This window comes from Bradyrhizobium neotropicale (genome assembly GCF_001641695.1).
Taxonomy (GTDB): Bacteria; Pseudomonadota; Alphaproteobacteria; order Rhizobiales; family Xanthobacteraceae; genus Bradyrhizobium; species Bradyrhizobium neotropicale.
The window spans coordinates 115,021-155,947 of record NZ_LSEF01000046.1 but is presented as its reverse complement, the minus strand read 5'-3'; the positions used below and the strand labels follow the sequence as shown (position 1 = coordinate 155,947).

General features: G+C 61.1%; 31 protein-coding genes and 4 pseudogenes (1 of these 35 cut by a window edge). 15 read left to right on the top strand and 20 right to left on the bottom strand.

Annotated features, from left to right (window positions below; genetic code table 11):
• The 3 genes and pseudogenes from AXW67_RS14920 to AXW67_RS44035 form a co-directional block, all read right to left on the bottom strand.
• A partial coding sequence (locus AXW67_RS14920; protein ID WP_063678486.1) for a chemotaxis protein CheW occupies window positions 1-448 on the bottom strand: 448 nt, incomplete at its 3' end.
• 80 nt (window positions 449-528) lie between these two features.
• Window positions 529-3,342 carry a hybrid sensor histidine kinase/response regulator gene (locus AXW67_RS14915; protein ID WP_063678485.1) on the bottom strand — a complete coding sequence of 938 codons (2,814 nt, stop codon included), beginning with the start codon at window positions 3,340-3,342 and terminating at the stop codon, window positions 529-531.
• A gap of 502 nt (window positions 3,343-3,844) precedes the next feature.
• Window positions 3,845-4,134: pseudogene (locus AXW67_RS44035) on the bottom strand (response regulator); the annotation flags it as partial.
• Between the two features lie 317 nt (window positions 4,135-4,451).
• On the opposite strand from AXW67_RS44035, the gene AXW67_RS14910 reads away from it, so the two are divergent.
• From AXW67_RS14910 to AXW67_RS14900, 3 genes are all read left to right on the top strand, one after another.
• A complete protein-coding gene (locus AXW67_RS14910) occupies window positions 4,452-5,147 on the top strand; it encodes a Crp/Fnr family transcriptional regulator (RefSeq protein ID WP_201723672.1) in 696 nt (231 codons plus the stop codon).
• Window positions 5,148-5,316: 169 nt separating this feature from the next.
• Window positions 5,317-5,745: an Hpt domain-containing protein gene (locus AXW67_RS14905; RefSeq protein WP_082907892.1), complete on the top strand. Its 429-nt coding sequence runs from the start codon at window positions 5,317-5,319 to the stop codon at window positions 5,743-5,745.
• A gap of 99 nt (window positions 5,746-5,844) precedes the next feature.
• Complete coding sequence (locus AXW67_RS14900; protein ID WP_063678483.1) at window positions 5,845-6,093, top strand: hypothetical protein; 249 nt, start codon at window positions 5,845-5,847, stop codon at window positions 6,091-6,093.
• Window positions 6,094-6,148: 55 nt separating this feature from the next.
• Here AXW67_RS14900 and AXW67_RS14895 read toward each other — a convergent pair whose 3' ends face one another.
• Entirely contained in the window at window positions 6,149-6,772 is a 624-nt protein-coding gene (locus tag AXW67_RS14895; RefSeq protein WP_027554536.1) for a helix-turn-helix domain-containing protein, read from the bottom strand.
• A gap of 339 nt (window positions 6,773-7,111) precedes the next feature.
• Between AXW67_RS14895 and AXW67_RS14890 the strand changes: the two genes are divergently transcribed.
• The 4 genes from AXW67_RS14890 to AXW67_RS14880 all read left to right on the top strand — a co-directional run bounded on the left by AXW67_RS14890 (window position 7,112) and on the right by AXW67_RS14880 (window position 11,670).
• Window positions 7,112-8,275: a hypothetical protein gene (locus AXW67_RS14890; protein ID WP_063678482.1), complete on the top strand. Its 1,164-nt coding sequence runs from the start codon at window positions 7,112-7,114 to the stop codon at window positions 8,273-8,275.
• 332 nt (window positions 8,276-8,607) lie between these two features.
• Complete coding sequence (locus AXW67_RS14885; protein ID WP_063678481.1) at window positions 8,608-9,939, top strand: MFS transporter; 1,332 nt, start codon at window positions 8,608-8,610, stop codon at window positions 9,937-9,939.
• Between the two features lie 86 nt (window positions 9,940-10,025).
• Window positions 10,026-10,169 (top strand): hypothetical protein, encoded by a 144-nt coding sequence (locus AXW67_RS42725; RefSeq protein WP_161491258.1) that lies wholly within the window; start codon window positions 10,026-10,028, stop codon window positions 10,167-10,169.
• Between the two features lie 286 nt (window positions 10,170-10,455).
• Window positions 10,456-11,670 carry an EAL domain-containing response regulator gene (locus AXW67_RS14880; protein WP_063678480.1) on the top strand — a complete coding sequence of 405 codons (1,215 nt, stop codon included), beginning with the start codon at window positions 10,456-10,458 and terminating at the stop codon, window positions 11,668-11,670.
• A 12-nt stretch (window positions 11,671-11,682) separates the two neighbouring features.
• Here AXW67_RS14880 and AXW67_RS14875 read toward each other — a convergent pair whose 3' ends face one another.
• Complete coding sequence (locus tag AXW67_RS14875; protein WP_063678495.1) at window positions 11,683-12,540, bottom strand: DMT family transporter; 858 nt, start codon at window positions 12,538-12,540, stop codon at window positions 11,683-11,685.
• A 161-nt stretch (window positions 12,541-12,701) separates the two neighbouring features.
• Between AXW67_RS14875 and AXW67_RS14870 the strand changes: the two genes are divergently transcribed.
• Window positions 12,702-14,072 carry an aminotransferase-like domain-containing protein gene (locus AXW67_RS14870; RefSeq protein ID WP_063678479.1) on the top strand — a complete coding sequence of 457 codons (1,371 nt, stop codon included), beginning with the start codon at window positions 12,702-12,704 and terminating at the stop codon, window positions 14,070-14,072.
• A 91-nt stretch (window positions 14,073-14,163) separates the two neighbouring features.
• Window positions 14,164-15,345: a beta-propeller fold lactonase family protein gene (locus tag AXW67_RS14865; protein WP_145927621.1), complete on the top strand. Its 1,182-nt coding sequence runs from the start codon at window positions 14,164-14,166 to the stop codon at window positions 15,343-15,345.
• Between the two features lie 184 nt (window positions 15,346-15,529).
• Here the strand turns inward: AXW67_RS14865 and AXW67_RS14860 are convergent.
• The 3 genes and pseudogenes from AXW67_RS14860 to AXW67_RS14855 form a co-directional block, all read right to left on the bottom strand.
• A pseudogene (locus AXW67_RS14860) lies at window positions 15,530-16,240 on the bottom strand (Bug family tripartite tricarboxylate transporter substrate binding protein); the annotation flags it as partial.
• 15 nt (window positions 16,241-16,255) lie between these two features.
• A complete protein-coding gene (locus AXW67_RS44030) occupies window positions 16,256-16,510 on the bottom strand; it encodes a type 2 periplasmic-binding domain-containing protein (protein WP_245315550.1) in 255 nt (84 codons plus the stop codon).
• Between the two features lie 66 nt (window positions 16,511-16,576).
• On the bottom strand, window positions 16,577-18,226 hold the full coding sequence (locus AXW67_RS14855) for an FAD-dependent oxidoreductase (protein ID WP_063678477.1): 1,650 nt from the start codon (window positions 18,224-18,226) through the stop codon (window positions 16,577-16,579).
• Window positions 18,227-18,331: 105 nt separating this feature from the next.
• Between AXW67_RS14855 and AXW67_RS14850 the strand changes: the two genes are divergently transcribed.
• Complete coding sequence (locus tag AXW67_RS14850) at window positions 18,332-19,240, top strand: LysR family transcriptional regulator (protein ID WP_063678476.1); 909 nt, start codon at window positions 18,332-18,334, stop codon at window positions 19,238-19,240.
• Between the two features lie 172 nt (window positions 19,241-19,412).
• Here the strand turns inward: AXW67_RS14850 and AXW67_RS45040 are convergent, their stop codons facing one another.
• Window positions 19,413-19,907, bottom strand: a complete 495-nt coding sequence (locus AXW67_RS45040) for a zinc ribbon domain-containing protein (protein ID WP_430648714.1) — start codon at window positions 19,905-19,907, stop codon at window positions 19,413-19,415.
• A gap of 146 nt (window positions 19,908-20,053) precedes the next feature.
• Between AXW67_RS45040 and AXW67_RS40490 the strand changes: the two genes are divergently transcribed.
• On the top strand, window positions 20,054-20,479 hold the full coding sequence (locus AXW67_RS40490) for a helix-turn-helix domain-containing protein (protein ID WP_082907890.1): 426 nt from the start codon (window positions 20,054-20,056) through the stop codon (window positions 20,477-20,479).
• 303 nt (window positions 20,480-20,782) lie between these two features.
• On the opposite strand, the gene AXW67_RS14845 is transcribed toward AXW67_RS40490, so the two are convergent.
• The 7 genes from AXW67_RS14845 to AXW67_RS14815 form a co-directional block, all read right to left on the bottom strand.
• Window positions 20,783-21,490 carry a M48 family metallopeptidase gene (locus AXW67_RS14845; protein ID WP_063678475.1) on the bottom strand — a complete coding sequence of 236 codons (708 nt, stop codon included), beginning with the start codon at window positions 21,488-21,490 and terminating at the stop codon, window positions 20,783-20,785.
• Window positions 21,490-24,534: a type I restriction endonuclease subunit R gene (locus AXW67_RS14840; protein WP_063678474.1), complete on the bottom strand. Its 3,045-nt coding sequence runs from the start codon at window positions 24,532-24,534 to the stop codon at window positions 21,490-21,492. The genes AXW67_RS14845 and AXW67_RS14840 overlap by 1 nt, the downstream gene beginning before the upstream one ends.
• On the bottom strand, window positions 24,531-25,460 hold the full coding sequence (locus AXW67_RS14835; protein ID WP_063678473.1) for an endonuclease NucS domain-containing protein: 930 nt from the start codon (window positions 25,458-25,460) through the stop codon (window positions 24,531-24,533). The genes AXW67_RS14840 and AXW67_RS14835 overlap by 4 nt, the downstream gene beginning before the upstream one ends.
• On the bottom strand, window positions 25,457-26,635 hold the full coding sequence (locus tag AXW67_RS14830) for a restriction endonuclease subunit S (protein WP_082907889.1): 1,179 nt from the start codon (window positions 26,633-26,635) through the stop codon (window positions 25,457-25,459). The genes AXW67_RS14835 and AXW67_RS14830 overlap by 4 nt, the downstream gene beginning before the upstream one ends.
• Window positions 26,632-29,097 (bottom strand): N-6 DNA methylase, encoded by a 2,466-nt coding sequence (locus tag AXW67_RS14825; protein ID WP_063678471.1) that lies wholly within the window; start codon window positions 29,095-29,097, stop codon window positions 26,632-26,634. Before AXW67_RS14825 ends, AXW67_RS14830 begins: the two co-directional genes overlap by 4 nt.
• A 115-nt stretch (window positions 29,098-29,212) precedes the next feature.
• Window positions 29,213-30,205: a site-specific integrase gene (locus AXW67_RS14820; protein ID WP_063678470.1), complete on the bottom strand. Its 993-nt coding sequence runs from the start codon at window positions 30,203-30,205 to the stop codon at window positions 29,213-29,215.
• Complete coding sequence (locus AXW67_RS14815) at window positions 30,195-31,277, bottom strand: hypothetical protein (RefSeq protein WP_145927620.1); 1,083 nt, start codon at window positions 31,275-31,277, stop codon at window positions 30,195-30,197. The genes AXW67_RS14820 and AXW67_RS14815 overlap by 11 nt, the downstream gene beginning before the upstream one ends.
• Before the next feature lie 279 nt (window positions 31,278-31,556).
• On the opposite strand from AXW67_RS14815, the gene AXW67_RS14810 reads away from it, so the two are divergent.
• Complete coding sequence (locus tag AXW67_RS14810; RefSeq protein WP_145927619.1) at window positions 31,557-33,920, top strand: DUF2254 domain-containing protein; 2,364 nt, start codon at window positions 31,557-31,559, stop codon at window positions 33,918-33,920.
• 742 nt (window positions 33,921-34,662) lie between these two features.
• On the opposite strand, the gene AXW67_RS14805 is transcribed toward AXW67_RS14810, so the two are convergent.
• On the bottom strand, window positions 34,663-35,112 hold the full coding sequence (locus tag AXW67_RS14805) for an SRPBCC family protein (RefSeq protein WP_063678467.1): 450 nt from the start codon (window positions 35,110-35,112) through the stop codon (window positions 34,663-34,665).
• Window positions 35,113-35,701: 589 nt separating this feature from the next.
• Between AXW67_RS14805 and AXW67_RS14800 the strand changes: the two genes are divergently transcribed.
• The 3 genes and pseudogenes from AXW67_RS14800 to AXW67_RS40480 form a co-directional block, all read left to right on the top strand.
• The gene (locus AXW67_RS14800; RefSeq protein ID WP_082907887.1) at window positions 35,702-38,950 is read left to right on the top strand and encodes a type 2 lanthipeptide synthetase LanM family protein; all 3,249 of its coding nucleotides are present in this window, start codon (window positions 35,702-35,704) and stop codon (window positions 38,948-38,950) included.
• 180 nt (window positions 38,951-39,130) lie between these two features.
• A pseudogene (locus AXW67_RS40485) lies at window positions 39,131-39,225 on the top strand (transposase); the annotation flags it as partial.
• 52 nt (window positions 39,226-39,277) lie between these two features.
• Window positions 39,278-39,358 (top strand): annotated as a pseudogene (locus tag AXW67_RS40480) (IS5/IS1182 family transposase); the annotation flags it as partial.
• Window positions 39,359-39,453: 95 nt separating this feature from the next.
• Here AXW67_RS40480 and AXW67_RS41855 read toward each other — a convergent pair.
• From AXW67_RS41855 to AXW67_RS14790, 3 genes are all read right to left on the bottom strand, one after another.
• Window positions 39,454-40,512: a hypothetical protein gene (locus AXW67_RS41855; protein ID WP_145927617.1), complete on the bottom strand. Its 1,059-nt coding sequence runs from the start codon at window positions 40,510-40,512 to the stop codon at window positions 39,454-39,456.
• Window positions 40,509-40,682, bottom strand: coding sequence for a helix-turn-helix transcriptional regulator (locus AXW67_RS45035; protein ID WP_430648715.1), 174 nt, complete (start codon window positions 40,680-40,682; stop codon window positions 40,509-40,511). The genes AXW67_RS41855 and AXW67_RS45035 overlap by 4 nt, the downstream gene beginning before the upstream one ends.
• Before the next feature lie 179 nt (window positions 40,683-40,861).
• Window positions 40,862-40,927: the final stretch of a site-specific integrase gene (locus tag AXW67_RS14790; protein ID WP_161491257.1), read on the bottom strand. Its footprint extends 1,431 nt past the window's final position; 66 of the gene's 1,497 nt are visible here — the last part of the coding sequence; its start codon lies off the right edge, out of view — the gene reads right to left on this strand; its stop codon occupies window positions 40,862-40,864.

Sequence of the window (40,927 nt, the reverse complement as noted above, 5' to 3'; positions counted from 1 at the left end):
CGAGCTCGAGGACGCGATCGACGTCGAGGACGACCATGAGCTGTCCGTCGAGGCGGTGGACGCCGCCGGCGAGCTTGGCCATGCGGGGATCGAGGTTGACGGGATTTTCCTCTTTGCCGTCCTCGGGCAGGCGCAGCACCTCGCCGATCTGGTCGATCAGCAGGCCATAGGATTCCCCGCGGAGGTCGACGCCGACCGCCATCGGCACCTTGCCGTCCTCGGCCTTGGGCAGGCCGAGCCGGGCGCGCATGTCGACCACGGTGACGATGCGGCCGCGCAGATTGAGCACGCCGGCGATCTCGCGGGAGGCCAGCGGCACGCGGGTGACGCGTTCGGGCATGAACACGTCCTGGACGCGGGAGATCGGCAGGCCGAACAGCTGGCCGCCGATCATCGCGGTGACGTATTCGACCATGGCGCCTTCGGTGGTCTGGGTCTTGGTGCTCATTGACGTATCTCCTTCCCGCCCGCGTTTTGTTTGAGCATGATCTCGTCGGAAAACCGCTTCACACTTTGCCGGATCATGCTCTAGGCCGCCGCCCGGCTCAGCTCGGAGGCGCCGGCGGCGCCCGCGGTCTGTTCCTTCAGCGCCGCGATCAGGCCGGGACGGTCGAACTTGGCAACATAGTCGTGGAAGCCGGCCTGCCGGCCGCGCTCGATCGCCGCCGGCGAGACCAGCGCCGACAGGCCGATGATCGGGATCGCACCGAGATTGTTGTCCGAGCGCAGCGCCTCGGCGAACTCGAACCCGTTCATGTCGGGCATCTCGATGTCGGTCAGCACCACGTCGAAGTTCTGGCCCGCGCGGAGCGTGGCGAGCGCCTCCTGCGCGCCTCCCGCGGTGCGGACCCGGTAGCCGGCCGCCTTGAGGACGGGGGCCAGCATGTTGCGGAAGAAGGCGGAGTCGTCGACCAGGAGCACCGACTGCGCGTGCATCGACGGCTTCATCTCCTTGCGGGTGAACCAGTCGGCGAACGCCATCGGCAGGAAGTGGCCGACGTCGATCACCTCGGTGGCCTGGCCCTTGATCACGGCCGAGCCCAGGATGCCGGCCGAGGAGCCGCCGACCTCGATGTTGAGCCGTTCCTCGACGATGTCGATGATCTCGTCGACGACGAGGCCCATGGAGCGGCCGTCGTCGGCAAACACCAGGATCGGCTGCGCGCCCTGGCTCGCGATGGTGACGCTCTCCATGGCGACCAGCGGCATCAGCTGCTCGCGGTACTGCACCATGTAGCGGCCGTTACTGAACTCGATCTTGTCGGCGGGCAGCTCTTCCAGGCGGGTGACGAGGCCGAGCGGGACCGCCTTGGGCTGGCTGGAGCCGGCGCGGAACACCAGGAGCGAGGTGGTCTGCTCGCCGCTTCCGATGTGATGGCCGGAGGCTTCATCGGCCATGTCATGGGCCGAGGAGCCGGAGGCGCCGAGCGCTTTCGCAATGCCGTTGGGGTCGATGATCATGATGACCGCGCCATCGCCCAGGATCGTGTTGCCCGAGAACATGTCGATGTGGCGCAGCTTGGTCGACATCGGCTTGACCACGATCTCTTCGGTGTGGAACACGCCGTCGACGACGATGCCGAAGGTCTGGCTGCCGACCTGCGTCACCACGATGAAGCCGTTCTCGGGATCGCTGGCGGCGCCGTCGTCGATCTTCAAGAGCTTCTTCAGATGGATCAGCGGCAGCAGCTTGTTGCGCAGGCGCAGCACCGCGGTGTCCTTGATGCGCTCGATGCGGTGCTCGGAGTTGGCGCGGGCCCGCACCAGCTCGACGACCGAGAGCTGGGGAATGGCAAAGCGGTCGCCGGCGGCCTCCACGATCAGCGCCGAGACGATCGCCAAGGTCAGCGGGATCTTGATGGTGACGGACGAGCCTTCGCCGGCGACCGACTTGATGTCGATGGTGCCGCCGATCTGGTCGATATTGGTGCGCACCACGTCCATGCCGACGCCGCGCCCCGACACCGAGGTGATGGCGGCCGCGGTCGAGAAGCCCGGCGCGAAGATGAACTTGTGGATCTGGGCTTCGCTCATCTTCTCGAGCTCGGCCTCGGTGACGAGACCGCTGGAGAGCGCCTTGGCCTTGATCTTCTCGGTGTTGAGGCCTCTTCCGTTGTCGGCGATGCAGATGATGATGTGGCCGCCCTCGTGATAGGCGGACAGGCGAATGGTGCCCTGCTCGCCCTTGCCGCTGGCGAGGCGCTCGGCCGGGGTCTCCAGGCCATGATCGGCGGAGTTGCGCACCATGTGGGTGAGCGGGTCCTTGATCAGGTCGAGCACCTGGCGGTCGAGCTCGGTGTCGGCGCCGTGCATCTCCAGCTCGATCTGCTTGCCGAGTTCGCTCGACAGGTCGCGCACGATGCGGGGCAGCTTCTGCCAGGCGTTGCCGATCGGCTGCATGCGCGTCTTCATGACGCCCTCCTGCAGCTCGGCGGTGACGTTGGAGAGGCGCTGCAACGGCACCTTGAACTCGGTGTCCTCGTTGCGGCGGGAGATCTCCAACAGCTGGTTGCGGGTCAAGACCAGCTCGGAGACCATGGTCATCAGATGCTCCAGCGTATCCACGTTGACGCGGATCGACTGGTTGGCGACGCGGTCGCCCTCGGCGGCGGTCTCGTCGGCCATCGACTTCTTGGGCGCGGCCTTGGCGGCGGGCTTTGCGCTCTCCTTGGCCGTTTCCTTGGCGGCAGGCGCCGGAGCGGCCGGCGCCGGCTCGGCCTTGATCTCGGCCTTGGCCACCGGCGCCGGCACTTCGATCGCGGTCTCGCGGAAGGCGCGCTCGAGCTCGTCGAGCGACACCTCGCCCGGGCGCAAGGGGCGCTCCAGCGTCTGGTCGACCAGCGAGCCCGTGGCCATCTCCTTTGCCGGCGCGGCGGCGGGGGCGTCCGGCGCGAGCGGCGGCGCTTCAGTGACGGGCGCGGCACCTGCGGCCGGCATCGGCTGCGCCGAGCCGGACATCGCCGCCATGCCCTGCTCGACCATCGCTTCCAGCTTGTCGATCAGGTCACGGTCGGTCCCTTCGGGCTCGGCTTCGGTGGCCTCGAGCCCGGCCAGAATCTCCTTGATGCGGTCGATCGAGGACAGGATCACCGTCACCGCCTGCCCCGTCACCGGCATGCCGTCGCGGAATTTGCCCATCAAGGTCTCGCCGGCATGCGCCAGCGCTTCCAGACGCGGCAATCCCAAAAAGCCGCACGTGCCCTTGATGGTGTGGACCAGGCGGAAGATGTTATCCAGGATCTTGGCGTTGTTCGGCTCCTGCTCGAACTTCACCAATTGATTGTCGACGGTGTCCAGGCTCTCGCTGGTCTCCGTCAAAAACTCCCGCAACAGATCATCCATGAGGTACGCCTTACTAACCTGGACTGCGCGGCCGGCTTTCGGCCCTTGATCCCGTCGGCCAGGAGGCGTTCGAGACCGGCATCTTTGCCAAGCGGAGAGTGTCGTTGGCGAGGTTGAATCAACCCTGAAAATCGACGGACGCCCTCGTCTAAATCGTTAGACATCCCATTTCACGGTCCCGTTAATTTCATCCTCCGTGCTAATACGGATATTGAAGACAAGTTTGGCGTTTGCTCGCCTGCGCTACCGTATCTCTGCAAAGCCGGCTGCGTGCTCTCGTCACGATGAAGCCTTGGGTAAACGCACCGCTAATGGCAGCGCGAGCCGGCTGAAAAAGCCTCAAACATCGAGGGCAACGTGCGTGGCGCGCGCGAGCCAATGCACGGCACCGGCATTGGTCGCCCTCCGCGCACGATGCGCCGGGCAGCGTCGGCGAGACGTGAACGATCGGCACGCAGGGTAAACGGGGTCTTACCGCAGGCTCGCTGCGAGCGACGCGGCGCTAACCGAGGCACGCCGAGATCGCGTCGCGATACTCCGACAGGCATTCGTCGATGGCGGTAACGAGCGCCGCCGGCGCGAACGGATCGCGCAGGCAGCGCGGCGAGCTCCAGCGCCATCCCCAGGAAGTCGTCGGACGCGGGTGAATTGAGATTTGCAAACGCGTCGCCGGACATGGCGATCAACGAAATGGCGGGTGCACGCTCTGGAATAGCGGATCGAATCGAACCCGCGCATGCGCGGCATGAAGCTGTCGATGATCATCAGATCGAAGCCATCGTTCTCGAGCGCGTAAGCGCTCGACGCGGCAGACCTAGACCTGTTGCGGCCCCATCCAAAATGGTCAGAGAGACTGTCTTGGGCGAGGTGGGCGTGGCGCTGAAGCATGTCCACTTCCCCGCATGGCGGAGGCCGCATCTGTTGAAGGTCCGGCAATGAGGCTGTCGCGCTTCGACCTGCATCCATGCCTCGCCGACCGGGTACCATGTACCAAATGTACCAATTGCCAATATATCCCGACGGGCACATGATGGAACTTACGCGTGCATGGGGACGAATTCGCTATCGCGGATTTATCCGCTGACGAGACGAGAAGCAGCTTGGAAACGATGGTGCGCCCGTCCAACGGTTTCCTGTCCGCGTTGTCGGCAGATGATTACGAACTGATCCGAGCACACTTGCGCACGGTCGATCTGCCGCATGAGGCGGTGCTGGTCGAGACCGGCGAAATGCTCAGGCGCGCCTACTTTCCGCATCGCGGCGTCATCTCGCTGGTCGTGAAGCTGGCCAAGGGCGAGCACGTGCAGGTCGCCATGATCGGGCGCGACAGCGTGCTTGGCGCGTTCTCGGCACTCGGCGACTCCAATGCGCTGGGTACCGCGGTGGTACTGGTGCCCGGCACCGCGTCGATGCTGGATATCGACCGGCTGCGCGCCGCCGCCGACCAGAGCGCCGGCCTGCGGACCCGGCTCGCGCGCCATGGGCTGGCCGTCTACGCCCAGGTCCAGCAAACCGCGGGCTGCAACGCCGCCCATCCCGTGGAGTCGCGGCTGTCGCGATGCCTGTTGCAGACTCATGATCTGTCCGGCGACTACAGGCTGCTGCTGACGCAGGAGGCGATGGCGCAGATGATCGGCGCGCGGCGCAACAGCGTGTCTCTGGTCGCCAACACCTTGCAGCAGGCCAATTTTATCCACTACAGCCGCGGTCACATCCAGATCAACAATCTGGACGGCCTGCGCCAGACCGCATGCGAGTGCTACGCCACGGTGAAAGCCCAGTACGACAGGCTGCTCGGGCTGTGACGCTGTGCGGGTCCCACCGGGCCGCGACGGCACGTGGTAAACCGACCGCTTACGGCGGAGGGCAAACACTGACGGTCTCGCTACCGGAACCGAAATCGAAATGCGGTAGACGGGGGCATTCCTCGCGCTTTCGGGCCGCGATGCACCCAACGGAAACCGAGACTGAGCAATGTTTGAGACCACCGCACGCGGACCGTCTTCGGCGGCCACGACTTGCGCGCCGCACACGGACCGCATCGCGCCGGCGCCGGACGGGTGCGATGCCGAGCTGGCGCGCGAGCCGAGCGCCTTCGATGTGCTCGTGCGCGAGATCGGCGAAGACGGTGCCTGCGAAGTGCGCGCCGTGTTCTGGAGCGAGACCTCCGCGCGGCTGAAGCTATTCGGCACGCTCGCGCTCGGAGAGCACCGCGCCAAGATCGAGCGCGAGGCGCATTCGCTGAAGAGCTCGGCAAGGTCGTTCGGCTATCTCCGCCTCGCGGCGCTGGCGCTGCGGCTGGAGCGCAGCGCGGCAACGGTCGACGACGATGAATTCGCCGATCTCCTCGCGCAGATGGACCTGGCCTACACAACCGCGCTGATGCAGGAGCCGCAGGGCTAGCCACTCCGACGTGCAAATCCGCCGTACTTCTACGGTTTTGGATTTTCACACATGGCTAATCATAGGTCGCGATAGTCGCCGGAAACCAGGAGGGTTTCCATGTTCACCTATGAGACCGCGGACCAGAAGGAGGTCCGTCGCTTCCGCATCGCTCAGTTCAACGGCCGGATGGCGACGGTGAAATCGGGCGAGTCCACGGTGACGGGTTTCGTGCGTTCGGTGCTGGAGCAGGAGTCGAGCGTGCCTCCGCGGTGGACCATCACCATCATCCAAGGCGCGCCGAAGGAAGAGCCGAAACCGCTGCGGCCCGGCCTGCGCCTGCGTCCTTTCGCCGAAGATTATCTCTGAGCGCGACCAGCCGCCCCCTCCGCCGCGCCGCCACCCGGCGGCGCCGACAACAGCCTCAATCGATCGAATGCAGCAGCGCGGCGCGGACGAGATCCGCGGTGTTGCGCGCACCGAGCTTGCGCATCGCCTCGGCCCGGTGGCTCTCGAACGTGCGCGGGCTGATCTGCATCCGCAACGCCCCCTGCTTGTTCGAATAGCCTTCGCTGATCAGCCGCAGCACCTCGCGCTCGCGCTTGGTCAGCCGCTTCTGGCTCGACACGCCGGAGAACGCGGGTCCCGCAGCGCGTGACGCCTGCGACGGGCGGCCCGCCTTCAACTCGACGTCTTCGGGCGCGGCTTGCACCGGCAGACCGCTCTTCTGCGGACCGGCAAGCTGCTTGACCAGGCTGCAGACCCGCTCGGTCTGCGCCAGCGCATTCTCCACTACCCGCTGCAAATAGGCACGGTCGCCGGAGGCCGGCGAGAGCTGATCACTGTGATGCTTGATCTCGCCCATGTAGAGCAGGAGTGCGGTCAGGGGGCCGTTGAGTTCGCGGGCAATCGCGGCGGCCATCTCGTCGGCCGCCTTGGCGCGGGCGGCGTTCAGCCGGACGGGATCGAGCTCTTCATGCGGAGAAGCGCTGGTTTCGTACCATTCCGACGGCCGCGAATCAGCGGCCGTATCATGCTGATGCCCCATGCGAATCGTTTAACGGAACCCGGGGGGGTCTGTGGTTAACTTTTTGCTCCGTAAGACTACGGTAATTTTGTCAGTTTTGTGCTGAAACGTCGGCGCGGGCACAATTTGTGCTTGCGATCGAGCAATCCGGACCATGCTGGGGTTGACGAATCTGCCTACTTTCTGAGCAGTGCGGATCATGCTGCTTTAACGATCGGTTCCATCGCACCGTCGCCTTCCCCGGACTTTACGGATAAATTAACGGCGACTTGCTCTCTTAGGCACGGTTGAGAGCGCGCAAATGCCTCCACGCATGGGGCCGGTACGGCCTGCGGGAAACGCTGCGGAAGATTGCGTGCCATGAACGAGATCGATCGGCTGTGGGAGTTCTTGCAGAGGCTGACGCCGCTGTCGCGCAGCTGTCTGCTCAGCGAGCTCGAGCGGTTAGAGCTCTGCGGCATCGACATGCCGGGCTCGGCCGACATCCTGGCGCGCTTACGTGCCGAGTTCCGCAAGGACGGATCGAACCAGGCGCGCGCCACCAATCCGTCACGCTACTTCTTCGCGCCGCTCGAACTCTTGCTGATGGACGGCGCGCCCGAGCACGCCAATGCGGGACGGATCTCGCGCAACACGCTCACCCCGATCTGGGAGTGGATCTGCCGCGACCTGCTGCCGACCATGGCGCGCGACTACACCAAGGCGATCAACGATCAGGTGGCCGCCAACAATCCGAAGGAGACGCTGAAGATCGCGGCGACCTTCCAGACCAAGGTGGTCAAGGTCCTCGAGAACACCCTCGCCTCCGCGGACGGGACCGAGCTCGCACGGAGCAAGCTCGCGCAATACACGGCCTCGCGCACCGCCTTCGACGACGTGCGCAAGATGCTGCACGTGCTGCGTGCTGGCGACGCGCTGCCGAAATTCAACGAGAAGCTGCCCGAAAAGATCGCGAAATTCGACGACGGCCAGGTCGCAAAGATCACCGCGCAGCTCGACGCCTTCAGGAAATCTCACGCCAACGCGCTGCCCTTTGCGCTGGCGCTGGTGGCAAGGCGCCTGAAGACGTCGTGGGAGCTGGTGCGCCTCGCCACCAAGGGCGCCACGAGCAAGAGCGCCACTGATGTCGCCGCCACCCCCTATGCCTGCGCGGTCCACATGGTGCTCGACCGGCTCGACGACAAGCGCCTCGCGCTGCGGATCGCGCTCAGGCACAACCGCGTGCTGGTCGCGCGCGACCTGCTCGCGGAAATCTACGACCTGGAATACGCGCTCAAGGTCCGGATCGACGGGATCGAGCAGTCGGAATGGGGCATCCGCCTGCAGCAGTTGATGAATGCGATCGCGGAACTGGTGGCGGCAGAGGTGAGCCGCTTCCCGGCCAATGTCGGCCACATTCTCGGCTCGCGCCGCCTGCGCAGCCACGATTCACTCGGGGGCAAACTGAGCTATCTGGCGTGGAAGGGACGTGATGTGGTGCAGGATGGCGCGGCGGTGTTCCGCAAATTGATCGGACAGACCTAGAGCAAATAATAGTGGCTCGAAGCGCTACTGCTGGGCGCGCGGCAGGCTCAGGAAGCGATCGGTAAATCGCCCTGACAGCACGAACCAGAACCACCAGTACATCATTCGCCGCGTTGTCATTGCTGCGATCCTCCACAGCCCACCACCGGCTGCTCGGATTAATAGCGCAGGTGCAGCAATTCGCATGTGAGGTGCTTCACATTTGCCGGGACAGGGCCTGCCCGGGGGCCGCGGCGACCCCTCGTGGAACCGTCTTGCCGGTTCGGAAGTTTTTTCGTCAAAACAACCCCATGCACAGTAGGGGGGCGGCGCTCCAGGAAAGGGCTCCCGTCATGTCCCTGTCACACGTCAACCCGATCTCGCTGCCAGACAGCGAGCACCAGATTCAATTGCGCCGCGCCGTAATCGCCTCCACCATCGGCACGGCGATCGAGTGGTACGATTTCTTCCTTTATTCGACCGTCACCGGCCTCGTCTTCGCAAAGCTGTTCTTCCCGAATTCCGACCCCTGGGTCGGCACGCTGGAGGCTTTCGCGATCTATGCGGTCGGCTTCGTCGCGCGCCCGGTGGGTGCCGCGATCTTCGGTCACTATGGCGACCGCATCGGCCGCAAATCGACGCTGATCGCCACGCTGCTCCTGATGGGCATCGCGACCTTTGCGGTGGCGCTGGTCCCGACCTATGCGAGCATCGGCATCTGGGGTGCGGTGCTCCTGACCGTGCTGCGCTTCATTCAAGGTGTCGGCGTCGGCGGCGAATGGGGCGGCTCGGTGCTGATGTCGATGGAATGGGCGCGCAACGATCATTCGCGCGGGCTGATTGCCTCATGGCCGCAATTCGGTGTGCCCTGCGGACTGTTCCTGGCCAATCTCGCCGTGCTCGCCTTCAGCCAGATGTCCGGCGAGCAGTTCCTGTCCTGGGGCTGGCGCATTCCGTTTGCGCTGAGCCTCATCCTGGTCGGCGTCGGCCTCTACATCCGGCTCGGCATCCTGGAGACGCCGGTGTTCTCGAAGCTGGTCGCCGAGCGGAAGGTCGAGCGTACGCCGATGCTCCAGGTGATCAAGGAGCATCCGAAAGAGATCCTGCTCTCGGCGTTTGCCCGCATGGCCGAGCAGGCGCCGTTCTACATCTTCACCGCGTTCGTCTTCGCTTACGGCATCAAGACGCTGAACGTGTCGCGCGACTTCCTGCTCACCGCGGTGCTCGCGGCCTCCGTGCTGTCCTTCGTCTCGATCCCCGTCTTCGGCCATCTGTCCGACCGCATCGGGCGCAAGAACATGTACATCACCGGCGCGGTCGTGTGCGGCGTGTTCGGCTTCATCTACTTCCGCATGCTCGACACCGGCTCGCATCCGGTGATCTTCCTCGCCATCATCCTGTCGCTGATCCCGCATGACATGATGTATGGCCCGCAGGCCGCGCTGATCGCGGAGAGCTTCACCGGCCGGCTGCGCTACAGCGGCGCCTCGCTCGGTTATCAGCTTGCCTCGGTGATCGCCGGCGGCCCGGCGCCGCTGATTGCGGCATGGCTGTTCGGCACCTTCGAGTCGGCCACCGCGATCGCGGTCTATATCGCACTCTGCGCGGTGATCTCGGTGGTCGCGACGGCGGCGATGACCGACTACACCGGCAAGAACATCTCGGGCGAGTACAGAACGGGCTGACGCTGCGGGTCCTTACGCGTGCGAGCGCATTAGTCCCATCATCCCCGCGCATTGGCGAAGCGAATGTCGCGGGAGGGGCGAGACTTGTGGCGCGGATGCACCGCAAGTCGAGCCATCGAAGGATCGACGGCGTCGCCGCTGCAGCCGCTCCTTATCGCACCGAGTTCTATCCGGCATATGACTACAATGCGGCCGGCATGGCCCAACACGACAAGGCCACCGGCAAGTGATACCGGCGTTATTGAATTGGGCGAACCGCAGACGGCGCCGTCCGATTACAGGACACCGGCTGCACGCACGCTCGCGCGACATCCCGACCAAATTGTCGTTGGATTGCCGCGCATCGCGCCGCCGCGCTCCTCCAACCGTAAAAACTTCTCAACGAAAATGCGTACAATTTTACACGTGATGGCGGCTTTAACGTTACCCGGATAATTCAGTGATCAAGATGAAGCTCTCCATATTTGAAACCGGCCGCGCCGCTAACACTCCGTCACGGAACGGGAGTGGCGTGAGATGGACGACGGGCTAGTGGAAGTCGCCGAACGGAGGCCTGTAACCTTCGGTCGGCGGAAAGTGACGCCGCGCGCCTGCGTGGCCGAGGGCAAGCGCCATCTGCGCGCCTTCCTCTGCGAGGTGCTCGAGGATCTCGGCTTCGTCACCAGCGAATGCGCCAGCGCGGACGAGCTGCAGGCAGTGCTCGCCAGCGAATTGCCCGACCTGATCCTGCTCGGCGTTGCCGCCGACGGCATCGAGCCGGCAAAGGTCCTGGAGACGCTGGTGCGCGAGGCGTTTGGCGGCAAGGTACTGGCCGTCGGCGCCCGCGAGTCGATCGTCCTGAAGGCGGTGCAGCAGGTCGGCGACGAGTATGGCCTTGCGATGCTGCCGTCGCTGACGACGCCGTTCGGCGCCGAGACGCTGCGCGAGCGTGTCGCGATGCTGTTGCCGGAGGAGCCGGCGCCGAGCCCGGCCGTGCATGTCGGCGAGGCCTTGCACGCGGGCTGGCTCGAGCTCTGGTATCAGCCCAAGATCAACGCGCGCACGCTGGTCCGCTGCGGCGCCGAGGCGCTGGTGCGGATGCGGCATCCGACCTGGGGCGTGGTGCCGCCGGCCTATTTCATCCCTGACGCACACGATCCGCATTTTCGCGCGCTGTCGGAGTTCGTGATCGAGCGCGCCATGCACGACTGGCACTATCTGATGGAGCGGCAGAGCACGGTCGATCTGTCGATCAACCTTCCCGCCTCATATCTGACGGAGCCGCAGGCCGTCCGTGATCTGTGCCGGCGCGTGCCTAACCATCCCGCCTTCGGCGGGCTGACCATCGAGATCGACAGCGTGGAGGCGATCCGTGACCTCGATGTTCTCGTCGAGGTCGCGCGCGAGGTGGGCCTCCATAACATCGGCCTGTCGATCGACAATCTCGGCGCCAACTGGCCGGCGCTGATGGGCCTGGACAGAATTCCCTTTGTCGAGCTGAAGACCGACCGGCAGTTCGTCACCGGCAGCGGCAATGATCGCCTGAAGCGGACGGTGTGCCGTCACATCGTCGAGCTCGCCAAAGGCTACGGCGCGCGCAGTGTGGCCGAGGGCGTCGAGAGCCGCGCCGATCTCATGACCGCGACCGAGCTCGGCTTCGACCACGAGCAGGGCTTTCTGTTCGGCAAGCCGATGCCACTGAAGAAGTTCGCACGGAGCGCGCTGACGCGGACGGTGATGGGGCGGGACTGAGGCGCGGCTCCCTCACGCATACCGCCGCGCGCCGGCGACGCAGACGACGACGAGCGCGGTCGCTGCGATCATGCTCCATGCGACGGGCTCGTGCAGGAGCAGGCCGGCGAGCGCGAGGCCGAGGAACGGCTGGACCTGTTGAAGCTGACCGACGCGCGCGATGCCGCCGATCGCGAGCCCGCGATACCAGAACACGAATCCGACGAACATGCTGAAGACGGAGACGTAGGCGAGCCCGATCCAGGCCGGCGTGCCGATGCCCGTCCATGTCGGCGGCAAGGTCAGGACCATGACCGGCACCATCAGCGGCAGAGCCAGCAGCAGCGCCCAGGAGATCACCTGCCAGCCGCCGAGCCTGCGCGACAGCGCGGCGCCCTCGGCATAGCCGAGCCCGCACAGCACGATCGCCGCGACCATCAGGAGATCGCCGGTGAGCGAGGCCGAGCCGTCGGTCGACAGGGCAAAGCCGGCCACCGTGGCGCTGCCGAGGATCGCGAACAGCCAGAACAGCGGCTGCGGGCGTTCGCCGCCGCGGAGCACGCCGAAGATCGCGGTCGACAGTGGGAGCAAGCCAATGAACACGATCGAATGCGCCGAGGTAATGTGCCGGAGCGCGAGCGCCGTCAGCAGCGGAAAGCCGACCACCACGCCAATCGAAACGATCGCCAGCGAGATGAGATCCTTGCGCTCCGGCCGCGACTGATTGAGCAGGCCGAGCAGGGCCGCCCCCAGCAGCGCGGCGATCACCGCGCGCGCCGAGGTCAAGAACAGCGCGGAGAAGCCGCCGACTGCGACGCGCGTCGCCGGCAGCGAGCCGCTGAAGATGATGACGCCCAAAAGTCCGTTGCCCCAGCCGCCCGCAGATTGCATGTCGCCTCGCATTTCCGTCAGGCCATTCTCGGCGTTCGCAGGTGGCGGGGCCAGCGACAATCCAGTACAATCCAGCAAAACTGTATCGGTATGGAAGGCCATACACTTTGGACGCCGAGACACGAAAGAGCGGCCGGAGCGGGACGCGGACGACCGAGGTGATGGGCGCGATCCGCGCGAAGATCGCAGGCCGCGCGCTCGCCGCCGGCGACCGCCTGCCCTCGATCCGCAGCCTTGCAACCAGCATGGGCGTTTCGCCGTCCACCGTGGTCGACGCCTATGACCGCCTCGCGGCCGAGGGCCAGATCCGCGCCCGCCGCGGCTCGGGCTTCTATGTCTCACCGACCGTCATGCCACCGCTTGCGCTTAGCGAGGACGAACCGCGCCGCGACCGGGCGGTCGATCCGTTCTGGGTCTCGCGGCAATCGCTCGATACGGATGCCACCGTGCTGAAGCCCGGCTGCGGCTGGCTGCCGCCGGACTGGATGCCGGATGCGGCGTTGCGCCGCGCCGTGCGCGCCCTCGCGCGCACTGAAGCGAGCCTTCTGACCGACTATGGCGGCACGCGCGGCGCGCTGACGCTGCGCCGGCTGTTGCTGACGCGTCTTGCCGACGACGCGATCGCGGCATCGATCGACCAGCTCATGCTCACGGGCTCGGGCACGCAGGCGACCGATCTCGTCTGCCGCTTCCTGTTGCGTCCCGGGGACACGGTGCTGGTCGACGATCCCTGCTACTTCAATTTTCGCGCGCTGCTCAGGGCGCACCAGGTGAAGATCATCAGTGTGCCCTATACGCAATCGGGCCCGGACGTCGCGCGCTTCGAACAAATCCTCGCCGCCGAGCGGCCGCGCCTCTACATCACCAATTCAGCGCTGCACAACCCGACCGGTGCGACGCTCTCGCTGCCGACCGCGCACCGGCTTTTGAGCGCGGCCGCAGCGCATGACCTCACCATCATCGAGGACGACATCTTTGGCGACTTCGAGCCGGAGCGATCGCCGCGCCTCGCCGCGCTCGACGGGCTCGCCCGCGTGATCCGTATCGGCAGTTTCTCCAAGACGCTCTCGGCCTCGGTGCGCTGCGGCTACATCGCTGCGCGTGCCGACTGGATCGAGCATCTCGTCGACCTCCAGGTCGCGACCAGCTTCGGCGGCCCGAGCCCGGTCGCCACCGAGATCATCGCAAGAGTGCTGGCCGGCGGTGGCTACCGCAAGCACATGGACGAGCTCAGGCAAAAGCTCGCGCGCGCAAGGCGCGACGTGGCGCGGAAACTTCAGGCTTTGGGCATCGAGCCGTGGCTGATGCCGCGCGGCGGCATCTTCCTCTGGTGCCGCCTCGTTGACGGACGGGACGCGACGCAGCTCGCGCGCGCGGCCCTCGAGGAGGATGTGGTGCTGGCGCCGGGCAACGTCTTCAGCGTGGCGCAGACGGCGACGAGCTTCCTGCGGTTCAACGTGGCGCAAATGAGCGATCCGCGGATGTGGGATGTGATGCGGCGGGCGTTGAAGGCGAACGGCGCGGGGCTCTAACGAAAGTCCCCGCCGCGGCGGCGCAGTAATAGTTGCAAGCCGTAAAGGCTGAGATACGGTTGAGAAGCAGGCTCATCCAGAATTGGGCCAGGTGGGGAGAAAACACATCATGAAATTACGCAGTGCTTTTTGCGCCACGTGCCTGGTCGGCCTCGTCGGCAGCGGCGCGGCGATCGCTGGAACCAACGACATCCTGATCGGCCTCGACAGCAAGATCACCTATGGTCCCGAGGGCCAGATGAATGGGGCTCCGGGTAACGATGCCGTGCTGGTTGTAGACGTCTCCAGCCCGGCCAAACCCAGGATTCGCGCCAGCCTGCCACTGGCGAACTCTCTGCTGGGCCCGCCCACGAACCTCCAGATCACACCAGACGGCAAGCTGGGCCTGGTCGCCAATTCCGTGGTTCACGTCCAGGAGGGGAGCTCCTGGAAAACGGTCCCGGATGACAAACTGTACGTGATTGACCTCACGGCGGATCCGCCGAAGTTGATCGACACGGTGACCGTCGGGCGCCAGCCGTCCGGTCTATCGATCTCAAGGAAGGGCGACCTCGCATTGATTGCCAACCGAGACGGCAAGAGTGTCTCTGTTGTCTCGATCCAGGGTTCGACGGTCAAGGCGATCGGCGAGGTACCGGTGGAACAGCAGGCTGCTGCCGTTGTCATCGCACCCGACGGCAAACGCGCCTTCGTCTGCCTCAACCTCGTGAACAAGATCGGCGTGTTGGCGATCGATGGACAAAACGTGACCTACGACAAGTCGATGGACATTCCATCGGCATTCAATCCCTACAACATCGACATCACGCCAGACGGCAAATACGTCATCGCATCCAACACCGGCGCACAGAAGAACAACGCCGATGCCGCGGTGATTATCGAAGCGACGGGCCCCCATCCCCACGTGGTCGACGTGATGACCCCTGGTATCGGACCGGAAGGCTTCGCCATCGCGCCCGATGGGAAGACCGCGGCCACCCCGCTGCTGCTCGGCACCTCGGCCAAGGACAGCGACTGGTTCAAGACCAAAGGTGGCGAACTCGTTCTGATGTCGATCGGCGCCGGCGGCAAGCTGACGGTAACTGCGCGTGCGCCGCTCGGTGGCCTGCCGGAGGGCGTCGTCTACAGCCCGAACAGCGACTACCTGTATGTGGCCAACTATATCGACCAGGACCTGCAGGTATTTGACCTCGCTGGCGGCAAGCTGACCGAGGCAGGGCCCAGGCTGAAGTTGCCAGGCCAGCCGGCGTCCATGCGCGCGCCAGCGCGGTAGAGCGATGCGTGCTTCCGCGGACTCGGTCCGCGGAATGTAGCCCCCATGCCTACGCCAATGTGCTTCCAGATCAGCGCGGGGGTGGTTTGCGTGTCCGGTCTTGGCGCCACCTCGGCCTGCGGCGAGGTCCGTTATAGCGCCGCTATCAAGTCCGACTGCGGCGCGGTTTTATGAGGCCACGCGTCTAGTTCGCCTTGATGCCCGCTTCGTTGATGAGCTTTTCCCATTTTGTGCTTTCGCTCTGAATGAAGCGGCCGAACTGCTCGGGCGAAGTCGGGGCGGGCTCCACGCCGAGGGTCCGGATCTTCTCGACCACCGACGGTTCTTTCAGGGCCTTCACGAAGGCTTCGTTGAGCCTTGTGACGATGTCGGCCGGCGTGGCGGCCGGAGCAACGAGCCCGAACCAGCCTACGGATTCGAAGCCCGTGATGCCGCTCTCGGCGAGAGTCGGCACGTCGGGCAAGGATGCAAGGCGGCGCGCCGAGGAAACGCCGATCGCGTTGAGCCTGCCCTCGAGGATGAGTTGCCTCGATGCAGGGATGTCCAGCACCGCGAAGGGGACATGCCCTGCAAGGACGTCGACCGTTGCCGGTGCGGTGCCGCGATACGGCACCAGCTCCATGCTGATCCCCGCCTTCTGCGTGAACAGCGCGGCCGTCAGATGCATCGCCGTCGAATTGCCGCCATGGCCGATCGACAGCGCGCCCGGCTTGGCCTTGGCGAGCGCGATCGTCTCGGCCGCGGTGTGCGCAGGGATGTCCGCGGACGCGACGAGCACGAAGGGAATCTCCGCAAGCAACGTGATCGGCGCGAGATCCTTGGGATCGAACGGCATTGCCGGATTGAGATGCGGATTGACCGTCAGCGCGCCCGCCGGCGCGACGCCGAGCGTGTAGCCGTCGGGCCTTGCCTACGCGACCGCGGCCAAGCCGATGTTGCCCCCTGCTCCGGCGCGGTTCTCGATCGCGAGGCTCTGCTTGAGCTCGGCGGTGACGACCGGTTCGAGCGCACGGATGACGGTATCGGCACTGCCGCCGGGCGGGAAGGTCACAACGATCTTGATCAATTGCTCCGGATAGGCGGCTTCACCGGCCTCCAGCGGCAGCACGGCGAAAACCGCGCCCGACAGCAGCACCAGAATGCAGCGCCTTGCAACGTGAAACACGTTCCCCTCCTCGATGCGTTTTTATATTTGTCACCAACGGCCGTCAGGCCGGCAGCTTGACGCCCTTTATGCCGCAGCGCCAGTGATGCGCGTCAGCAGGACTTGCGGATTCTCGGGCGCGGCCTGCCCGCGCCAGGCGATGTGCTGATCGGGCCGCGCGAGCACGAGCTTTTCGGCATAGGCGCCATTCGCCTCGTCCGGCGCGACGTCGACCAGCGCGAGCGGCACGCCGCGCTCTTTCGCGGCAGACAGCAGCCGCGTCACGTCGATCGCCGGGTCGAACCGCAGCAACGTGTAACCCACTCCGAATGCATCGTAGAGCGATCGTCCGTCGCGCAGGAACAGATGCGGCGCACGCGCGCCGGGCACGGTGGAGGGCGTAAAACTCCCCATCGCGTAAGCCGGCGGGGTTTCGCCGTCATAGGCAATGATCGGCGAGGCATCGTAGTAGTAGCCGAAGTTGAGGCCGGCGCAGCAATATTGCTGCACGTTGAGATCGTAGGCCGCTTTCGCAAGCGCTACGCGCGCCGCGTGGCCGCGCGGCGTGTCGTCCTCGATCTCCGCCGAGACGCCGCCGCGCTGCGCCATCATCGCCATCGCATGGTCCATCGCAAAGCGCGACACCTGCTCGGTGATGGGCTGGCGCTCCGCCTGGTAAGCATCGAGGATCGAAGCCGGCGCCCACCCGTTCAAATGCGCCGCCAATTGCCAGCAGAGATCGACGGCATCGGCGATGCCCGCATTCATGCCGTACCCCGCATAAGGCATCCACAAATGCGCGGCGTCGCCGCAGATGAAGACCCTGCGATCACGGAAGCGATCGGCCACCAGCCGACGCCCGACCCAATCCTCCTTGCTGAGAACGCGGTATTCGAAGCGCTCATCGACACCGAGGATGGCGCGGATGGACCAGTCGCGATCGACCGAGTCGAACTCCGGCTCGTCGGGCTTCAGATGATTGTGGATCAGCCAGCGGTCGTGACCGTCGATTGCAACCGTCGTGCCCGAGCGGCGCGGGTTGAGCGAGAGCACCATCCAGGCCGGCTTGTGCGCCCCCATCAGCTCCTTGAGCGCTGGGGCTTCGATATAGGTCGATTGCACGCGCTGGATCACCGGCGTCCCGGACAGGCTGGCCCCGATCGATTTGCGAACCAGCGAACGGCTGCCGTCACAGCCGATGACAAAGCTGGCTTCGATGCGGAGCGTGCTGCCGCTGTCGAGATCGCGGGCCAGCGCGACCACGTCGTCGTCGCCCTGTTCGATCGCCACGATTTCGGTGCGCGCCAGAATGGTGATGCGCGGCTGGGCCGCCGCATGGCTGAACAGGATCGGCTCGAGATAGATCTGGTTGATCCGGTGCGGCGGCTCGGGCGTCGGCCACCAGGTGTCGGGGCCGCCGGTTGCGCCGTAGCGGCGTGCGCGGGAAGGAATGTCGATGCGGCAGAGCTCGATGCCGGTCGCAGTGGTCCGGTAGGAGCAATCGTTCGGGAAGTCCGCGGGCAACCCTGCCGCGCGCAGCTTTGCGGCCACGCCGAGCCGGCGGAAGATTTCCATCGAGCGCGCCGACACGTGATTGCATTTGACGTTGGGCGGATCGCCGGCGTGGCGGATCTCCGCGACGACGACGTCGATCCCGCGCGAAGCCAGATCCATGGCCGCGGTCAATCCCACGGGCCCGGCGCCCACGACCAATACCTGCGTCCTCATCGTCTCCATCCCCTTGCATGGCCGCGGACTTCGCCGCTTGCGCAGCATGCATTTTATTGCAGGATCGCTTATGAGATAAGACGGAAAGAACTCATCAATTCATGAGCTTTGCCTATGAATGTCACCTTGCGGCAGCTACGGGCCTTCACCGGCGTCTATCGCACGCGCAGCATCACGCGGGCTGCGCGCGAGCTCGGGATCACGCAATCGGCGGCGAGCCTGTTGATCCAGCAGCTCGAAAGCCAGCTCGGCGTAAAGCTGTTCGATCGCTCCACACGCTCGGTGCAGCCGACGCTGGCGGCCGACGACGCCTTTCAGTCCGCCGAACGCATGCTGAGCGACGCGCTGGGCCTGTCGCGGCGCATGCGCGACCTCGCACAGGCGCGCGCCGGCCGCGTCGCCTTTGTCGCGTCAGCCGGCGCCGCATCGGCGCTGCTGCCGGCCGTGCTCGCGCGCTTCCGCGCGGCCCATCCCGACATCGAGATCGACATGCGCGACGTCGCAGCCGACGATCTCGTTCCGCGCATGATCGCAACCGACGCGGAGTTCGCGATCGGCAGCGTCGAAGGCGAGATCGCGGAGATGACGGTCGAGACGCTGACCCGCGGGCGACTGAGCGCGATCGGCCGGCGCACCGCCGACTTCGCCGCGCGGCGTTCGCTGACATGGGACGAGCTGGCGGAGCGGCCGACGATCGCGATGCGACGCGAGACGCGAATCCGCATGCAGATCGATCAGGCGCTGGGCCCACAGGGCAAGCGCCTCACCCCAACCTATGAAGTGACGCTGATCAATACGGCGCTCGCCATGACGGCGCAGGGACTGGGCCTTGCCATCCTTCCCGCGACGATGCTGCCGGCCGAACAGTTTCCGACGCTGATCGCAAGGCCTCTGGTGCGCCCGGCCATCACCCGCCCGGTGTCGCTGCTGCAGCGGCAAGGACGAACACTGTCACCGGCTGCACAGGCGTTTGTCTCGACGGCGCGGGCCGTTCTCGCTCAGCGAACCGGGCGAGGGTCTTAAGCGGAGCGGAAGATCAGACACATGATGGCGGAGAGGGAGGGAGAAGAACCCCGAAATCCTGCCCATAATGATATCAGAGGGTTGCCTGTGCAGACTTTCCCCGAAGGAGACCTTTTCATAAGTTTCTGTACCAATCGACTGTACCAGGACAGGTTGTCACGGCATTTGATGGTCACCGGCCCTGAAATTTGACATCGGTTAGCCGCCAAGCGTCAGCCTCAGGCGAATAGGTGATTTCGGCCGTATAACTGGTCCGAACAACGGCCCCAAAGCCATTTTGAGAATCTACACTTCCAACCACCACAAAAACGCAGCCTCCCTTCCAAGCCGAAACTTCGTCCCCCGGAAAACTAGCCGTCGATGGTGATCTCAGCTTCTCCGTTATGAGAGTGCGAGACCAGATGGCTGCGCCTGACGCGCCCTTTGTATTGCATTCAAGAGCCCTTCGATCTTCCGGGGTCATCTTCGGGCCTGCAAGGACGAGCAATGCGATCCCGCCGAATACGACCAGAACCGCTGCAGCACACCCAATCTTCTTGTGCTCGGCCTTGCGACGCCCTTCTTCCTCCCATTGGTCCGAGAGGGGCTGCCCGCAGTTCGGGCAAGAATGAGCAGACGATGAAACCCGCTTTTTGCAAGCGGGGCATGCCAACAGGATCGATGCCACTTAACCAGCCGTGTGTACGGTTACACCGATTGAATCGTAATGTAATTACGAGTTCTGGCAAGTAGATTACTCTTTTCGTCTCTATCCGTAAGTGTATTCCCTGCCACTTTTTTGCTTCGCCCCTAAACATCTGGGGCGGAGGGACTATGGCCGACCTGCGGAAACGATTTGGAGAGCTTCTTGCGGGACATCGCAGGCGACGGGGAATGACCCAGGAAGACCTTGCTGAGGCGGCAGGGCTAAGCGTGGATATGATTTCTAAGATTGAGGCGGGCGCGACGGGTGCTCGTTTCCCAACAATCGAGCGACTTGCACAAGCGGTTCAGGTCGATCCGGCCGAGCTATTCACCAGTCACCTGCCGGCGGGCTCGATGAACCGAGGAGCTTTCGGCGAGATTTCTTCCAAGCTTTCATCCCTCTCCGACTCTGACCTTGTATGGATAAGTGCGCTCTTGGATGTTGCATTGCGTCGGGGGCGGGAGCAATCGCTCGCAAAAACAAAACGTCCAAGCGGACGAACCGTGGCTAAGTCAACTAGGTCTCCCGTCCTAGCCAGAAAGAAAAATGGATAGCGCGAGAGTCGCCAAAAATTTCCACCAATTTTTCCCGCCGAACGGCTTCATTCCCATCGTCAATTCGGTACAGACTCAGAATTCATCATCGATTTTCGATTGAGCTGCGCCACGGGGGAATGGCTTGCTGACAACTTGATGGATGGTCCAAAATGACGCCTGTGCGAGAGCGATTTCGTCCTGACTGCCTTAAAATCAAGTAGGCTGATGGATTGGATACTAGTGCCAGGGGCTGTTGATTAGGCCTTTGCCGCACGTGGCTACGTTTTGGATTTTGCTTTAGCCTGTGAAATTAATTGCAAACTACGCATCTGCCGTGAGCGGCAAGTCGTTAAGCATCCTTCTCACCTCGCGCCACTGCGGCATGCCGTGATCGAGCAGGGCGTAGAACTCCGGAGAATGGGTTCGCTCGCGGAGATGGGCTAACTCATGCAACACGACGTATTCGAGGCATTGGGGCGGCTTCTTGGCGAGATCGGTATTCAATCGGACATTGCTGGTGAGAGGGTTGCAGCTTCCCCATTTTGTTTTCATGCGTTGTACGAAGGTCTGTCGAGCAGCGACCCCCAAATACTTTTCCCATTTGGCCCGAACCGTCTGCGCTGCACGGCGCACCTCGTCACGATACCAGCTCTCCACTACACGTTGCTTGTCTGCTGCCGTCGCCCCTGGGCGCATCTGAAGGATCAGCGTGCGATGTCGTCGGACGACAGAGGGCGGGCCATCTCGCTCGACAACATAAAGCATAACACGCTCGCCCCAGACGAAATGACTCTCTCGATCGACATACTCACGCGGTGCCTCGCGTTTCTGCATCTTGATCTTGCGCTGATTGCGCTTGATCCAGGCGACATGGGCAACCGCGAAGGCTCGGATTGTATCGAGGCTCGCGCGAGACGGCGCAGCAATACGCACCCGGCCTGTGGGCGGGTGAACGCTTAGATGCAAGTTCTTGATGTCCTTGCGGACGACATCGACACTCACATCGCCTAGGTCCAGTACGATCTCCATCAATACTCTTTCTGATGGTAGATAATGGCGAAGAGACGTTCGGTCTCGACCTCGTCTTTCACGATCTCGTAGATCGCCGCCTTGATCTCCTGTTCGCGGGCATGAACGCCCCGCCAATCTGCCGGACGCACCTGCTTGATCTTGGTATCCAGACGCATCGCCAAGTCAGCATCCCTGGCGAGATTGTTGTAGAGGGCTCGTTGCCCTTCGGTTTGGATCGCGGCGGGTCGCTCCCCCTCTTGGCCGGCGCTGACCGTGCTCACGAGCTTAGCGATCTGTTTTAGGTAGTCCTCGTAGGCTACGGCCTTTGCTTTCCGCGCAACGATAATCTCGTCCAGCAGCTTGGACATCTTGTCGTAAAAGGCGGGATCGGTCAGGCTCTCCTTGATTATCTTGGCCCGCACGTTGTTTTCGATGGTCTCTGCGACAGCGTCCTTGTTTCCCTTCAGGCTACCTGGGAGCGTATTGATCGCGCTCTCGATTCCCAAGGTGGCAATAATTTCGAGCAGCGGCATGTCGTCGAATGGCGAAATTTTTCGGGGCTCTTTGGCCTCGATATAGGTGTCGATCAGGTGCCGCATATCGGCTTCGTAAGACTTCAGATCCAACGTCTCGCCACTTGCGTTCCTAATCATGTCACGCAGCTTCACATAATCGGAGATCAGCCGCTTGATCTGGTCCACCTCAGAGGCGGTATAGCCAGCCATATCGAGATCGTCGGCGATGTTCGCGAACGCGCGCACGAGGGCGGCACAGGCCTTGTAGAAAGCGGCACGCGACGCCGCGCGATCGGAAAGATCGGCCGCGATCTCGGTGTTGCCGCAAAAGTAGCGCCGGAATGCATCGTCATTGCGTGGTGGCGGTACCGGCTCACAGAGCAACTGAATCGACTCAAGCGCCTCGTCCAACCGTTTCCGACCCTTTGTCAGTCGATTCTGGAGAATAACCTCCGGGTCGACCCCGCCCGCGCTGTGATCAAGCTCGGATGAGTAGACGTTGATCGCGCCTTGGACCTTCTGGAACAGGTCCATGTAGTCAACGATGTAGCCGAACTGCTTGTCCTCGCCATCGAGTCGGTTCGTCCGGCAGATCGCCTGGAAGAGGCCGTGATCCTGCATCGATTTATCAATATAGAGATAGGTGCAGCTCGGGGCGTCGAATCCGGTCAAGAGCTTATCGACGACGATAAGGAGCTTCATCGTCGCGGGCTCTTTCTTAAAGAGCTGTTTCGCCTGTTCCTCGTAAACCTCCGTTTTGGTCATTCCCGGCTGGCTGGGAATGTCCTTCAGTATCTCCTGATACAGATTATAGATGAGCTGCTTGTCGGTCTCGCTGGCCGCGCCGGTATCTTCCAGTGTTATATCAGCCGCCTGGGGATTGTATGAGGTAATGACGGCACAGTGCCCCTTGAACACCGTCTTCTGGAACAACGCGTAGAACTTGCACGCCTCGAAGATATTACGTGCGACCAGCATTGCTGTCCCGCGCGCATTGCTCAGCCGAGGTTTCACGCCAAAATCAAAGACGATGTCGCTAACGATGCGATCCATGCGTGAGCGTGAACTTAGCACTCGTTGCATGGTGCCCCACTGCTTCCGCAGCTCGTCCTTCTGCCAGTCGTTGAGGCCCTTTGTTTTCGCGTCAAACCACTGATCAATTTTGTCCTGCGCGCCAAGCACCTGATCGACGTCGCGCGCCTCATAGACGAGGTCCAGCACAACTCCGTCTTCCACCGCTTCGCTGTACTTGTATGTGTGGATGTAGCTGCCGAAGACCTCAAGGCTGGTCTGCCTGTCCTGCTTCAACAGAGGCGTGCCGGTGAACCCAATAAATACGGCGCTCGGCATCATGGCCTTCATGATGCGATTAAGTTTGCCGCTCTGCGTGCGATGGCACTCGTCTACAAAGACAAAGAGCTCGCCTACGGTGCGCGCCGGATTGGCTTCCAAATCACGGATGAAGCGATCGAAGTTCCCGACGTCCTTGCGCCCGAACTTCTGCACCAACGAGCAGATGAGGCGAGGCGTCGGCGCGCCGGAGAGCAGGCTCATCAAGTCTGCGCCGCTGGTTGTCCGGTGCATCTCCTGACCGGTCGCCGCGAAGTTGCTCTCGATCTGCCCATCCAGCTCGTCACGGTCGGTGACGATAATCACGCGCGCATGCGGATTCGTTTCTAATATCCAGCGCGCAAGCAACACCATGACGATGCTTTTGCCCGAGCCTTGTGTGTGCCAGATGATCCCACCCTCGCGGCGGCTGATACGGTCCTGCGCGGCTTTGATCCCGAAATATTGGTGGACACGGGGCAGCTTCTTTTTGCCGCCGTCGAAGAGAACGAAATCTCGGATCAACTCCAAACAGCGACGCTTGTCGCACATCTTCAGGAGATATTTATCGAGCTTCAGATCACTGTCATCGAGGTCGTCCTCCTTCCATGCAAGGAAGAGCTTCTCGGGCGTGCCAACGGTACCGTAGCGCAAACCCTGGCTATCGTTGCCAGCGAAAACGAGCTGCACAGTGGAATAAAACCAGGCGTTGAACTCCGGCGATTGGTTCGAGATGCTTTGTCGAATGCCGTTGCCGATCGAGACGCGGCTGTTCTTCAACTCCAGCACGCCGATGGCGATCCCGTTGATGTAGAGCACAATGTCCGGACGTCGCGTAGATCCACCGAGGAGCGTCACCTCTTCAGCAATGGCGAAATCGTTATGATCAGGCGCTTCCCAGTCGATCAGGCGGATCGTCTCTGAGGGTTTGCCCGGCTCCGTCTTGGCTGAGACCCCGTAGCGCAACACCTCATGAACGGCTTTGTTGTTCTGATAGAGGCTGCGGCTGTGGTTGTTGGCTTCTCGGCGCAGCCGCTCAAGTGCGGCAGCGATCTGTGCCTCGCTGTAACCACGTGCCTTCAGGTTCGTGACGAGAAGCCCATCTTCGATATTTGAGTTGGCGCGCTCTGACCAGTCCCCGAGGTAGCGCCAGCGGAGACGCTTGGTGAACAGCGCGATGACGCGGTCCTGAGTCGCACGTTCCGGCTCGCCTATCATGCCTTCACCAGCTTGAAGCGAATTTCGTAGCGATAGAACGAGACGTTCGGTACTGCGGCAAGCGCCCAGCGTAGTTTCTTGTCATCGTCGAGGGCGATAATAGCGCCCTCGACGATCTGATCGGGTTCGGCGATCTCTTCCTTCACATAGCCCATGTACCGGAGCACCTGGCCAACAACGACATCGGACGCGCGCCCGCGTTTCAGCTCCACCACCAGCAGGCGCTTCTTGTCCTTGCTGATGGCGAGGATATCGATCGGACCGGCGTCGGTCTCGTATTGCTGGCCAACCTTCTCGCCATCTTCCTCGAAAATGGAGAGGGTCTTGGCAAACTCGGTTTGATCCCAGTTGAGGACAAGGAACGCCTCAAGGTGTTGCTCCATCGCAAACGCGGCCGGGTCCTCGATCGTCGGGTCGGCGCTGATAATGGCGAGTGGCTGTTGCGTGGTATTGAGAAACGTCTCGATTTCCGGGCGATGCACCGACACGTTGCTGACAGTGCCGATGGAGCCGGTTGAATTTCGCAGAGTTTCGCTCATCGCAGCGCGTGCGATCAGGATATCGAGCCACCTCACCTTGCGGCGATGTGGCAACGTGCTGCCAGCGGAGTAATAGTAGCCGCCCAACACCTCGCCGACGCGATAGGAGCCTTGCCCATCCGGGCAGAGCACGATATCGCCGGCGTTGATGCCTTTGGCGATGGTCCAGAGCGCGCCGCAGGCAAGTCCTGCCGTCACCTTCGATTTGCCGGGGTGGCCGGCGAGATACACGGGGACGAACTGCTTGTTGAACGCCCGCCACTCCTCAGGGAGCTGCTTCGATAGGTCCTGCGCGATGTCGAAATCCGCACCGATGAAGCCCCCGGCGAAGCATTCAGCGGCAAAGGCGCTCTTCTTCCCGAGCATGACGCGATAATAGGCTTTCATACGAGGCGAGCCTCTCCGGTCAGCAGCACCTGCATCATGCCTTTTTTCACGGCGCGTGCTTTGGCGAGCTTGCCCTCAAGCGCAGCGATCTCGGCGTCCATATCTAACAGCACGGCCGTTATCGCGCGTTGCTCGTGGGTGGTCGGAGGCAAGTCCACTTCAACGGCCGCAAGCGCTGCCGCGCTGATATGGACCACTGCATCACCTTGGCCCTTGCTGGCTTTTTGGCTTTGAACGGGTGGCGTATTCAGAAGATAACCAAGGAAAGTCGGGTCAGCGATCGAAGGACGCAGGACGACAATATCGCCGCCAGCGTAAGCTTCGACGTCATCGACGAACGCTGCGCACTTGCCAATCTCTTCCCTTGTTTCTCCCGATCCAGCAAAAAGGACGTCACCGCAACGCAGTGGAAAGGCGATGGCCGCCACCTCTCGCGAGATATGCGAATTGAAGCCTCGGATCACGTCACTGTGGTGGGTGTAGAGCTCGCCATAGCGCACGCATGGCAAATCACCGCTGTTCGCCTGATCCTTCTTGACCCCGGCGCCCTTGGCAAAACTGCCGAGCTGTCGCAGGGAATGTCTGACCCACTCTCCCCGAAATCCCGGCAGGCGGCGCTGACCACTCATCCACTCCTGTACCGCACCCAGCTTGACGTCGCGCTTCTTAGCGATCACGGCCTCCAGCGCGTCGATCAGCGCATCCGCATCGTCCAGCACCTTGGCGATCGCCTGTTGCTCAGGGAGCGGGGGAAGACTGACCGGTAGCGGCGCAATGAAGTTCCGATTTAGTGATTGCTGCGCACCACCAGAATTGTGACTACGAAAGTCAAAACCCTTCAGAAAGTAGAATACATACTTCGGATCATTGCCTTGGAAATCGGTTACGTACAGCGCCGTGTTGTGAGGCCAGTAGTCGTCCCAGCAAAAGTGCGCCTGTCCATAAGACGCTCCGCTTCTACCAATTACTACTCCCGGCCCCTTCGCAATTGCCGTGTCATGATAACCGTTTTGGCCAGCAGAACCCATTATCGGAAATGGCCCCTGACGCCGTTGTCGCTCCGTCAAATCGTGACCACGGCGGAGGGACACTACGTTACCGAGAAGGGTACTTTCCCACGCATCGGGGATCACTCCGACGTCGGTTCGTTTGCAACCTAGCTGTAGGTCACTCATGCGTGTCCCATCTTGGCAAGATGCTCCGCCACCGCTTTCTCCAGTTCTGCGACCCGATCCACAAGGACTGCGAGCGTCGCGCCATAACGGTCGGCCAGCTCCTTCACGCGCCGCGTCAGCCGCTGCGCGACCTGGGTCGTTTCGCCGCCGATGCGCTCCTCCAAGCGCGCCATCCATTTGTCGTCCACGACTAGCGCCTTCACCTCGGCCTCGCTGAGCTTCGGATATTTCGCCAGAGCCTTGTCATCGAGCGCGTCTTCGGCTTGCCTGATCTGCCGCTTCAGCTCTTTCTCTCGCTCGGCCAGAGCAAGCCAGGCATTAAGGGCATTGGCTTCGTCCGCCGCTGATTTATCGCCCTTGATCTCCTTCAACCGCGCCTTGACGCCCGCGACGCTCGCCTTGACCTCACCATCCTCGACCAGCTCGGAGAGCAGCCCTTCGTCGTGGCCGTGCTCCTCTTCCAGCGCGGCAAGTTCGGAAGCCGCGCGTTCCATCTCAGCCTCGAGGTGCGCGATCTCATCTGCTTCCTCGGCAAAGTATCGCGCAACGATCAACGACTTCGGTACGAGGTCGCAGGCCCACCCCTTATCAGCCACCTTCTCCTTCCCGTCCTTGCCTTTCTTCGTTTCAATGACGCGATAGGTTTCCGCCTTCCAGCCGTCTTCGGCGATCAGATAGGAGTCGTCCTGCATAGTCTCAGCCCAGTAATCCATGAGGTGCTGATAGACGTCATAGGCGTTGATCAGGGGGCGGGCCTGATAGTGCATCAGCAACCTCTCGGCGAGATCCACGATCAGCGCCTTAGGATGGAAGCCGATGCCCAACGCCTTGAGTCCCGTCGTCTCCCGTTCGCGCCAAACCGCAAAATGCTGCGACAGGCCGTCAGTGAACGCGCGGAATTCAGGATGATCGTGGATCGCCGTACGAATGGTGTCGGGCTTCACAGCTAGGTCGAGATAGCCGGGCCGATTGGTCTTAAAGAGGGCGCTCTTCAGCGCCGGACAAACGACCCAGTAGGAATCCAACGCCCCGACGTCGCGCTCCGGGATACCACCTTTCAGATGTCCCTGGATGTCGTGACGATCTTCCGGTGGCTGGCTGTCGATATAGCGCGTAAGGTTGAGGTTGAAATCGTTCTTCTCGATCTCGTCACGACCGACCATGCGGGCATATTTCGCTACGTCCGCTCCGCGCCGGAACACGTCGACGATGCGGTGGATATCCATCTCGCGAAGCCGGTTCTTCGGCCCGTCTTTCATGAAGCCACGGCTGGCATCGATCATGAAGATGCCGCGCCGCGCGCCCGCATTCTCCTTGTCGATGAGGATGATGCAAGCCGGGATACTGGTGCCATAAAACAGGTTGGCAGGGAGGCCGATAATCGCCCTGATGAGCCCGCGCTGAACAAGGTTCTTCCTTATCTCGGCTTCCGCGTTGCCCCGGAACAGAACACCGTGCGGCAGGATGCACGCCGCCTTGCCGTTCGCCCTCAGCGACTTGATAATATGGAGCAGGTACGCGTAGTCGCCCTGCTTGGGTGGCGGTACGCCGAAGCCGTCAAAGCGGTGAAAGTTGACGGTGTCCGTGCTCTCTTCGCTAATGACGAGGCCCGGCTTTAGCTCGTTCGGGTCCATCCCCTGGCTCCAGCGTTTGTCGCTGAAGGGAGGATTGGCAACCACGAAGTCGAAGGTCTTGATTGCCTCGCCCTCGCGAAAGAATGGGGCGGCCAATGTGCTTTGGCCGGGATGGATCACCGCGCCCGCGTAGTCGTGCAGGATCAAGTTCATCTGGGCCAGGCCAGCGGTGCTGCCATCCTTCTCTTGGCCATAGAGCGTGACCTTCATGCCAGCCTCATCTGCGATCTTGATGAGCAGCGAGCCCGAACCGCAGGTGGGATCATAGACCGTGGTCTGCGCCGTGGTGGCTGCGTTCCGAATGCCGATGATCTGCGCCATCACGCGACTCACCTCGGCGGGGGTGTAGAACTGCCCCTTGGACTTGCCGCTCTCGGTGGCGAAGTGACGCATGAGGTATTCATAGGCGTCGCCGAGAATGTCATCGCCATCGGCTCGATTGCGCGTGAAATCCAGCGCGGGGTCCTCGAAGACCGCGATGAGGTTTGTCAGCGTGTCCTGTTTTTGCTTGCCGGAGCCCAACTTGCCGCTGTCATCGAAGTCCGGAAAGCCACCGAGCCTATTGGCGTTGACGAGGGGCGCAATGATCTTTTTGTTGATCTGATCGCCGATGTCGGTCCTGCCCTTGAGGGCGACCATATCGGCAAAGCTCGATCCTTTGGGAACTTTGATAGCGCCATAGGGCTGGCCAGCATACTTGTCCGAAACGTATTTGATGAACAGGATCGAGAGTACGTAATCCTTGTACTGCGAGGCATCCATGCCACCGCGCAGCACATCGCACCCCTGCCAGATACGGCTATAAATTTCCGATTTCCTGACCGCCACAACGCCCCCGACCGACTCAAAAATAGGCTTTGCGTATCTGTGTAGCAGATCGGGAGCCAGGCGGCGCAAGTCCTATGTTATTGGCACAGCCTGGCAGGCGTTACCGCCCCGCGGGTCACAGCAGTGCGCCCGCTGCATTGCCAATGAACAGCTCGCCGTCCCGGATATAACGACCGAGCATGGCGTCGGAGGCATGGCCGGTCTGTTGGCGAATTTTCCAAGGGGACACTCCCGCCTGCGCTGCGCTCGTTGCCAGCCCAGCCCGGAGACTGTGGCCCGAGTAGTCCTTAGGTTCAATACCGGCAGCCTGAACCCGCTCGCGAACAACCAAGCATACGGCCTCCGCCGACAGCCGTTGCTGTCCGACCCGGTCATGACGGTCTACTGGTCTGAAAATTGCCCCTTCGGTAACCCCGGAGGCCACTCGCCATTGTTCGAGCGCAACTACGGGACACCACCGGCCCCGACCGTGCGGGACACCGACTTTCCGACCCGCGCCGTTTTGATCTGTTTTCGAACGGCGAAGGGCGATTTCGAGGCCATGACGTACAAGTACCAAGTCCTCGCAATTTAGCCCGACCAGCTCCGATCGCCGAAAGCCGCCAGCAAAACCGACCAAGAGCAACGCTCGATCCCGCAAATCTTTGAGCCGCGATCCCATGGCTTCGAGCACTATAAATAGGTCATCCTTGACCAAAGGGACCGCTTGGCGCTGCGCCGTACCTTTGATCCGTTTTAAGCCCCGTAGCGTCGCTTTGACGACTTCCACGGAGGTTGGGTTACTAAAGCCGTGAGAGCGGTGGACTTTGGCTAGAGCGGCGAGACGTCGATTGAGCGTGGCGACGGTGTGGACGGCAGCATGTGCGGCGAGATATGCGGCAATCATTTCCGGAGTTGCCGGAATCTGACCGCCCCAGCGCTCAAAATGCTCAAGGTCGCTTAGATAAGCGGTCCGCGTGTTTTCGGCGAGACTCTCACGAACGTAGTCGGCAACGGTGAGCGAGGAGGCGCTTGTGAAATTAATTTCACCAGCGGCGAACCGGGTCCCTTCATCGACCATTGTGGGTCTCGATAAGTGAAGGTTATCACGAGTTAGATCATCCGACATTGGCGCGCTCCTTATTCAGGAGGCCGATATCGTTACGCATCAGCCGCAGGATTTCTGTCGCGTTGGGGCAACCAGGCCCGTGGCACTCGAAATCGACCCGTCTCCTTAGTTCATCGCCGGTTGGCCATCTTGACCGCCGCCGAACAAGGCCACCTTCCACACGGAAGACCACCGTTCCAAGGAAGTTGACCATTTGCCCCGGTCTGATGTGATCCCGGACCCAGCGGGCGGTTTCGCAATCGGATTGCAAAAAGGCCTCTAGGGCGTTCCGCCCCTCGCGCGTGTAAACGTCACGCGACCACCCGGGGGTCTCCCCGACCATTATTTCCAGTGGCAGGTCGTCATCCTGCACAACTGATGCTTGGTTGATGGCTAGGGGGCAGAGCAGTGCGACGAACGGACAGAGGGGCAATCCGATCTTCCGAAATCCCTCCCGGGCAATTTCAACGACGGTGTGAGGAAGGCCGGCTTCACACAGCCCGTCGAACAAGGCGGCTGGCTCCCCAGGGCGTGCGCTGAGCTGCTTTGTTTGCCTTGGGTGAGTACCTATTGCATACCAGGCAGCAAGCGCACGTACAGGCAACGCAGCGTCGCCTGTAGCTATGCGAATTAGTTCGGCTATTGTCTTGGCGGCAAGGTCAATACGCGCTCTACGAAAGAGCGGATGGCTGTCCGCAGTGAGTAGCAGATCATCGGCCGCACGGCACTTGGGTGCCTTGGCCATCCGATCAACGATGAAGCTTGCGACCTTCCATTCCCCGCCAATCGTCGCTCTGTATCGCTTCCCCGCGAGAGCCGCCGTCACCAGAGAGACTACTTGTAAATCAGCTACCCCGATCTCTTCGAAAGCGGCTGCACCACATCGCCGCCAAAGACGATCTGGAGCAATCAGCAAGAGCGTCGCCGCGGCCTTTTGAGCTAGTTGGAGTTCACCACGGCGAATGGCCTTCTGCAAAAGGCTCATTGCGAGCCACGGGGAGATTTTTAGTGACGCTGGCTTTGGTTCGCGGTAACCGAGGATTTTGTCAGCTAACCCCTCTCTAGCATCGTTGAGAATATTTGATCCGTTCATGCGCTCTCCTCTCGAGTTTAAGGGGGAGCTGGGAACGTCGAACCCACTGGCGATGATGATCCTATTGCTAACCAGGTAAAGAAATATGTTTTGAAAGACAGCAATCAGCTGTTGCTGTTCGAGACGTTAATCAGCCAGCCTGAGGTCTGTCGTAACAAGCACATTGAGTGAGTGGCACTTTCTGCCCTCCCGAGCCTAGGGCACAGCTTGGCGGCGTTGATAAGTTCCTACCAAACTTGAATAGTGGCAAGGTGCCGCTTGAGCAGAAAGAGACTTACCTTGAGATGGTATCTGTCAACAATTTGGAAGCGGGACCTATTTTTCCAAACCAGCAAGATAACCATTCGCGGGCTTCGCGTGGCCAGGAGAGCGGCTGCCCTACGCTTGAAACGAGGTGTGAAGGTGGCGCGAAAGTACCTTGCGCTGGCTGACCGGCGCCTGATCATGATCCACTACGGGGTGAGGTACCGTTTAGCAAGATGGGGAAGCGCGGCAATTGTTGCAGCTCTGATCGCTTCTATTCTTGCCAGCTTCTTCTTTTCCCAAGCTCTCCAACCAGCACTGGAAAGCTATTTCAATTCGGAACGCTTTCCTCTTCTGCGCAATCTCTTAGCAACGACGGGCGGAGCCTTGATTGGCGCAACGGCTATCGGATTTTCCGTCGTGATGATCGCGGTTCAGCTAAATTTTGCACGTATGCCGCACGGATTTTTCCGAAAGCTTAGCGCTGATTTCCGGCTCTTGGGAGCTTTTGCAGCAACGTTCGTGCTGGCTATCGGCGTGTCCGGCCTATCCCTTATCCCTGATGCCAGCTGGTCAGCTATCGCAGTGGCTGGGGCGATCTGGTCCACATTGCTGATTTTGGTTCTATTTCTTTATGGCTACCGCCGAGCCCTCGATTTGATCAATCCGATTGTCCAGCTTCGGTTCATTGCGATCGGCGCGCAGAATGACCTACGCAGCTGGGCGCGGCGGTCGGAACGCTTGGCGCCGCTGCTTAACCTGCGCGCAAGGGGCGACGAGCCGGGTGAGGATCGTCCCAAATATGATTTGTCGCGCGTTGCTTTTTTCAAAGCCAACCCCTTGTGGACAAGCGAAGCTCGACGCGCCGTTGCGCACGCCACCTCGTTTGCGCGCCGATACGCGGAGCAAGGTGATTATGAGGTTTCCAGCCGCGCCCTAGAAGTCGTTGTCCTTATCAACGCCTGCTATGTAGATGCGAAAGGAAGGACCTTCCTCGCATCAAATCCGATCTTTGATGCTTCCTATGCGTCGGACGGCTTCATAAACGAAACCCTTGAGCACCTAAGGCGGCTCGCGCACGTTTCGACCACGCGCGGCGACGAAGACGCAATACGGCAAGTTTTCACCACGATCGCAACTCTGGTTCAAACCTACATGACGATCGACTATTCGGAGCGTTTCACAACTACAAAAGAGCATTCCCTTCTTGCCGCGGGTTACTTAACCGGCGCAGTCGAAGGTGCCCTCCCACGAAATTTGCCAGATGTCGTTATGGAAGGCATCCGGCTTACAGGCGCGTCAGCACGCAGATTTTTGGCTGTCGGGCGACCAAATGACATAACTTCCTTAGTCGATAAAATTTCAGCCTTCTCGATCGCGGGCGTGGTCGAATCCGATTACCGCCCTCTCACGCTCACCGGCATGGAGCAGCTAGCTCAGCTGACTTTCGATCTAGTACGGACGCAAGCCCATGACATAAGATTTGCTGCGAAGCACCTGCGCGAGTCAGTAGAATTTGTCGCTCAAACGTTCCTGAGTATTCCCGATACGCCCCTCACGAGTGTTCACAGCACGTTCCTTGCACCCTATTACTCCCTTACAAAGACGCAAACGCTTGCGGATCGACTCACGGGGTTGAGCAATGCGGTCATCACAGCCAAAAAGGACGATGAGATCGCAAAAGATGTAATAAGAAATATTCAGCTTTGGTCCGCTGAACTGTATCGCACGGAAAAGACACTGCTCTTACTCTCCATCGAGAAAAAATCACATTTCACTTTCGACGTCCTTCACTGGATTGCGCACATCACCAAACTGCTCATCGCTATCGCCAGGACACCAGCCTGCAACGATAATACGAGAGCTGACCTCGATAAGAACGCAAGTTGGTTGATCTCAGTTGTTTCGTGGATACCCGAAGAGATTGAAGCAACGCGATTTGTTGAAAATTTCTCCATCACAGAATTGCTTTTTGAGGTCGCCCTCGATGCGGCGGAGCGAGAGAGCGGCGTTGTTCTAAAAAGTACTCGAGATCTGTTGATGCAGTGGGCCTTCAAAGCGGGGCGTCATGAGACGGGCTGGGGCACCCTTGGCAAAGCGATGCTCGCGTTGGTAACGCTCGTCTTGTGCAAAGAGGACTTGCAGTTGGTCACTTGGCTCAAGGTCGAAGTCGCCTCGAAGCTGAACCAGGCCGCGGTAAAAGCAGAAATTCGAGATACAGCAGCCCGCGAGCTTCGTGGGGAAGCGGCCTCGCTTCGCCCCAGGGAATTTGAAATGGATAGCGTTCGAATTGCGCTCAACAAGATTGATCGCAGCAAAGCACGCAATCTGCTTACGGAGATAGCCGATATACTCTCGCCGGGGACATCTGCAGAGCCGGTATCGCCAGAGTTCTTTTAACCAGGTTTATTGGCGAAAACGTCGCCGCCTCGTCAAAAATTTTTCTGCGCACAGCATCTTGTACTTCGATCGACGCTTGTCTCGAAGACCGGAATCAGCCGTACTTGTACACAAATCCCATTCGCGAACTTTAGATCTAAAGTCTCCATATGGCATTATGCTTCAACAGCTATTTCAGATCGACCCGGTTCAGAAGCCACTCGGCGTTTGCTGCTGGTCTTGTCTCGTAACTTGTCTTTTTGGGATCAGACCTGTCTCTTATTCTCACTAAGACTAAGGGCGTGTACTCATTAAGCGACTAACCGACTGATGTCCGCTCAACCCTCAACAGCGGCGGAATAGCGGATATTGCCCGATGTCGCAGAAGGGGCAGAAGCCGATCCTTGCAGTGCAGCAAAACAGCATGCTATTCGAACGGCTCGTCAGCACGGCCGGACAGAGGCAGCGAGGACGATCATGCCGAGCGCTTTGGGCTTAACTTTGGTTGCCTACTGAACCGGCTGGTCGCCTTTGGCGAACGGCTGCCGGGTATAAAGGCCGCCGCGGGTACCTCACGCGTTGTGATCTCGGATAGAATAATATCGGCAGGTTCACGAGGAGGGCCATGACGCGCGCGTCGCCGGAAGGAGTCTGATGCAAAAACTCCAGCACCTTCGGCGCTATCGAGTGGACCAATTGGGTCACCCCGCGTTAAAAGAATAAGTCTGGAGGAGAGATCGAAACAGTTTGGGCCACGTCGCATTCAGGCGGGAGGAACGAAGCCGTAGACTAGCCCACGCTCAACATAGAATTTGAACAGCGTCATTGTCTCACCCCAGCTCGCTGCCACGTTAAGCGCAACCTCGACGTCGTCCCGCTCAAATTTGTAACCGGTTACCTGAACATCGATCACGCATCCGTTGCTTCTCGGCTCGAAGCTTAGCGTGACCGTCGTCGGATGCTTCCCCACCTCCCAGGTGAATGCAAATTTCTGGTCTTTCACGACCTCCGTGACATGCCCCTGATCCTTGATTGTTACTTGGTCGGGGCCCATGTTATGCCACTCGAACCGGATCGCGCCGCCGACTTTCGGCTCGACATGAGCATGTTGGGTAAACCACCGACTCCAACCTTCGCCAGAGGTCAGCAGGGAGAATATTTTCGAAACCGAAGCGTCTACGTAGACACGATGCTTAACGATGAGATCATTCATCGCTTCGTCACTCCCGAGAAATGACGAAGGAAGTTGTGCTGGGATGGGGATAACCTGTGCAATACCCCGTACCCGCTGCGGCCTCCAGTGCCTCATCGGAATCTGTGTAGGTGAGGATATCTTCCGCTTGGTCGAAGTCGTCAGCCGAGTTGTCCATGTCCATAACTCCATGCTGTCGCCGGTTGGCGGGGCCACCACTTCTACCGGATATGAGCGTGTCGTCAGCACCGGGTGTCTTAACGACGGCGGCAACCCTCAGATGCAATTACATCATGACGATCTGGTCATGTAAAGCCGGATAAACCGTTAAACCTCTTGGAGCACATCGGGCTCGCCATCGGCGCCACCCGCCACGTCGGCCTACTCCCCGCGATACTTGTCACCAAGCGGGAACAGAACGGCCTGCCCGCCGCCTCGCTCGGTCGCGAGCTTTCCGCCGATCTCTTGCCATAGCCGCCCAGCAAGTCGAAGGGCTGATTGTTACTTCGTATGGTGACGTGGTAGCTGGTGGTCGGCTTGAACGACCGGCGCTGACCGGACATGACCTGGGTATTCCTGATCATCGAATGACCACAGCTTGTTGCGACTGATGCAGAAACTCGATCGGACGCATTGTATGGACGCTTTTTTTGAGCGCCTGACCGTACAGGCAGCCACCATCGACGAGCTGCTGTCCAACGATTTCGAAGCATTGCCGGGGCAGAAACGCGATGCCGATCTGGCTGCCCGGCGGCTGGCCGCTTGGTGTCGTTCGTCTGCCAGTGGCGATTGGTCGCTGTTTGCAAGACGGCTCGACAGAGATCGATTGTCGATCGGTCAGGTGCTGGCGAAGTTCGCGACCGTTCGTCGCCGAGCTTCCGCTTCTGCGCCGGCGTGGATCGGCGACGCAATCTGGATCGAGGCGGCATTGCAAAGCCCGAGCAAGGACCGCGATGTGATTGCGGCACCCGACCGAGCCGAGAGCTATGCGTTCGAACATCTATTTGCGCCGGTGGTTGAACAAGCCGAGTCGCTGCTTTGGACGGGCATTGACGGCCGCGCCTTCAAGAATCTGAGCGACTCCGCTCGCAGCTGTCTGCGCCATTTGCTTCTCAAGGAAGTATGTAGCCTTTCCGCTCCGGCAATTTACGAGCGTTTCGTCAAGGCGCGGAAAGCGAGCGTAACGCCGGCCGGTGCGAGGGAGACGCAACGAGACGGACGCAAATCGCAGTACGATAGGTTTATTGCCGAGATGAAGGGCGGCGGTTTGCGGCGCCTGTTCGAAGACAAGCCGGTACTGTTGCGATTAATTGCCTCGATCACTCGGCAGTGGATCGATACATCGCGTGAATTCATCATGCGCCTCGATTTCGATCTGGCGACGATCCGTCGCGATATCCTCCACTCCGGCGCCGGTAGCCAGGTCGTCCAGATCGAGGGCGATCTCTCCGACCCACACAATAGCGGCCATTCGGTCCTGATCGTGCGCTTCGAAGAGGGGTCTCGCGTCGTCTACAAGCCGAAGGACCTGCGCCTCGATGCCGCTTGGCATACACTGGTCCAGCGGCTGAACCGCGGCGGCGCTCCGGTCGAACTGAAGCCGGTGCAGGCGATCGCGCGCGACGGCTACGGTTGGACCCAGTTCATCGATCATTCTGGTTGCACCGACGACAAAGGCTGCCAGCGATTTTTTCGGCGAGCGGGCGCCTGGCTCGCGCTCTTCCATTGCTTCGCTGGCAGCGACATGCACCAGGAGAACATGATCGCTGCGGGCGAGCATCCGGTGCCGATCGACCTGGAAATGATCCTGCAGGCAACCGCCGCAGAGCACAAAGCCGATGAAATCGAGGCGCAGGCCTTCCGGGCTGCCATGGAAAGAGTCGACAACTCGGTCATGACAGTCGGCTTGTTACCCGCCTATGGGCGGTCGCCTGACAACAAGGTCTTCGCGATAGGCGGAATGAACTCGGATTGGACGTCTCGCACGCAACTTGCTTGGAGTAACATCAATTCCGACACCATGCGACCCGCGAAGACAACGCAGGTCGGCGAGACCATTCCGAACCTGCCCCATGTCGATGGCCGCTACGCAAAGTTCGGCGACCATATCGACGACTTCATTGACGGCTTCGAGGACTACGCCAAGTTCTTGTCGCAAAGCCGGGACGCACAGCAGGGCGGGCTGCTCGACGGCTTTGCAGGGCTTGCAGTCCGCAAGGTCCTTCGTCCCACCCGTTTCTACTACATGTTGCTGCAACGGCTTAAGAATCACCACAGCCTAGACGACGGCGTCACCTGGTCCGCGCAGGCGGACTTCCTGGCCAGGCTGGCGGATTGGGACGGACGCTCCGATCCGCTGTGGCCGTTGCAACGCTCCGAACGCGCGGCGCTCGTGGCGCTAAATGTCCCCCATTTCGTGTCGCAGAGCGATGGCAATGAGATTTGCGATGCAAACGGCATCTCGGTTCTGACCGAAACGACGCCGGGCCTCGGTCGCGCGCGCGCTCGTTTCGGTAGCTTCGATACGCCGGACATCGCCTGGCAGGTTGAGGTCATCCGGCAGAATACCGCCTCGGTTTTGCGGTCCGATGGCGCGGCCGCAACGGCTCAAAGAGGAAGCCGTGCTTTACGCACCGGCGCGGCGATTGCGCCGGGAAATGAGACCTTCCTTGCGGAAGCCGATAAGATCGCCGCAGACCTCGCGCGCTATGCCATCCGCAAGGGGCCAGCCGCAGCGTGGATCGGGCTCGACTGCCTGGGAGACTCCGAGGTTGCCCAGCTCGCGCCCCTTGGTGCTGCGCATTACAACGGCGTCAGCGGGATCGCGCTCTTTCTTGCCGCCCATGCCACAACAACGCGAAGCAAATCTTCCAAGGAGCTGTCGCTGGCGGCGGTCGCGCATGTGCGCAAGAACCTCAAGGGCAACAATGCGGCGCGCATGGCGCGCTCTTTGGGCACGGGCGGCGCCACCGGGCTGGGCTCGATCGTCTATGCGTTCGCGGTTATGGCGAAGTGTCTGCGAGACGATGATCTGCTCGCGGACGCGCATGTGGCGGCGAAGTTGTTCAGTGATGACCTGATTGCGGCGGACCAACAGCTCGACGTGATTGGCGGGAGCGCCGGGGGCATCCTTGGCCTGTTGCGGCTTTATCGCGACAGTCCATCTGCCGACGTGCTCGCCCGCGCGACCAAGTGCGGCGATCACCTTCTCGCGCAATCTCGTGTCGGAGACAGTGGCGGAAGCTGGCTCGGGCTCGGAAGAGGCAAGAGAGCGCTCAACGGCATGGCGCATGGCGCTGCGGGCTTCGCCTATGCGCTGACGTCGTTGGCGGCAGCGACCGGGCGCGACGAATTCGCGAACGCAGCGTCGCAATGTATCGCATTTGAAAATGCAAGCTACGACGCTCAACGCAACAACTGGCCGGAATTCCGCGGTGACGAGGGCGCGGCCTGGCCGCACCAGTGGTGTCGCGGCGCTCCCGGCATCGGGCTCGCCCGCGCCGCCAGCGCAAAGCGCGGCCAGTTGGATGCCAAACTGTTGACTACTGACGTGCGCAATGCGCTCGCCGGGGTGGAACGCGGCTGGCCCGGCCACGTGGATACGCTGTGTTGTGGAACGCTCGGCAGCATCGAATTCTTCTGCGAGGCGGCCGACGCGCTTGGCCAGGGCGATTTGCGTGAACATGCATCGCGGTGCATGGCGGCTGTCATGGAGGACGCGGCAGCAAGCGGCGATTATCGCTGGAGTATTGGCAAGCGGCAGTTCAATCTCGGACTGTTCCGCGGGCTCGCGGGCATCGGCTATACGTTGCTGCGGCGAGTCGACAGCTCGCTTCCCAACGTCCTGATCTGGGAATAGCAAAAGGCTGCCCCCGCAACCTTCCAACTGCTGCGATGCCCAATCCACTTCCGAGTCGGGTCATGAATAATAGGTCCGCTTTCGAGCGCATAGCGACAGACCCACCCCTTCGTCGGCCAAGTTGAGCCAAGCTCCGAGCCGTGATTCAAGCTCCTGATCGAGGGGCAAATATGCGATACGAATGGCATCTTCTGGGTCTACGATCCGGAGCAGCTTGGCGCGATCTACCGGAGGCGTTTGGTCCTTACACGACCTGCTACAACCGCTTCGTTCGCTGAAGGCGGGCCGGCCCGATCTGCTTCAGCCCCTATCTCTACAGCGACCGCAAACAGGGTCGAGCGGTTCTTCAATCGGATCAAGCAATGTCGTCAGGTCGCGACACGCTACGACAAGCTTGCAGCCAACTAGCTTGCCTTCGTCCAGCTCGCATCCATCCGGATATCAGACGTGAAATTAATTTCACTCAACAGTGCCAAAGCTACCGCAGCGGGTTTAGTGCCCCCTTAGCAATCTTCGTCGAGAATTGCTTGGACTTCCTGCTTGGTTGCTTTTTTATGGTCCGCATAGAATTGCGCCGCATGGTCCACTTTGGGGGCGGCTGCTTGCACGGGCGCAACGTTAATCTGCATTGTTTTTGTTTCGTGCTTCAAAGCACAGGAGTTCTGCTCCTCTGAGGCATTCTTCGACGCAAAATCGGTGGCAGCATCGATCCACTTCGTCAGAAACCCTACGGTAGGCCGGGCAGGTATAGACCAAGCGGCATAAAAAAGTTTCGCGTGATAGGTAAACTCGTCCCACCGCGCAACGCACGTCCTCAATATCGTATCTGCTTTTCCGGGCGGGCAGAGGTCACGGAATTCCACGAGTTGCTTCATTCGTTTGTTGGTCCATTGTGGGAGGTCTGGGCCGGAAACGTTTGCGACCATCAGATCCCATATTTTCGAAAGCCGCTCCGGAGTATCGGACTTCTTATTGCTTTCGGTCACTACACCCGCATTAGTCGCGGACCCTTGATAAGATAACTCGGGGCAGCTGTTTTTAGACTTTGATTCCTTTAGAATGTTTATTTGCTTTCCCCTACCCACCTTTTCTTCATCCCCGAAATTGGCGTGAGCACTTGCGAACGCAACTGTTGTTTCTCCTTGAAGACTCTCCAAGTAAGAATCTCCCTGTATTAGGAGTTGCGCATCACTGCTCAGCTCGGGTTCTGCGGCATTGCCAGAATCGACTGGTGCAAGTTGGCTCGACCCGAGGCATGCGCCCATGCGAATTTCTTCCCCGCGGGCGGTTATCCTTACGTGGGTGACGTTCTTACGACCAAACAGATGTTGCTCTGTTTCGACAAAGCCAAGATTTCTCAGCAACGCAACTGCTCTGCGATACTGGTCGTACGTGAGGCTGGTCTGCTCGCACCATTGAGCGGCGGAGTTAGCAATCCATGTATGTCCCCGGTGTGAGATTCTGGCCTTGGGCATCCAGTAGAAGATGCGATACAGCAGGTCGGCGGCATTTCCGTTGTTTGTCGCAGCCCGACACCGTGCGAGAAGATTGATTGTCTTCATTTTGGGTGCCCAGCTCCATTCCGAGCGGCAACCCACGCTGCAACCTCTACTTTTAGATACACCAGACACCGCCCACGTTTGAAGCGAGCTGGTCCGAGATTTTTAGCGTGCAACCGACGAATAGTCCGGACGGAAACATTGAATACTTGGGCAAACTCACGAATGGACATCAAGGGAGAGGCGTCGGACGACCTCCTTGCTTGTTGGGCCATTGCCCGCAGATCATTGTCTAGTTCATTCACGAACCCACCCTCCTGTCACAGGTGTCACACTTTCGCGCAATTAACTGCTTGCGCAATGACCCATATGGAAGGCGGACTCTCTCCTATACCGGCAACGTCGATCAACGTCAGATCAACGACGACAGATCAACAGCGGCGTACGATACTTTGTCCACTGCGGACTTCAGCTGGCT

What these genes read in the sequence shown, in the direction of transcription:
- AXW67_RS14885 (WP_063678481.1), top strand. Translation starts at nt 8,608, where the DNA reads ATGTCCCTGTCACACGTCAACCCGATCTCGCTGCCAGACAGCGAGCAC.
- AXW67_RS40490 (WP_082907890.1), top strand. Translation starts at nt 20,054, where the DNA reads ATGGCCGACCTGCGGAAACGATTTGGAGAGCTTCTTGCGGGACATCGC.
- AXW67_RS45035 (WP_430648715.1), bottom strand. Translation starts at nt 40,682, where the DNA reads ATGTCCATTCGTGAGTTTGCCCAAGTATTCAATGTTTCCGTCCGGACT.
- AXW67_RS14805 (WP_063678467.1), bottom strand. Translation starts at nt 35,112, where the DNA reads ATGAATGATCTCATCGTTAAGCATCGTGTCTACGTAGACGCTTCGGTT.
- AXW67_RS14900 (WP_063678483.1), top strand. Translation starts at nt 5,845, where the DNA reads ATGTTCACCTATGAGACCGCGGACCAGAAGGAGGTCCGTCGCTTCCGC.
- AXW67_RS14915 (WP_063678485.1), bottom strand. Translation starts at nt 3,342, where the DNA reads ATGGATGATCTGTTGCGGGAGTTTTTGACGGAGACCAGCGAGAGCCTG.
- AXW67_RS14890 (WP_063678482.1), top strand. Translation starts at nt 7,112, where the DNA reads ATGAACGAGATCGATCGGCTGTGGGAGTTCTTGCAGAGGCTGACGCCG.
- AXW67_RS14895 (WP_027554536.1), bottom strand. Translation starts at nt 6,772, where the DNA reads ATGGGGCATCAGCATGATACGGCCGCTGATTCGCGGCCGTCGGAATGG.
- AXW67_RS14870 (WP_063678479.1), top strand. Translation starts at nt 12,702, where the DNA reads ATGGGCGCGATCCGCGCGAAGATCGCAGGCCGCGCGCTCGCCGCCGGC.
- AXW67_RS14800 (WP_082907887.1), top strand. Translation starts at nt 35,702, where the DNA reads ATGCAGAAACTCGATCGGACGCATTGTATGGACGCTTTTTTTGAGCGC.
- AXW67_RS14830 (WP_082907889.1), bottom strand. Translation starts at nt 26,635, where the DNA reads ATGAGTGACCTACAGCTAGGTTGCAAACGAACCGACGTCGGAGTGATC.
- AXW67_RS14815 (WP_145927620.1), bottom strand. Translation starts at nt 31,277, where the DNA reads ATGAACGGATCAAATATTCTCAACGATGCTAGAGAGGGGTTAGCTGAC.
- AXW67_RS14905 (WP_082907892.1), top strand. Translation starts at nt 5,317, where the DNA reads ATGTTTGAGACCACCGCACGCGGACCGTCTTCGGCGGCCACGACTTGC.
- AXW67_RS14850 (WP_063678476.1), top strand. Translation starts at nt 18,332, where the DNA reads ATGAATGTCACCTTGCGGCAGCTACGGGCCTTCACCGGCGTCTATCGC.
- AXW67_RS14845 (WP_063678475.1), bottom strand. Translation starts at nt 21,490, where the DNA reads ATGGAGATCGTACTGGACCTAGGCGATGTGAGTGTCGATGTCGTCCGC.
- AXW67_RS14880 (WP_063678480.1), top strand. Translation starts at nt 10,456, where the DNA reads ATGGACGACGGGCTAGTGGAAGTCGCCGAACGGAGGCCTGTAACCTTC.
- AXW67_RS14875 (WP_063678495.1), bottom strand. Translation starts at nt 12,540, where the DNA reads ATGCAATCTGCGGGCGGCTGGGGCAACGGACTTTTGGGCGTCATCATC.
- AXW67_RS14855 (WP_063678477.1), bottom strand. Translation starts at nt 18,226, where the DNA reads ATGGAGACGATGAGGACGCAGGTATTGGTCGTGGGCGCCGGGCCCGTG.
- AXW67_RS14835 (WP_063678473.1), bottom strand. Translation starts at nt 25,460, where the DNA reads ATGAAAGCCTATTATCGCGTCATGCTCGGGAAGAAGAGCGCCTTTGCC.
- AXW67_RS14820 (WP_063678470.1), bottom strand. Translation starts at nt 30,205, where the DNA reads ATGTCGGATGATCTAACTCGTGATAACCTTCACTTATCGAGACCCACA.
- AXW67_RS41855 (WP_145927617.1), bottom strand. Translation starts at nt 40,512, where the DNA reads ATGAAGACAATCAATCTTCTCGCACGGTGTCGGGCTGCGACAAACAAC.
- AXW67_RS14840 (WP_063678474.1), bottom strand. Translation starts at nt 24,534, where the DNA reads ATGATAGGCGAGCCGGAACGTGCGACTCAGGACCGCGTCATCGCGCTG.
- AXW67_RS14910 (WP_201723672.1), top strand. Translation starts at nt 4,452, where the DNA reads ATGGTGCGCCCGTCCAACGGTTTCCTGTCCGCGTTGTCGGCAGATGAT.